Origin of the sequence: Haloarchaeobius iranensis, from assembly GCF_900103505.1 — an archaeon.
Taxonomy (GTDB): Archaea; Halobacteriota; Halobacteria; order Halobacteriales; family Natrialbaceae; genus Haloarchaeobius; species Haloarchaeobius iranensis.
In genome coordinates this window covers 109,527-163,946 of the sequence record NZ_FNIA01000003.1, presented here as the reverse complement: position 1 = coordinate 163,946, position 54,420 = coordinate 109,527, and the positions used below count along the sequence as shown (strand labels likewise).

58 protein-coding genes and 1 pseudogene (2 of these 59 running past the window's edge) are annotated in these 54,420 nt (G+C 68.3%); 34 read left to right on the top strand and 25 right to left on the bottom strand.

Annotated elements, in window-relative coordinates; translation table 11 throughout:
- A protein-coding gene (locus tag BLT27_RS03660) for a hypothetical protein (protein WP_089731678.1) crosses the window boundary here: on the bottom strand, positions 1–201 show its beginning. Its footprint begins 1,893 nt before the window's first position; the window shows 201 of its 2,094 coding nt (coding positions 1–201); its start codon is at positions 199–201; its stop codon lies beyond the left edge, outside the window.
- A 221-nt stretch (positions 202–422) separates the two neighbouring features.
- Between BLT27_RS03660 and trxA the strand changes: the two genes are divergently transcribed.
- On the top strand, positions 423–794 hold the full coding sequence (gene trxA / locus BLT27_RS03655) for a thioredoxin (protein ID WP_089731677.1): 372 nt from the start codon (positions 423–425) through the stop codon (positions 792–794).
- A 14-nt stretch (positions 795–808) separates the two neighbouring features.
- On the opposite strand, the gene BLT27_RS03650 is transcribed toward trxA, so the two are convergent.
- Complete coding sequence (locus BLT27_RS03650; RefSeq protein ID WP_089731676.1) at positions 809–1,498, bottom strand: DUF7504 family protein; 690 nt, start codon at positions 1,496–1,498, stop codon at positions 809–811.
- Between the two features lie 154 nt (positions 1,499–1,652).
- Here BLT27_RS03650 and BLT27_RS03645 point away from each other — a divergent pair, with 154 nt between their 5' ends.
- Positions 1,653–2,501, top strand: coding sequence for a DUF7547 family protein (locus BLT27_RS03645; protein WP_089731675.1), 849 nt, complete (start codon positions 1,653–1,655; stop codon positions 2,499–2,501).
- Positions 2,502–2,545: 44 nt separating this feature from the next.
- On the opposite strand, the gene BLT27_RS03640 is transcribed toward BLT27_RS03645, so the two are convergent.
- Both BLT27_RS03640 and BLT27_RS03635 read right to left on the bottom strand, forming a co-directional pair.
- Positions 2,546–2,905, bottom strand: coding sequence for an OB-fold domain-containing protein (locus BLT27_RS03640; protein ID WP_089731674.1), 360 nt, complete (start codon positions 2,903–2,905; stop codon positions 2,546–2,548).
- On the bottom strand, positions 2,902–4,056 hold the full coding sequence (locus BLT27_RS03635; protein WP_089731673.1) for a thiolase family protein: 1,155 nt from the start codon (positions 4,054–4,056) through the stop codon (positions 2,902–2,904). The genes BLT27_RS03640 and BLT27_RS03635 overlap by 4 nt, the downstream gene beginning before the upstream one ends.
- Positions 4,057–4,766: 710 nt before the next feature.
- Between BLT27_RS03635 and BLT27_RS03630 the strand changes: the two genes are divergently transcribed.
- Together BLT27_RS03630 and BLT27_RS03625 are read left to right on the top strand one after the other, a co-directional pair.
- A complete protein-coding gene (locus BLT27_RS03630) occupies positions 4,767–5,993 on the top strand; it encodes an orc1/cdc6 family replication initiation protein (RefSeq protein WP_089731672.1) in 1,227 nt (408 codons plus the stop codon).
- 72 nt (positions 5,994–6,065) lie between these two features.
- Positions 6,066–6,752 (top strand): DUF3267 domain-containing protein, encoded by a 687-nt coding sequence (locus BLT27_RS03625; RefSeq protein ID WP_089731671.1) that lies wholly within the window; start codon positions 6,066–6,068, stop codon positions 6,750–6,752.
- Between the two features lie 58 nt (positions 6,753–6,810).
- Here BLT27_RS03625 and fabG read toward each other — a convergent pair whose 3' ends face one another.
- From fabG to BLT27_RS03600, 5 genes are all read right to left on the bottom strand, one after another.
- Positions 6,811–7,554: a 3-oxoacyl-ACP reductase FabG gene (fabG, locus tag BLT27_RS03620; protein ID WP_089731670.1), complete on the bottom strand. Its 744-nt coding sequence runs from the start codon at positions 7,552–7,554 to the stop codon at positions 6,811–6,813.
- A 216-nt stretch (positions 7,555–7,770) separates the two neighbouring features.
- On the bottom strand, positions 7,771–9,150 hold the full coding sequence (phaC, locus tag BLT27_RS03615; protein WP_089731669.1) for a class III poly(R)-hydroxyalkanoic acid synthase subunit PhaC: 1,380 nt from the start codon (positions 9,148–9,150) through the stop codon (positions 7,771–7,773).
- A 1-nt stretch (position 9,151) separates the two neighbouring features.
- Entirely contained in the window at positions 9,152–9,706 is a 555-nt protein-coding gene (locus BLT27_RS03610; RefSeq protein ID WP_089731668.1) for a poly(R)-hydroxyalkanoic acid synthase subunit, read from the bottom strand.
- Between the two features lie 46 nt (positions 9,707–9,752).
- Complete coding sequence (locus BLT27_RS03605) at positions 9,753–10,241, bottom strand: hypothetical protein (protein ID WP_089731667.1); 489 nt, start codon at positions 10,239–10,241, stop codon at positions 9,753–9,755.
- Positions 10,234–10,560, bottom strand: a complete 327-nt coding sequence (locus tag BLT27_RS03600; RefSeq protein ID WP_089731666.1) for an AbrB/MazE/SpoVT family DNA-binding domain-containing protein — start codon at positions 10,558–10,560, stop codon at positions 10,234–10,236. The genes BLT27_RS03605 and BLT27_RS03600 overlap by 8 nt, the downstream gene beginning before the upstream one ends.
- Positions 10,561–10,777: 217 nt before the next feature.
- Here BLT27_RS03600 and BLT27_RS03595 point away from each other — a divergent pair, with 217 nt between their 5' ends.
- From BLT27_RS03595 to BLT27_RS20605, 7 genes and pseudogenes are all read left to right on the top strand, one after another.
- On the top strand, positions 10,778–11,440 hold the full coding sequence (locus BLT27_RS03595; RefSeq protein WP_368086022.1) for a MaoC family dehydratase: 663 nt from the start codon (positions 10,778–10,780) through the stop codon (positions 11,438–11,440).
- A gap of 155 nt (positions 11,441–11,595) precedes the next feature.
- Positions 11,596–12,486 (top strand): DUF726 domain-containing protein, encoded by an 891-nt coding sequence (locus BLT27_RS03590; RefSeq protein ID WP_089731664.1) that lies wholly within the window; start codon positions 11,596–11,598, stop codon positions 12,484–12,486.
- A 118-nt stretch (positions 12,487–12,604) separates the two neighbouring features.
- Positions 12,605–13,828 carry an alpha-1 4-glucan-protein synthase gene (locus BLT27_RS03585; RefSeq protein ID WP_089731663.1) on the top strand — a complete coding sequence of 408 codons (1,224 nt, stop codon included), beginning with the start codon at positions 12,605–12,607 and terminating at the stop codon, positions 13,826–13,828.
- Between the two features lie 45 nt (positions 13,829–13,873).
- Positions 13,874–15,019 (top strand): extracellular solute-binding protein, encoded by a 1,146-nt coding sequence (locus BLT27_RS03580; RefSeq protein WP_089731662.1) that lies wholly within the window; start codon positions 13,874–13,876, stop codon positions 15,017–15,019.
- Positions 15,020–15,022: 3 nt separating this feature from the next.
- On the top strand, positions 15,023–16,657 hold the full coding sequence (locus BLT27_RS03575; RefSeq protein ID WP_089731661.1) for an ABC transporter permease: 1,635 nt from the start codon (positions 15,023–15,025) through the stop codon (positions 16,655–16,657).
- Complete coding sequence (locus BLT27_RS03570; RefSeq protein ID WP_089731660.1) at positions 16,647–17,798, top strand: ABC transporter ATP-binding protein; 1,152 nt, start codon at positions 16,647–16,649, stop codon at positions 17,796–17,798. Before BLT27_RS03575 ends, BLT27_RS03570 begins: the two co-directional genes overlap by 11 nt.
- 4 nt (positions 17,799–17,802) lie before the next feature.
- Positions 17,803–19,770, top strand: a pseudogene (locus tag BLT27_RS20605) (ArnT family glycosyltransferase); the annotation flags it as partial.
- 203 nt (positions 19,771–19,973) lie between these two features.
- Here BLT27_RS20605 and BLT27_RS03560 read toward each other — a convergent pair.
- Positions 19,974–20,723 (bottom strand): dolichyl-phosphate hexose transferase, encoded by a 750-nt coding sequence (locus BLT27_RS03560; protein WP_089731659.1) that lies wholly within the window; start codon positions 20,721–20,723, stop codon positions 19,974–19,976.
- A 54-nt stretch (positions 20,724–20,777) separates the two neighbouring features.
- A complete protein-coding gene (locus BLT27_RS03555) occupies positions 20,778–21,128 on the bottom strand; it encodes a VOC family protein (RefSeq protein ID WP_089731658.1) in 351 nt (116 codons plus the stop codon).
- 91 nt (positions 21,129–21,219) lie between these two features.
- Here BLT27_RS03555 and BLT27_RS03550 point away from each other — a divergent pair, with 91 nt between their 5' ends.
- Both BLT27_RS03550 and BLT27_RS03545 read left to right on the top strand, forming a co-directional pair.
- The gene (locus BLT27_RS03550) at positions 21,220–21,876 is read left to right on the top strand and encodes a hypothetical protein (RefSeq protein WP_089731657.1); all 657 of its coding nucleotides are present in this window, start codon (positions 21,220–21,222) and stop codon (positions 21,874–21,876) included.
- A 72-nt stretch (positions 21,877–21,948) separates the two neighbouring features.
- Entirely contained in the window at positions 21,949–23,586 is a 1,638-nt protein-coding gene (locus BLT27_RS03545) for a potassium channel family protein (RefSeq protein WP_089731656.1), read from the top strand.
- An 18-nt stretch (positions 23,587–23,604) separates the two neighbouring features.
- Here BLT27_RS03545 and BLT27_RS03540 read toward each other — a convergent pair whose 3' ends face one another.
- Complete coding sequence (locus BLT27_RS03540; RefSeq protein ID WP_175526372.1) at positions 23,605–24,597, bottom strand: hypothetical protein; 993 nt, start codon at positions 24,595–24,597, stop codon at positions 23,605–23,607.
- A gap of 116 nt (positions 24,598–24,713) precedes the next feature.
- On the opposite strand from BLT27_RS03540, the gene BLT27_RS03535 reads away from it, so the two are divergent.
- On the top strand, positions 24,714–24,992 hold the full coding sequence (locus BLT27_RS03535) for a UPF0058 family protein (protein WP_089731655.1): 279 nt from the start codon (positions 24,714–24,716) through the stop codon (positions 24,990–24,992).
- Positions 24,993–25,083: 91 nt separating this feature from the next.
- Positions 25,084–27,507: a DUF7527 domain-containing protein gene (locus BLT27_RS03530; protein WP_089731654.1), complete on the top strand. Its 2,424-nt coding sequence runs from the start codon at positions 25,084–25,086 to the stop codon at positions 27,505–27,507.
- Between the two features lie 15 nt (positions 27,508–27,522).
- On the opposite strand, the gene BLT27_RS03525 is transcribed toward BLT27_RS03530, so the two are convergent.
- Complete coding sequence (locus BLT27_RS03525) at positions 27,523–27,828, bottom strand: hypothetical protein (RefSeq protein ID WP_089731653.1); 306 nt, start codon at positions 27,826–27,828, stop codon at positions 27,523–27,525.
- A 188-nt stretch (positions 27,829–28,016) separates the two neighbouring features.
- Between BLT27_RS03525 and BLT27_RS03520 the strand changes: the two genes are divergently transcribed.
- From BLT27_RS03520 to BLT27_RS03510, 3 genes are all read left to right on the top strand, one after another.
- Positions 28,017–29,393, top strand: a complete 1,377-nt coding sequence (locus BLT27_RS03520; protein WP_089731652.1) for an adenylosuccinate synthase — start codon at positions 28,017–28,019, stop codon at positions 29,391–29,393.
- A gap of 168 nt (positions 29,394–29,561) precedes the next feature.
- On the top strand, positions 29,562–29,756 hold the full coding sequence (locus BLT27_RS03515; RefSeq protein ID WP_089731651.1) for a methytransferase partner Trm112: 195 nt from the start codon (positions 29,562–29,564) through the stop codon (positions 29,754–29,756).
- 60 nt (positions 29,757–29,816) lie between these two features.
- Complete coding sequence (locus BLT27_RS03510; protein WP_089731650.1) at positions 29,817–30,401, top strand: DUF7524 family protein; 585 nt, start codon at positions 29,817–29,819, stop codon at positions 30,399–30,401.
- 19 nt (positions 30,402–30,420) lie between these two features.
- Here the strand turns inward: BLT27_RS03510 and BLT27_RS03505 are convergent, their stop codons facing one another.
- Together BLT27_RS03505 and BLT27_RS03500 are read right to left on the bottom strand one after the other, a co-directional pair.
- Positions 30,421–31,521 (bottom strand): DR2241 family protein, encoded by a 1,101-nt coding sequence (locus BLT27_RS03505; protein WP_175526371.1) that lies wholly within the window; start codon positions 31,519–31,521, stop codon positions 30,421–30,423.
- Between the two features lie 2 nt (positions 31,522–31,523).
- The gene (locus BLT27_RS03500; RefSeq protein ID WP_089731649.1) at positions 31,524–32,399 is read right to left on the bottom strand and encodes a CbiX/SirB N-terminal domain-containing protein; all 876 of its coding nucleotides are present in this window, start codon (positions 32,397–32,399) and stop codon (positions 31,524–31,526) included.
- 120 nt (positions 32,400–32,519) lie between these two features.
- Here BLT27_RS03500 and BLT27_RS03495 point away from each other — a divergent pair, with 120 nt between their 5' ends.
- Positions 32,520–33,725, top strand: a complete 1,206-nt coding sequence (locus BLT27_RS03495) for a LolA family protein (protein WP_089731648.1) — start codon at positions 32,520–32,522, stop codon at positions 33,723–33,725.
- A 14-nt stretch (positions 33,726–33,739) separates the two neighbouring features.
- Here the strand turns inward: BLT27_RS03495 and BLT27_RS03490 are convergent, their stop codons facing one another.
- The gene (locus BLT27_RS03490) at positions 33,740–33,940 is read right to left on the bottom strand and encodes a hypothetical protein (RefSeq protein WP_139172240.1); all 201 of its coding nucleotides are present in this window, start codon (positions 33,938–33,940) and stop codon (positions 33,740–33,742) included.
- 524 nt (positions 33,941–34,464) lie between these two features.
- On the opposite strand from BLT27_RS03490, the gene BLT27_RS03485 reads away from it, so the two are divergent.
- From BLT27_RS03485 to BLT27_RS03475, 3 genes are all read left to right on the top strand, one after another.
- Complete coding sequence (locus BLT27_RS03485; RefSeq protein WP_089731646.1) at positions 34,465–35,283, top strand: aldo/keto reductase; 819 nt, start codon at positions 34,465–34,467, stop codon at positions 35,281–35,283.
- 263 nt (positions 35,284–35,546) lie between these two features.
- Positions 35,547–36,818, top strand: coding sequence for a DNA polymerase IV (gene dinB / locus BLT27_RS03480; protein WP_089731645.1), 1,272 nt, complete (start codon positions 35,547–35,549; stop codon positions 36,816–36,818).
- A 68-nt stretch (positions 36,819–36,886) separates the two neighbouring features.
- A complete protein-coding gene (locus BLT27_RS03475) occupies positions 36,887–38,269 on the top strand; it encodes a DnaJ domain-containing protein (protein ID WP_175526370.1) in 1,383 nt (460 codons plus the stop codon).
- Positions 38,270–38,286: 17 nt separating this feature from the next.
- On the opposite strand, the gene BLT27_RS03470 is transcribed toward BLT27_RS03475, so the two are convergent.
- Positions 38,287–38,931 carry a uracil-DNA glycosylase family protein gene (locus BLT27_RS03470; RefSeq protein ID WP_089731643.1) on the bottom strand — a complete coding sequence of 215 codons (645 nt, stop codon included), beginning with the start codon at positions 38,929–38,931 and terminating at the stop codon, positions 38,287–38,289.
- An 88-nt stretch (positions 38,932–39,019) separates the two neighbouring features.
- The gene (locus BLT27_RS03465; RefSeq protein ID WP_089731642.1) at positions 39,020–39,487 is read right to left on the bottom strand and encodes a plastocyanin/azurin family copper-binding protein; all 468 of its coding nucleotides are present in this window, start codon (positions 39,485–39,487) and stop codon (positions 39,020–39,022) included.
- Between the two features lie 87 nt (positions 39,488–39,574).
- Here BLT27_RS03465 and BLT27_RS03460 point away from each other — a divergent pair, with 87 nt between their 5' ends.
- The 3 genes from BLT27_RS03460 to BLT27_RS03450 all read left to right on the top strand — a co-directional run bounded on the left by BLT27_RS03460 (position 39,575) and on the right by BLT27_RS03450 (position 41,087).
- The gene (locus BLT27_RS03460; RefSeq protein WP_089731641.1) at positions 39,575–40,147 is read left to right on the top strand and encodes a peroxidase-related enzyme; all 573 of its coding nucleotides are present in this window, start codon (positions 39,575–39,577) and stop codon (positions 40,145–40,147) included.
- A gap of 172 nt (positions 40,148–40,319) precedes the next feature.
- Complete coding sequence (locus tag BLT27_RS03455) at positions 40,320–40,799, top strand: Lrp/AsnC family transcriptional regulator (protein WP_175526369.1); 480 nt, start codon at positions 40,320–40,322, stop codon at positions 40,797–40,799.
- A gap of 87 nt (positions 40,800–40,886) precedes the next feature.
- On the top strand, positions 40,887–41,087 hold the full coding sequence (locus BLT27_RS03450; RefSeq protein WP_089731639.1) for a heavy-metal-associated domain-containing protein: 201 nt from the start codon (positions 40,887–40,889) through the stop codon (positions 41,085–41,087).
- A 340-nt stretch (positions 41,088–41,427) separates the two neighbouring features.
- Here BLT27_RS03450 and BLT27_RS03445 read toward each other — a convergent pair whose 3' ends face one another.
- Positions 41,428–42,498, bottom strand: a complete 1,071-nt coding sequence (locus BLT27_RS03445; RefSeq protein ID WP_089731638.1) for a succinylglutamate desuccinylase/aspartoacylase family protein — start codon at positions 42,496–42,498, stop codon at positions 41,428–41,430.
- 107 nt (positions 42,499–42,605) lie between these two features.
- Between BLT27_RS03445 and BLT27_RS03440 the strand changes: the two genes are divergently transcribed.
- On the top strand, positions 42,606–43,010 hold the full coding sequence (locus BLT27_RS03440; RefSeq protein WP_089731637.1) for a plastocyanin/azurin family copper-binding protein: 405 nt from the start codon (positions 42,606–42,608) through the stop codon (positions 43,008–43,010).
- Here BLT27_RS03440 and BLT27_RS20365 read toward each other — a convergent pair whose 3' ends face one another.
- Both BLT27_RS20365 and BLT27_RS03435 read right to left on the bottom strand, forming a co-directional pair.
- Positions 43,011–43,133, bottom strand: a complete 123-nt coding sequence (locus BLT27_RS20365) for a hypothetical protein (RefSeq protein WP_281241448.1) — start codon at positions 43,131–43,133, stop codon at positions 43,011–43,013.
- A gap of 50 nt (positions 43,134–43,183) precedes the next feature.
- Positions 43,184–44,296 (bottom strand): mechanosensitive ion channel family protein, encoded by a 1,113-nt coding sequence (locus BLT27_RS03435; RefSeq protein WP_089731636.1) that lies wholly within the window; start codon positions 44,294–44,296, stop codon positions 43,184–43,186.
- Between the two features lie 88 nt (positions 44,297–44,384).
- On the opposite strand from BLT27_RS03435, the gene BLT27_RS03430 reads away from it, so the two are divergent.
- The 5 genes from BLT27_RS03430 to BLT27_RS03410 all read left to right on the top strand — a co-directional run bounded on the left by BLT27_RS03430 (position 44,385) and on the right by BLT27_RS03410 (position 48,602).
- Complete coding sequence (locus BLT27_RS03430) at positions 44,385–44,873, top strand: metal-dependent hydrolase (protein WP_089731635.1); 489 nt, start codon at positions 44,385–44,387, stop codon at positions 44,871–44,873.
- 73 nt (positions 44,874–44,946) lie between these two features.
- Entirely contained in the window at positions 44,947–46,719 is a 1,773-nt protein-coding gene (locus BLT27_RS03425; RefSeq protein ID WP_175526367.1) for an acyl-CoA dehydrogenase family protein, read from the top strand.
- A gap of 169 nt (positions 46,720–46,888) precedes the next feature.
- Positions 46,889–47,083, top strand: a complete 195-nt coding sequence (locus BLT27_RS03420) for a cold-shock protein (protein ID WP_089731634.1) — start codon at positions 46,889–46,891, stop codon at positions 47,081–47,083.
- A gap of 135 nt (positions 47,084–47,218) precedes the next feature.
- Positions 47,219–47,827 (top strand): class I SAM-dependent methyltransferase, encoded by a 609-nt coding sequence (locus BLT27_RS03415; protein WP_089731633.1) that lies wholly within the window; start codon positions 47,219–47,221, stop codon positions 47,825–47,827.
- A gap of 52 nt (positions 47,828–47,879) precedes the next feature.
- A complete protein-coding gene (locus tag BLT27_RS03410) occupies positions 47,880–48,602 on the top strand; it encodes a preprotein translocase subunit SecD family protein (RefSeq protein WP_089731632.1) in 723 nt (240 codons plus the stop codon).
- On the opposite strand, the gene BLT27_RS19620 is transcribed toward BLT27_RS03410, so the two are convergent.
- Positions 48,603–48,776, bottom strand: a complete 174-nt coding sequence (locus BLT27_RS19620) for a hypothetical protein (protein ID WP_175526366.1) — start codon at positions 48,774–48,776, stop codon at positions 48,603–48,605.
- Positions 48,777–48,892: 116 nt separating this feature from the next.
- Here BLT27_RS19620 and BLT27_RS03405 point away from each other — a divergent pair, with 116 nt between their 5' ends.
- Complete coding sequence (locus BLT27_RS03405) at positions 48,893–49,564, top strand: class I SAM-dependent methyltransferase (RefSeq protein WP_175526365.1); 672 nt, start codon at positions 48,893–48,895, stop codon at positions 49,562–49,564.
- A 15-nt stretch (positions 49,565–49,579) separates the two neighbouring features.
- Here the strand turns inward: BLT27_RS03405 and rbcL are convergent, their stop codons facing one another.
- The 3 genes from rbcL to BLT27_RS03390 form a co-directional block, all read right to left on the bottom strand.
- Positions 49,580–50,848: a type III ribulose-bisphosphate carboxylase gene (gene rbcL, locus BLT27_RS03400; protein WP_089731630.1), complete on the bottom strand. Its 1,269-nt coding sequence runs from the start codon at positions 50,846–50,848 to the stop codon at positions 49,580–49,582.
- Between the two features lie 96 nt (positions 50,849–50,944).
- A complete protein-coding gene (locus tag BLT27_RS03395; protein WP_089731629.1) occupies positions 50,945–51,727 on the bottom strand; it encodes an HAD-IIA family hydrolase in 783 nt (260 codons plus the stop codon).
- Between the two features lie 23 nt (positions 51,728–51,750).
- The gene (locus BLT27_RS03390) at positions 51,751–52,737 is read right to left on the bottom strand and encodes a Gfo/Idh/MocA family protein (RefSeq protein ID WP_089731628.1); all 987 of its coding nucleotides are present in this window, start codon (positions 52,735–52,737) and stop codon (positions 51,751–51,753) included.
- A 180-nt stretch (positions 52,738–52,917) separates the two neighbouring features.
- On the opposite strand from BLT27_RS03390, the gene BLT27_RS03385 reads away from it, so the two are divergent.
- The gene (locus BLT27_RS03385) at positions 52,918–53,931 is read left to right on the top strand and encodes a prolipoprotein diacylglyceryl transferase (protein WP_175526364.1); all 1,014 of its coding nucleotides are present in this window, start codon (positions 52,918–52,920) and stop codon (positions 53,929–53,931) included.
- Positions 53,932–53,982: 51 nt separating this feature from the next.
- On the top strand, positions 53,983–54,420 hold the beginning of the coding sequence (locus BLT27_RS03380; protein ID WP_089731626.1) for a hypothetical protein. 603 nt of this gene lie beyond the right edge of the window; the window shows 438 of its 1,041 coding nt (coding positions 1–438); it begins with the start codon at positions 53,983–53,985; its stop codon lies off the right edge, out of view.

Here is a 54,420-nt window from a genome sequence, read left to right as displayed (position 1 = left end):
CATGCTGTCGTGGATTCGGGTCAGTGTCCCGTTTATCGTCTCCAGATCTGAATCCACGTCGTCCTCGAGCGAATCGACCCTCTCCGCGACGTCTCGCAGCGCGAGCGCGACGTCCCACATGACGACCACGCCGAGGAAGACGAGCATCAGGAGGATCGTCACTGCGACGCCGGCGAGTATCTCGATGCCTACTTCGACCATGGGTGACTCTCCTGTTCGCGTACGCACGGTCGAGGTATCAGGGTTCGCTCGATATCGAACGGTGAGTCGTGTCCCGATTCGTGCGACTGCACCGCCACGAAGGCTGGATTCCCGTGGTACGTTGCCCGCGTTCACATCCACCATGACTCCGCCGGACCGGTCGTGCGAGGTCCCCGACAACCCGACGAACGGTTAAACGTCGGCCCTCCGTAACGACGGGCATGAGTGATGTAGCAGAGTCGAACGACGACGTCACCGACACCAGCGCGACGAACACGGCCGAGCCGGTCCACGTCGAGAGCCAGTCGCACCTGCAGACGCTGGTCGCCGACGAGGACGTGGTGCTGGTCGACTTCTACGCCGACTGGTGTGGTCCCTGCAAGATGCTCGAACCCGTCGTCGCGGAGCTCGCCGCCGAGACGGACGCCACCGTCGCGAAGGTCGACATCGACGAGCTACAGGCGCTCGCACAGGAGAACGGCGTCCGTGGCGTCCCGACCCTGCTGCTGTACGCGGACGGCGAGCTCGTCGAGCGGATGGTCGGCGTCCAGGAGAAGTCCACGCTCGCCGGTCTCATCGAACAGCACAGCTGAGACGGAGCGCCCGCTCAGATCTCGATCCAGCCGCTCTCTGCGTCGCGGTCGCGGAGATGCCACCGCTGTTCGAGGCGCTCCTCGTCGTCCTCCTCGGTCCGTCTGACCTCCACGACCGCGTCGAACAGCGGTTCGAGCAGCCGCACGTAGTCGCTGTCGCGGTCGAGCGGCAGGTGGAAGTGCCCCATCCCGTCGGCCTGCCTGGTCCGCGACGTGACCATGTGGAGCAGGCGGAACACGTTCTGTGACTTGTGCTCCCGGAGAAGCGGGGTGACCGAGTCGAAGCAGAGCCGCAGTTCACCCGGCTCGAGCTCGTGGTCGCTCTCCATGTCGTCGATGTCGTCGATGATCGCCGTCCCGAGCGTGCTCAGCAGCTGTTGGCCGACCACCGTCTCCGTGACGTCGTCCGGGAGGCCCTTCGGGCTCGCAGCGACGCCGGCCTCGTTCTCCTGGCTGAGGACGCGGGTCTCGCCGTGCTGGTCCGTGGACGGCCCCTGCCCGCACGTCTCGGTCCCCGTCGTGAAGATGTAGAGACGCTGTCTTGGCTCCTCGCCGTCGCCCATGAGTCTGTGACAGGCCGCACGGTGTGCCGTCGCACTCGTCCGCCCGACCAGGAGAATGCTGCTGCCCTCGCGTTTGAGTGCCGAGAGCGTCTGTGCGAACGTGGTGCTCCCGGGTACCCCCCCACCGTGGTCGGTACGCATTCTTTCGTCGAATTGGAAACAGGATGCAATAAATATTGTGGCTATTGATTTACTATAATAACGTGTTACACCCGGTGAAACCGAGTCAGTCGCGGAACTGGACCGCGCGAGGGGCGGCGCATGGTTTTTGTCGGCTACGCGATAAGGGTACGCTATGAGCGATTCCAGGGACGACGACATCGCCGCCGACGCCCAGGAGCTGGCGAGGGAGCTCCGCGCTCTCAGGGAACAGCTCGACGAGCAGCGCCGTCGGCCGCCGACGGGACCGCTTGGCATCCCGCGACCGCCCACACCGCGCGAGTTCATGGAGTTCGCCGACGAGGTCGCCATCCCCGCGACCATCGCCATCCTCGAGACGAACATCCGGCTCCTCGAAGCGCTCCAGCGAGCGATCCGCCTCGCCGAGGGGGGTCGCCGGGCGGGCGAACGCGGACGGGACACCGGCGACCGTGCTCGCTCGACCGCCGAATCCGTCAGCCGCGAGACGCTCTCCCGGGCCTCGGACGCGCTCGCGGAGCTCCAGTCGGTCCTCGAGGGGACCGAGCTTCCGGAGAACGATTCGGCCCGGAGCATCCTGACCGAGGCCCAGGACCTCCGGCGGGAGATACAGGAACAGCTCACGGCGAGCCGGACCCGGGACCGCACGCTCGACGAGTTCGAGGAGACCGGGGAGGAAGCCGACGACGACGGCACCGACATCGACGTGGCCGACAGCGACGGGTCGGACGCCGAGGCGGACGACCAATCGGTGACTATCGACGTCGACGCCGAGCTGGAGACGCTGAAGCAGCAGTACGAGGACGGGTCGGGAGGCGGCGATGCCGGTTCGGCCCGCCGTGGCGAGAGCACGAGTGACGACGGCGACGAGGCGAGTGCCGGCCCGGAGGATGCGGGTGCTGGCGCGGAGGATGCGGGTGCCGGCACCGGCGAGGAGGACGGGAGCGGCGGGACGGACACCGCAGGCGAGGACGACGGCCGCGGACCCGTCGGTGCCGACGAGTAGCCGCGGGGTTCTGACGGGGAGTGTTCCGCGACCGTCCAGACGACCTAGACGGGTTCGAACCGGTAGCCGTCCCAGTCCTGGCTCTCCGGTTCCTTGATGCCGGCCTCGGGGTCGCGAAGCTCCTCGGCGTAGACGGGGCGAACCGTATCGCCGGTCTCGACGTCGTCGGTCGTCAGCTGCCCGATGGCGCGGACTGACTCGCCGTCGACGTCGAACTCGACGATTGCGAGCGCGTTGGGCTGGCGGACCCCCGGCGGGGTCGCCGTCGAGTTCGTCCAGGTGACGACCTCGCCCTCGTACTCGCTGAGGTCGACCGTCCCGACCGGTTCGCTGCCGTTCGGGCCGATGGTGTGGCCCGGGTAGGTGATGCTGCCGTCGTCGTACCGGTAGGCTTCCATCGTCATGCTGCTGCCTCCATGATGGTGGTGATGACGCAGTTCCCGAACCCGCCGACGTTGCATGCGAGCCCGACGTCCGCGTCGACCTGGCGGTCGCCCGCCTCACCGACGAGCTGGGCGTAGATCTCGTAGCCCTGTGCGACCCCGCTCGCGCCGAGCGGGTGGCCCTTCGACTTCAGCCCGCCGGATGTGTTGATGGGGAGTTCGCCGTCCATCTCCGTCTCGCCGGCCTCGACGCGCTCCCACGCCGTGCCCGGCTCCGCGAACCCGAGGCCCTCCATCTGGAGGAACTCGAGGATGGTGAACATGTCGTGGAGCTCGGCCACGTCCACGTCCTCGGGTCCGAGGTCGGCCATCTCGTAGGCCTGCTTGCCGGACTCGACGACGCCGCCCATCACGGTGGGGTCCTCGCGCTCGTGGACCACGTGGGTGTCCGTCGCGCCCGCGACACCGGTCACGACGGCGTAGTCGTCGGTGTACTGCTCGGCCACGGACTCGGGGCAGAACATGAGCGCCGCGCTGCCGTCCGTGATGGGACAGAAGTCGTACAGCCGGAGGGGGTCGGCGACGATGGGCGACTCCATCACCGTCTTCAGGTCGACCTCCTTCTGGAACTGCGCGTGCGGGTTGTCCAGGCCGTTCTTGTGGTTCTTCACGGCGACCTTCGCGAGCGACTCCCGCGGCGCGTCGTACCGCTCCAGGTAGTGCCGCGCGGTGAGGCCGGCGAAGCTCGGCAGCGTGACGCCGTGCTTGTACTCGACCGGGTGCGTGATGGAGGCGATGACGTCCGTGGCCTCGCCGGTCGTCCGGTGGGTCATCTTCTCGCCGCCGACGAGCAGCGTCATGTCGGACGCGCCGGAGGCGACGGACTGCCACGCCGCGTAGATGCCCGCCCCGCCGGAGGAGGATGTCTGGTCGACCCGCTGGCTGTAGGCCGGCAGCACGTCGAGGTCGTGCGCCAGGGCGTTCATCACTCCCGTCTGTCCCTCGAACTCCCCGCTTGCCATGTTCGAGACGTACAGGTGCTCGACCTCGTCGGGTGCGACCCCGGCGTCGTCGAGGCAGGCCGTCCCCGCCTCGGCGAGCAGGTCCATCACCCACGAGTCCCGTTGTCCGAACTTGGTCATCGAGGCGCCGATGACTGCTACACGGTCCATAGCCGGTTCCACTCGTGGCATCGGTTTAGTTATTCCCGTCACTCCCACGTCTTGCGCAGCCACGTGCTCGACGACGCCGGTAGCGAGAGCCATGCCGCATCGGTGGGTCACCTCGCCACCGCGGCGCAGTCCCCCGGTCTCTCCCCCCACCCTTGCAAGTGAAGCGGGCCAGTCGACCTTCGCACCCCCACCACCGTTGCGAGTGAACACCCATACGGCTCACGCGACGGTCGCCGGTGGCTGCAGGGGGAGAGAGACACCACCGTTGCAAGTGAAGCGGGACGAGGGTGGGGGTGGGCCCTGACACAGAGACACCACCGTTGCGAGTGAAACCGGTGTCAGGTGGGGGAGGGGGTGGACTCCCGAGTTCCTCGAAGATATCCCGAAACCGGCATCATACCTCCTTTCAGGCCCTCAAAACACAATCTTCACTTGTAAACGTGGTGGGTGTGTCCCTCGGCGACAGTCGGCCGTCCCAGCCGGGGGGAACAGCTGTCAACGCTTCACCAGAAGTCGTGGTGTGTTCTCCTACTAGGTACCCCTTCCTTCCTAGCTTCACTTGCAACAGTGGTGTCTGTGAGGGGTGTGAGTCGTGTGACCAACCAGCGCGCGGGTCGATTGTGGACGTGAACGACCGTGACGGTTCACACGAAACACTTGAATCACTTGCAAAGGAGGTTCTTTTATACCCGGAGTCACACCGGAAGGGTATGCGCCGGTTCGAGCGCAAGCGCGCCATCTTCGCAAACAAGGACGCTCTTCGGGAGAGCTACCAGCCCGACAGCATCGAAGAGCGGGACGAGGAGATAGAGGCGTACATGGACGCGCTCCAACCGGTCGTCGACGGCTGGGAACCCAACAACGTCTTCCTCTACGGCAACACCGGCGTCGGGAAGACCGCCGTCACCGAGTACCTGCTGTCGTTGCTACAGGACGACGTCGAGGAGTACGACGACGTGGACCTCTCCGTCGTCTCACTCAACTGCAAGCCACTCTCGTCGTCGTACCAGGTCGCGGTCGAACTGGTCAACGAGCTGCGGCCCGACGGCGGAGAGATATCCACCACGGGCTACCCACAGCAGACCGTCTTCAACAAGCTCTACGAGGAGCTCGACGAGGTCGGCGGCACCATCCTGCTCGTCCTCGACGAGATCGACGCCATCGGCGACCGCGACGAGCTACTGTACGAGCTCCCCCGGGCCCGGTCGAAGGGTGACCTCGAGGACGCGAAGGTCGGCATCATCGGCATCTCGAACGACTTCAAGTTCCGCGACCAGCTCGACCCCCGCGTCCAGGACACGCTCTGTGAGCGCGAACTCCAGTTCCCACCGTACAACGCCCAGGAGCTGACGAACATCCTCTCCTCGCGCGCCGAGATCGCGCTGCGTGAGGACACCTACGACGAGGCCGTCGTCCGACTCTGTGCGGCACTCGCCGCGAAGGACCGTGGTTCCGCACGACAGGCGCTCGACCTCCTCCTGCTCGCGGCCGAGCAGGCCGAGAACGGCGACGACGACCGCGTCTCGGAGCGCCACGTCGAGGCGGCGCGGCACGAACTCGAACGCGAGCGTGTCGAGGAGGGTATCCGCCAGCTCACCCAGCACGGCCACCTCGCGCTGCTGGCGGTCGTCTCCATCGCCGCGGAGGGCGACACCCCCGGCCGAAGCCGGGCCATCTACGACCGCTACCTGGACATCTGCGACGGCTACGGCGTCGACAGCCTCGCCCAGCGCTCGGTCCACAACCACCTCTCGGACCTGCGGATGCTGGGCATCCTCACCGCCCGGGAGAACCGCTCCGGTTCGCGCGGGAACTTCTACTCCTACGAGCTCGACGTGCCACTCGAATCCGCGCTCACCGCGCTGGAGGACGAGCTAGACATGCAGCAGCGGTTCTCCGACCTGCGGACCGTGGCGACGATGAACGAGGTCCGCTGAACCGCGGGGGGCTGTCTCCCCGACCACGGCCGCCCCCGAACAGATTTGTTCCCGGAGACAGACCACCGTTTCATGTCGTCGTCACCGGACGGCTCGGCTATCGATGCCGCCGCAACTGCCACCGATGAGCCACCGGTACCACCCGGCAGTGACGGGTACGAACCTCCCGTGCGGGCCGGCTACCGCGCCGGGACGCCGTTCCGCTACTCCGCGCTGACGCTCACCCTGCTCTCGGTCGTCGTCGCACCGGTCGGGCTCGCCGTCTTCGCCTGGCTGGCCACCACGACGAGCGGCGCCGAGACGGCGTTCCCGTTCCTCGTCTTCGAGGAGACCGCCGAGGGGTTCACGCTCAGCGTCGACGGGACCGAGTTCGGGACGGTGTTCGTCGTCTCGCTCGTCGGGACCGTCGTCCTCCACGAGCTCGTCCACGGGCTCGCGTTCCGGGCGCTCGGGTTCCGTGTCTCCTTCGGTGTCGCCCCGCGGCTCGGCGCGTTCTACACGGCCATCTTCGAGCAGTTCCAGACGCGGCGGCAGCTCGCCGTCGCCGTGGCCGCGCCGCTCGCAGTGCTCACACCCCTCGGGGTCGCCCTGCTCCTGGTTCCGGGGCCGCACGTGCCGTTCGTCTGGTTCGGGCTCGTCCTGAACACCGGCGGTGCGGTCGGCGACCTGTTCGTCCTCTGGCGGCTGCGAGGGCTCCCGCCGGGGACCCTGTTCTACGACGTCGACGCCTACACCTCGTACATCTACGAACCGGAGTGAGAGCACCGGCTCCGGAACGTGCGGTCGCCCGAGAGGGATGGACGACGCAGGCGACCGACTACAGGTCCATCCCGCCGTTGGCGTCGATGACCTCACCGGTGATGTACGAGGACTCCTCGCTCGCCAGGAACCGGACGATGGCGGCGATGTCCTCTATCTCCGCGAACCGTCCGAGCGGGATCTGCGAGACGATGCGCTCTTTGACATCCTCGGGGACGCTCTCGAGCATGTCGGTCCGGGTGAAGCCGGGGGCGACACAGTTCGCGGTCGAACCGCCGCTCGCGAGTTCGATGGCGATGGTCCGGGTGAAGCCGAACATCCCGGCCTTGGCGGCGGCGTAGTTCGCCTGACCGAAGTTCCCCTGCTTCCCGACGATGGAGGAGATGTTGATAAGCCGCCCCTCCTCGGCACCCCAGATATCGTCGTAGAACGTCTTGGTGCAGTTGAACATCCCCCCGAGGTTCACGTCCATCACCGTGTCCCAGTCCTCGCGCGACATCTTCACGAACCGGGTGTCCTTCGTGATGCCCGCGTTGTTGACGAGGACGTCGACGGAGCCGAACGCGTCGTGGGCCTCCTCGCGCATCGCCTCGACCTCGACGATGTCGGTCACGTCAGCCTGCGAGGCGATGGCGTCGCCACCCTCGCGCCGTATCGTCTCGCAGGCCGACTCCGCCGATTCCGACGACGACCGGTAGTTGACCACGACGTTCGCCCCCTCTCGGCCGAGGTGTTCGGCGATGCCGCGTCCGATGCCGCGTCCTGCGCCTGTGATGACGCATGTGCGTCCGTCCATGTGCATGATGAGTTCCAGGGCGCGGACGACTCGCGTGGCGGGAAGTGCCCGGCACCGGTCGCCCGTCCATGTACGTAGTTCACGAAAAACAGACTTAAATATTCCTCAGGACTCACGGGCGGTGAAACGATAGAATCCCAGTCGGCAGCGGCCACCGTTCCGTCCGAGACGGTCGGTCGACGGTGGCGTGTGCCGGACGCGTCAGCGGTGTGGTCGACCCGCTTAGGCGGTGTGGTCGGTCGCCGTTTCGATCCAGTCCTCGACGCGGGAGACCGGCAGCTCGCTCGTCTCCGCGAGCTCGACCGCGTCGGCCGCCGCGAGCGCGGCGACGGAGTCGACGCCGGCGTCGCGCAGGCGCTGTGCGTACGCCGGGCCGATACCGTCGATATCCTCGAGGTCCGGTGCTTCGGTGCCCTCGACCTCGATCTCGACGCTCGAATCCTCGTCCTCCTCGGTCGCGGCCGCGTCGGCGCCGGATTCGACGTCGACGGGGGTCGTCGACACGTCGCCGGTGTCGTCGACCATGCGCTCGCCGAACCAGTCGCAGACGTCGGGCCAGAGTTCGGCGTGGCTCCGCGAGGAGACGGACATCCCGATGTGCCCCGTCGGGAACTCCATGATGGTCTTGTCGTCCGTCGTGAGCACGTCGTTGAACGGCTTGGACGCCTCCGGCGGGATGAGGTGGTCGTACTCGGCGACGATCTGGAGCACGGGCATCTGGATGTTGTCGATGTCGACGTGCTCGCCGCCCAGGGACAGCTCGTTGTTCATGAGCTTGTTCTCCTGGTAGATGTCGCGGATGAACTCGTTGTAGGTCTCGCCCGCGACGTCGATGCCGTCGCCGAGCCACTCCTCCATCCGTGCGAAGTTCTCCACGAAGTCCTCGTCCTCCATGTTCTCGTAGAACCGGACGTACTTCGTGACGTAGTTCTGGACGGGGTCCATCAGTGCGAAGCCGACGTCGAGGAACTCCGCGGGAACGTTCCCGAAGGTGTCGGTCACCTTCTCGGGGTCGTAGAAGTCCTCCGCACCCCAGAGCTCCAGCACCCCGGAGTCGCCGGCGAAGCAGAGGCCGGCAGCCATCAGGGCGAGCGTGTGGACCTTCTCGGGGTGGAGCGCGGCGTACATCGTCGACATCGTGCCGCCCATGCAGTAGCCGAGCACGTTGACGGCGTCCTGGCCGGAGCGGTGGCGGACCTCGTCGACGCAGTTGTCGATGTAGCGGTTGACGTAGTCGTCGAGCGTGAGCGAGCGGTCGAGGTTCGACGGCTCGCCCCAGTCGATCATGTACACGTCGTAGCCGTTGTCGAGCAGCGTCCGGATGACCGACCGGTCGGGCTGCAGGTCGAGGATGTACGGCCGGTTGATGAGCGCGTAGACGATGAGGATCGGCACCGGCTCCTGCTCGTCCGTGCGGGACTCGTAGTGGAGCAGCCGGAGCTTGTTCTCCTCGTAGACGACCTCGCTCGGCGTCTCGCCGACGTCGACGTCCTGGATGGTGTCGGCGCGGTCGGGTGCGACGCCGGCCTTCTCGAACGCCTCGGCGGCGTTCTCCCAGGCCTGGCGCTGCATGTCGAGTGTTGCTGCGAACGGGTTCTGCATCTTACTCCTCCAGGTGCTCGAGGACGCGGTCGAGCTTCTGTTCGACAGCGTGCTGGCGGCGTTCGAGTTCGACGAGGCGGTCGCCGATCTCGACGACGTCGCCCTCCGTGGCGAAGCCGAGTGTGTGGAGCGTGTCCTGGGCGGTCTCGTCGGCCTGCTGTTGCATCTCGAGCATCTGGCCGACGCTGGAGCCGGTCCAGGCGGCGAACGCGCTCGTGGACATGACCTCCTTGAACGCCTGGTTCGCGGTGTTGAGCCAGATGTCGCGGAACTCCTCCGCCTCGACCTCCTCGCCCTGCATGCCGTCCTCGGTCCGCTCTACCATCTGCTCGGCGGCGTCCATCCAGGCCTCGTAGGCGCGCTTGTAGCCCTCGACGCTCTCGTCGAGGTCGCCCATCTCCGCGCCGGTCCCTTCGACCGTCTCGGACCACTGTTCCACGAACTCCGCCTGCGCTTCCATGTTCTTCTCCATCGCCTCGAAGAACTGCTCGTTCATTCGCGAGACGAAGTCGTTCCACTCGGTCGGCACCGTCGATTGGGGGTATGAGTCTGTCATTGTCTAAAGATGGGTGTTGCTGGTTATAAAAGGTCTCGTCGGGCGCTCAGGCCGAGAGCTCCTCGGTCGCGTCCTCGAGCTGCTCGCTCGCGTCCTCGAAGCTCGCTTCCATGCGCTCGTGCGCCTCGAGGAAGGAGTCGAAGGAGCTGTCGACGACCTCGGTGTAGCTGTCCGCGTACTGGTCGAAGGCGTCGGCGTTCTCCTCCATCGTCTCGAGGGCCGCCTCCATCATCTGGGCCTGGTTCTCGGTGAGCGCGTCGTACTGCTCGTCGAGCATCTGCTCGAACTCCTCGAAGTCCACGGAGCCCTCGGGCATCATGGACTCGACGGCGTCGAAGTACGCGTGGACCGCCTTCTTCGACAGCTCGGCGTTCTGCTCGCTGAGCGTCTGGTACTGCTCGACGGACTCGGTCATCTGGGTGACCGCCTCCTTCTGCGCCTCGACGACGTCGTGAGTCGCCTGCTGGCTGCTCTCGAGCATCGTGCGCTGCATCTGGAAGACGGGCTTCATCGGGTTCTGGGTAGTTTCACTCATTGGAATCACTGTTGTTGCGTTTGACTGGGATGACTATCGTCTGGACGATGTCGCCTTCACCGATGTCGAGCGCCTCGCGCTCGGCGTCGGGTATGCTGATGCGACCGCTGCTCTGGACGCGGGTCTTGAACATCGCCGCGCCGCGGCTCATCGCGGTCAGGTCGGACATCGTGTCCGACCCGCCGGCCCCACTCTTGAGGAACTGTTCCCACAGCTCCGATTGGGACCCCATCATCTGCTCGCTCGCCTCCTGCATCTGCTCCTGCATCTGCTGGAGCATGAACGGGGACCACGGCATCTGCGGCGAATCGTCCGTCATCAACCAGTACTACACCGCCCGGGAGCATAAAGATTCCGCTGAGAACCAACGAGAGCCATTGAATGGTATTGAGTGGAACTGGACTGTCCGGTGACGGACCGAGACCTCCGGTGGGCAACGTACCACACAGGCCTATCAACCGAGAACGGACCCAGAGACCCTGCAGGCCTTGGCAGAGCCAAAGGAGTGATACGCACGCCTGTCTTAGGAGGCGGGTATGAGTGAAGAGGAGACTCGCGTCGCGTCGCCATTTGCGGCGATGGCGACGGCGTGGACCAGTTTCGCGGAGAACGCCGTCAAGGGGGCGACGGCGGCGAACCGAGCGGCCTTCGCGGCGTTCGCACCAGGTGTGGAATCGTCGAAGCTGGACACGGAGGAGACCACAGCGACGGACGAGGACGAGATAGTGGAGCCGTCAGTTTCGTCCGTGACGTACGAACACGCCGACTGGACCTTCGAACGGACCGTCGAGCGTGCTGCGGACATCACCGTCGGCGACACCGTCGTGTTCTCGAAGCACCTCAGCGAGGACGACGTCCGCGCGTTCGCGGCCGCCAGCGGTGACACGAACAGACTCCACCTCGACGACGAGTTCGCCGCCACCACGCGCTTCGGCGGCCGGATCGCCCACGGGACGCTCGTCTCGGGGCTCGTGAGTGCGGCGCTGGCCCGACTCCCCGGCCTCACGATCTACCTCTCGCAGGAGCTGACCTTCGAGGCACCCGTCGGCATCGGCGACCGGGTGACCGCGACGGTCGAGGTCCTGGAGGACCTCGGCAACGGCCAGTACCGGCTCTCGACGGTCATCGAGGACGACGACGACGAGCGGGTCGTCGTCGACGGTGAGGCGGTCGTCCTCATCGACGACCTCCCCGAATAACGGTACAGGTCGGGCCGGTCACTCCCGGTCTGTGGACGCGTCGGCGTTCCCCAGTCACGCCAGTACTGCGTGGTGTTTTGCTCGAGAACCGACTCAACTTTTATTCCCCGACCGTCCACCAGGTTTTAAATCCTCACCGGCAGTTGCGGTTGGTGATGTCACACGGGCATGACAGCAGGCAACATGGGGCACAGAACGTCGGCCGACGACGGTTCCTCGGTACCGCAGCCACCGCAGCAGCCGGGACCGGGCTCGCGGTCGGCGCAACGGGCACGGCGGCGGCCACGGACACGTATCCGCGGGTGACCACGCGAGGGCACTACGACATCACCTGGTACGGGTCGGTGTATCTGACCGACGGACACACCGAGTGGGACTACGACACCGCCGGCGACATCCCGGGTCTCGACTCGGCAGCACCGGACGAGTTCCTCGTCCACGTCCACGGCTGGATGAACGAGCCGGACAGCGCCATCGAGGGGTTCCAGACGGCCGAGGCGTCCTACCGGGACAGCGGCTACGACCGCGCCGTCATCGGGTTCAGCTGGGACTCGGACTCCAGCGTGTTCGGCTGGTGGGACTCCACCGAGATCGCCGAGGAGAACGGCAAGAAGCTCGCGAACTTCGTCGAGGACTACCGGCAGGCCAACCCCGACACGACCATCCGGCTGGTCTGTCACTCGCTCGGCGCGCGGGTGACGCTCCGCTGCGTCGAGGTGTTGAACGCGAACGGCGTCACCGAGGCCGTCCAGTCGGTCTCGCTGCTCGGCGGTGCGGCCGACAACGACGCCGTCTCGGCCGGCGGCCGCTACGGCCCGGACCTCGCGGACGCGGTCGGGCAGGTCGACAACTACTGGAAGGACGGGGACGACGTGCTCAACTGGGCGTACACGACCGCCGAGTTCGACTCCGCCGTGGGCGAGGAGGGCTGTGAGGGGGCCCAGCCCGGCAACTACCAGGACCACAACGTCGACTACGTCACCGACCACTTCTCCTACTACGAGCCCGGCGAGGGCTGCATCGGCGACGTCGTGGCGGAGTGGTAGCACCCGGACCCGGATATTCTGGGCCCGGGCGGCCTTCCCGAAGGAGGCGGGAGCCCCCATTTAGGCGAACCTAAATAGACACGCTTTTAGGCCGCCCTAAACAGAGTTCGGGTAAGCGATGACCAGTCAGGACATCTGTGTCGTCGTCCCGACCATCCGCGAGTACGAGTGCGTCCGCTCGTACGTCGCGAACGCGCGGGACCACGACTTCGAGACGGACAGACTCCACTTCGTCCTCGTCACAGAGGACTTCTGTAACGCCGAGGCCATGCGCGAGATGCTCGACGATCTCGACGTCTCCGGCCGCGTGTTCGACGAATCCGACCGCGAGGCGTGGTACGACGAACAGGGCATCAGCGAGTACAGCCATCTCGTCCCGGCGGCGAGCCACGCCCAGACCTCCTTCGGCCTGCTCTACCTCTGGAACAACGAGTTCGAGTACGGGTTCTTCATCGACGACGACACGCTGCCCCACGAGGACCACGACTTCTTCGGCCAGCACATGGCCAACCTCGCCTACGAGGGCGAGGTAGAGCGCGTCGCCTCCGACGAGCAGTGGGTGAACGTCCTCTACGAGAACGCAGACGAGCACGGGCTCTACCCGCGTGGCTACCCCTACGCCGCGATGGACGAGACCGTCGAGACGGACACGACGACCGTCGACCACGTCGTCGCCTCGCAGGGCCTCTGGACGAACGTCCCCGACCTCGACGCCGTCCGCATCCTGATGGACGGCGACCTGGAGGGCCAGGCACAGACCCGGACCAGCGCGGACGACTTCGGCGAGCAGTTCGTCGCCGCCGAGGATAACTACCTCACGGTCTGCTCGATGAACCTCGCGTTCCGCCGCGAGGTCGTTCCGGCGTTCTACCAGTGCCCGATGGACGACAACCCGTGGAACGTGGGCCGCTTCGACGACATCTGGTCGGGCGTGTTCCTCAAGCGCGCGGCCGACCTGCTCGGCGGGCAGATACTCAACGGGGACCCGCTCTGCGAGCACAACAAGGCCCCGCGCTCGACGTTCGACGACCTCGCGAACGAGGTCGCCGGGCTGGAGTGTAACGAGCACTTCTGGGAGGTCGTCGACAGCGTGGACCCGTCGGGTCCACGGACCGCCCGGACGGCAGAGCCGTCAGAGGACGGCGAGGCCCCGGAGGCGGACACCTACGCCGGCGTCATGGCCGCCATGGCCGACGCACTCGTGGAGGGCGAGTTCGACGACTACCAGAACGGCGAGTTCCTCAACTACGTCGGCGAGTACTGCCTCGACTGGCTCGACTGCCTCGACGAACTCGCACCCGTGGCGGGCCACGAACCGGTCCCGGCGACGGCCGACGACTGAACAGTATCGGCAGTTATAAATCCTTTAGGTAGACCTAAACCAACTATGAACCAGAACGACCACGACACGACCGACGCTCCCGTCGGGCGTCGCCGCTTCCTCGCGGCGGCATCGGCGGCGGGTGTCGCGGCGACTGCGGGCTGCATCGGTTCCCTGACCGGCGACAACGACGACAGCAGCGGCGACCTCGGCCTCATCGGCTCCGGGATGGACGGTCGACCGGCCCCAGGCGGGACGCCGATGGCCGACATGCCCGACCTGTCCGGCACGCTCACGCTCTACTCCGGCCGTGGCGAACCGCTCGTCAACCCGCTGCTCTCGTACATCGAGGACCAGTACGACGACTTCACCGTCGACACGCGCTACGAGGCGTCCACCACCCTCGCAAACCAGATCGAGACCGCCGGGACCGCCAGCGAAGCCGACGTGTTCTTCTCCGTCAACGCCGGCGCACTCGGCCTGCTCGCCGACGCCGACCGAACGGTCACCCTCCCCGACGACGTGCAGGAGCTCGTCCCGACGCAGTACCGCGCCGGCGGCGGCGCGTGGGTCGGCACCTCCGGCCGCGCGCGGACCATCCCGTACAACACGGGCGAGCTGTCCGCCGCCGACGTACCCGAGGACATCTTCGCCATCCCCGACACCGACTTCGCCAGCGACATGGGCTGGGCACCGAGCTACGGCTCGTTCCAGGGCTTCCTCACCGCGATGCGCGTGATGGCCGGCCGCGAGAAGACGAAGGCGTGGCTCGAGGGGATGCTCGAGGCCGGCGTCAGCCGCTACAGCGACGAGTTCATCGTCTCCCGGGCGGTCGCGAACGGCGAGCTCACCGCCGGCTTCGCGAACCACTACTACATCCAGCGCGTCCTCGCGAACGACGAGGACGCCCCCATCGGGACGGCGTTCACGCAGAACGACGCCGGTGCCATCTTCAACGTCGCCGGCGCGGCCGTCGTCGACAGCACGGGCGACGAGTCGATGTCGACGAACTTCGTCCGGCACCTCCTCTCGGCCGAGGCCCAGGAGTACTTCGCAACACGTACATTCGAGTACCCACTCATCCCCGAAGTAGAACCAGTCGGCGACCTCCCACCCGTCGACGAACTGGCGACGCCCGACTTCGACCTCGCACAGCTCTCCGACATCGGGCCGACTATCGATCTGATGCGTGAGGTGGGGATACAGGTCTAGGTGATGGCAGTCGAGCAGCACGACTCAGAGACGGCGACAGACGACGAGGGCACCGAAAGCGGTGCCTATCCCCTCGGCCTCTCGCTGGCCAGTGCGGCCGTCGCCGCCGCCGTCGCCAGTCCGTTCATCTGGGTGCTGCTCGCTGCCTCGAACGTCCCGTTTTCCCGGGCGCTGGAGATCGTCACCCGCGACACGACGGTGGACATGTTCGTCAACAGCACCATCATGGTCGCCGGTGTCACCGTCTTCTCCATCCTGCTCGGCGTCCCGCTCGCGTACCTGACGGTCCGGACGAACCTCCCCGGGCGACGCGTCTGGACCGTCCTCGTCACGCTGCCACTCGTCATCCCGAGCTACATCGGCGCGTTCGTGTTCACGAGCGCGTTCGGCGAGGGCGGCGACGTGAACGAGTTCCTCGCGCCCTTCGGTGTCCCCCAGATTCCGGACGTCACCGGTCTCGAGGGTGCGGTCCTCGTCATCACGCTCTACACGTACCCGTACGTCTACATCACCGCCCGCGCCGGGCTGAAGACCGTCGACACGACGCTCGTCGACGCGGCACGCACGCTCCGTCACAGCCGGCTGCAGGCGGTCCGTCGGGTGGTCCTCCCGCAGCTCCAGCCCGCCATCGCGGCCGGCGCGCTGCTGACGGCGCTGTACGCCCTCTCGGACTTCGGGACCCCCGCTATCATGGGATACAACGTGTTCACGACGGTCATCGAGTCCGCGACGCAACGCGGCTCGTCGACGGGCGGTAGCGGTCTCGACCGGGCCGCGCTCCTCTCGCTCCAGCTCCTGACGGTGACTGCCGTCATCCTGGCGGTCGAGAACCGCACCCGTAGCAACGAGCAGTTCGCGAGCGGCAGACAGGGCGGCCAGGCGTCGCTTGCCCGCCTCGGCCCCTGGAAGTGGCCCGCGCTCGCGCTCTGCTCGCTCGTCGTACTCGTCTCCATCGTCCTCCCGGTGCTCATCCTGGTCGGCTGGCTGCTCGCCGGGCCGGAGCCCGGCTGGCGCGTCCCGTTCGAGCTATCGAACCTGACCGACTCGCTCACGCTCTCCGTCGCGGCGGCGGTCGTCGCGACGATCGCGGGCCTGCCAATCGCGTACCTCTCGGCCAACCACGACACGCGCGTCGGCAAGCTCACCGAGCGCGTCAGCTACTTCGGCTACGCCGCCCCGGGTGTCGTCGTCGCGTTCGCCCTCATCTACCTGTCGACGCGGACGTTCCCGAGCCTGAACCAGGCGCTCCCGCTGCTCATCTTCGCCTACGTGGTCCGGTTCCTGCCGCAGTCGGTCGGCTCGACCCGGGCCTCGTTCCTGCAGGTCAACCCGGCGCTCCCCGAGGCCGCACGGACCCTGGGCCGCAGCTCGGTCGGGGCGTTCCGGTCGGTGACGCTCCCGCTGGCCGCACCGGGACTGCTCGGCGGCGCGGCCCTGGTGTTCCTGACGACGATGAAGGAGCTGCCGGTGACGCTGCTGCTCCGCCCGACGAGGTACGAGACGCTGGTGATTGCGGTCTGGCAGGCTCACCGCGCCCAGGCGTTCTACGACGCCGCGGTGCCGGCGCTCATCCTGCTCGGGGTCTCCGCCGTCTCCATCTTCGTCATCCTCTCACAGGAGGGATACGATGTCAAGTGACGCAACTATCACCGCAGACGTAGAGACAGTGTACGAACGCCCGTCCGTCGAGGAGAGCGAGACCGTCCTCGAACTCGACGGTGTGTCGAAGTCGTACGGGAGCGAGTCGGTCATCGACGGCCTCTCGCTCTCGGTCCGCGAGGGCGAGATACTGACATTGCTCGGCCCGTCGGGCTGTGGTAAGACGACGACGCTCCGACTCATCGCGGGGCTCGAACGCCCCGACGGCGGCGATATCCGGGTCAACGGCGAGCGCGTCTCGGGCAGCGGGAGCTTCGTCGTGCCCGAGCAGCGCGGCGTGGGCGTCGTCTTCCAGGAGTTCGCACTGTTCCCACACATGAACGCCGCGGAGAACGTGGCGTTCGGCCTGACGGATATGGACGAGGAGGCGACGCAGGCGCGCGTCGACGAGATGCTCGACCTCGTCGGCCTGCAGTCCCACCGCGACGCACACCCCGACGAGCTTTCCGGCGGCCAGCAACAGCGCATCGCCCTCGCGCGGTCGCTCGCGCCGGAGCCGAAGATCCTCCTGCTCGACGAGCCGTTCTCGAACCTCGACGTGGACCTCCGCGTCGAGATGCGCGAGGAGGTCCGCCGCATCCTGAAGGAGGCCGGCGTCACCGCGGTCTCGGTCACGCACGACCAGGAGGAGGCGATGAGTATCTCCGACCGGGTCGCCGTGATGTCCGAGGGCCACCTCGAGCAGGTCGGCCGCCCCGAGCAGGTGTTCCAGCACCCCGAGTCCCGCTTCGTCGCGGGCTTCCTGGGCCACGCCTCGTTCCTCTCGGGCTACGTCCACGGCGACGAGGTCGAGACGGGCGTCGGCCCCGTCGACCGCAGCATGATCCACGGCCTCGCCGGCGAGTACGAGGGGAGCCGCATCGACGTGCTTGTGCGCCCGGACGACATCCAGGCCCGTCCGCTCGCCCCGGACGAGGTGCCCAACGGCCGCGTCGTCTACCGCCGCTACCTCGGCCCGACCATCCTCTACCGGGTCGAACTGGACAACGGGGACATCGTCGAGTGCATGCACAACCACACCGACCAGGTCGACCTCGACGAGTCCGTCCGGGTCGACCTGACCGCGGACCACGACCTCGCCTGGTTCCCCGCCACCGACGAGGACGGCTCCTTCAGCTGAACCGATGGCCGGCTCCGTCCCCGACGTTCTCACGCGAACCCGCGTGCCATCCCTCCTGCTCGCCGCCCTCGCGGCGGCGGTCGTGTTCGTCGTCGCCACCGAGCTGTTCCCGTACCACTCGGCGAACCACGACGAGGGGGTCTACCTCCACCAGGCGTCGCTGCTGCTCGACGGCCAGCTCTACGCCTACCCGCCGGACGGGCTGACCGAGGCGTTCCGCCCGTGGTTCTTCGTCACTGACGGGGAGTCGATGTATCCGAAGTACGCGCCCGTGCCGTCGGCGATATTCGCGCTCGGGCTCGCGCTCGGCGAGCCCCGCCTGTCCCTCGCCGCGGTCGCGGCGGGCATCGTCGCGCTCACCGCCGCCCTCGGGACGGAAGCGTTCGACCGACGCGTGGGCCTCCTCGCCGGCGTGCTCGTGCTGCTGACGCCGACGTTCCTGCTTACGACCTCGGTGTTCCTGCCGTACGCGCCGGCGACGCTGCTGAACCTCGCGTTCGCACTCGCCTACGTCCGGGCTCACCGCCGTCACTCGCGCCGGTACGCCGTGCTGGCCGGCGTCGCCGTCGCGCTGGCGTTCTTCGCCCGGCCGTACACCGCCGTGCTGTTCGCGCTCCCGTTCGTCGGCCACGCCTGCTGGACGCTGGCGACGGCGTACCGGCGTCGGGACGGCTCGACGGACGAGTACCTCCAGCACGGCGTCGTCGCCCGGAACCTCGTCGTCGCGGCACTCGGCCTCGTGGGCGTGCTCACCACGCTCGGCTACAACTGGCTGCTGACCGGCGACCCGCTGGTGTTCCCGTACGCGGCCTTCGCACCGCTCGACGGCCTGGGCTTCGGCCAGCGGCGCATCCTGGAGCACGACCTCGTGTACACGCCCGCGCTCGCCGTCCGGACCAACCTCGTCCTCCTCTGGGAGTCCGCGACACGGTGGACCGTCGGCGGCTGGCTCGGGACGGCCGCGTTCCTCGGCGGGGCGGGCGCGTGGCTGGTGCGGCGGCTGGTCGCCCCCGACAGCTCGCCGACGCTCGACCGGCCGCACTGCTCGGACGACTGTCTCGCCCTGCTCCTGCTCGCTGTCGTGCCCGCGGTCTGCGTCGGTAACCTGGCGTTCTGGGGGACATACAACGTCAGCTCGGGCCCGTCCGAGCTGGGTGACGGGCTGCTCTCGCTGTTCGGGCCGCTCTATCACTTCGACCTCGTCGTCCCGCTGGCGACGTTCGGCGCGTTCGGCGTCGTCACCGCCGCGGACCGGCTCCGAGCGGCCGTCACCGCACGCCGCTCGAAGACCGCCGCACGGGTCGTGCTCGCCGCGTTGCTCGTCGTCTCGCTCCCGGCCGTCGGCGTCGCGGAGCGCGATGCGCTCGACGCCCCCGTCACCGAGCACGCCGAGACCACCGAGAAGTACGGGACCATCTACGAGCCGGTGCTCGCACAGGAGTTCGACGACGCCGTCGTGTTCGTCCCGACGCCGTACGGCGACTGGCTCGCGCATCCGTTCCAGACGCTCCGCAACGACGCTGGCTACGACGGCGACGTGGTGTACGCGCTCGACCGTGGCCCCACGAGCGACTTCGCGGTGCTCCGGGCGACGGGTGACCGGACGCCGTACCGGTTCACGTACCACGGCGAGTGGGTGCCGGACGCGACCGACCGCCCCATCGGGAAGCTCGAACGGCTCGAACTGCGCTCCGGCGAGCAGCTCTCGGGGACGACACGCGTCGGCGTCCCGCGCGGTGCGAGCAGCGCCATCGTCCGGCTGGAGGGCGACGGCGAGGTCCGCGAGTTCGCCGTCGAGGGAGCGGTCGACGGCAGCCTCGCCGCGAACTGGACCGTCGGTCCGGACGGACTCAGGCTGACCGACGACGACGTCCAGGCGCTCGGCGGGGACCGCTCGGTGCCGCTGAACGGCACCACGGAGTTCGCCGTCGCGGTGGTCCTGACGTACGAGGGCGGCGCGACCCTGACCTACCGGCAGGAGTTCGACGCCCGCCGGACCGACGACGGCGTCCAGGTCGTCTGGCCGCCCGCGTCGTCGGTCTGCCGGCTCGTGGTCGACTGCGGACTGGAGGGGACCTACCTCCCCGACCACCCGGACGAGCACTTCGACGGCGTCTGGCTGAACGGGACGCTGACGACCGGTGCCAGCTCGGAGAACTCGATTACAGCCCCGGTTCAGAACCGGAAGCGCTCGGACAGCGAGACCGTCAGGATGGACTTCCCGATGGCAGCGCCGCCCCCGATGGGGTCGAGCTTCGTCTCGCCGCGGCGCTCGTCGTACTCGATGGGGGTCTCGACCACGTCGTAGCCCCGCATCGCCGGGCGGATCAGCAGCTCTGCGGAGAGCCCGGTGTTCTCGGTCCAGGTGATGTCCTGGACGACCTCCCGCCGGTAGGCACGCATCCCCGTGGTGGTGTCGTGGACGCGCTCGCCCATGAGCACGGACGTCAGGGCCGCGAAGGCGTGGTTGCCGAGGCGGTTGAACGCGGGCATCGCCTCGGCCCCGTGGTGCAGTCGGTCGCCCGAGACCACGTCGTAGCCCTCGTTGACGAGGTCGAGGAACCGCGGGAGCGCCTCCATCGGGTAGGTGTCGTCGCAGTCCGTCGTGACGACGATGGGCCGGTCGGGCGCGAGGACGGCCTCCCGGACGGCGACGCCGTAGCCCTGTGGCTCCTGCTCGATGACGGTCGCGCCGTGCTCGCGGGCGACCTCGGCGGTGGCGTCGTCGGAGCCGTCCACGCAGACGACCTCGGCCCGGCCATCTGTGACCTCGTCGATGTCGGTCAGCACGTGTTCGATAGCCGCTTCCTCGTTGTACGTTCCCATCACGACCGCCACGTCGTCGAAGGTGAACGGCGGGTCGTCTGCCCTGGTTGATTCGCCGTCGTCCACGTCGGACGATTCCGCCGGAGAGTGCTCGCTCATCGCCTCTGGCTTACCGATGGGCGTACTTTAGGTTTGCCAAAAAACCTGGCCGGGTCAGAGCGGCTCCGTCTCGTGGCGGAACGTCTGGAACTCCATCGTCCGGCCGTCCGGGTCCGTCGCGAAGAAGTTGTAGATGTCGAACGCGTCGTTCACAGACGGCTCGTCGCGGGCCCGGTCGGCGAACCGGTCGTAGAACGCGTCGACGCCGTCGCGGTCCTCGGTGACGAACGTGAGCACCCCCTCGGTCTCGGTCTCGTCGGCGTCGCAGAACCCGAACAGCAGGTTGTCGTACTGCAGGATGGTGCACGCCGACTGTTCGAGCCAGACCTCCGCCCCCACCTCATCGACGTAGAAGGCGGCCGTCTCCTCGTACGATTCGCTCCCGAAGAACACGAGTCCGGACATGTGACAGCGTGGGAGCGCCCCCGGTAAAACGGTTCGTGCATCCCTCCGGAGTTCACGCAGCTATTTGATGCTGGGACCGGAGGGTGGTTGCATGACTGACACGCGTCGAACGGTGACGTACCTCGGACTCGTCGCCCCGACCGTCGCGCTCGCTACCCTGCTGCTGGCGACGCTCGTCGACCCGCTGTTCAGCTGGCAGAGCCGCTCGCTGTCGAGCGTCGGCGAGGCGAACGGGAAGGCCCTGCTCGCCGTCGGCACCGCGGACCAGCTCGCCTTCCTCCTGTTCAACGGCGGCCTGCTCTTCGGCGGCATCGTCGGCCTCCCGTTCACGGCCCGACTCTGGTCGGCGACGGTCAACGGGATCGAGAAGGCCGGTGTCGTCGTCCTCGTGGTCGCACTGCTGGCCATGACCGGCATCGGTTTCGCGTACATCGACGGTCCGGCGAACGCCCTCCACTTCCCGTTCGCAGCGGGGTTCTACCTGTTTGCGACCGTCGCGCTCCTCGTCTTCGGCACCGGCTCCGCGCTCGACCGGTCGCCGACGTTCGGGCTCGTCACGATGTGGCTCGGCATCCTCCAGCTGCTCCAGTGGGTCGTCTGGGTGCTGCTCGAGGCGATGGTCTGGACCGGCGACGGCGACACCTTGACCTACTTCGCCGTGCCCGAGGCCGTCGGTGCGGCGCTGTTCGGCGGCTGGGTCATCTGGACCGCCCGGACGCTGCTCCGCGACGGCTCGCTCCCCGCGTAACTCACCCGTCTCCAGCCGGTCTCGACTGCCGCGACGTACAACAGTTATCCCCGTAGAGCGTAACGCCCGGACATGGACAAGTGGCAGCGCCGGACCGCCTACTATCTCCTGATGCTGACCGGGGTGATGCTGGTCTACGCGGTCATCTACGACTACGGGATGAGCGTCTACGAGTCCGAACCGGAGACGTTCCTGCACTCCCTGCAGGTCGTCGTCGAGACGTTCACGACGACCGGCTTCGGGTCCGACGCACCCTGGCAGACCCCGGAGATGAACCTGCTCGTCATCATCATGGACACGACGGGCGTGTTCCTCATCTTCATGGCGCTGCCCGTGCTCTTCTTCCCGCTCATGGAGGACATCCTCTCGACGACGGTCCCGGCGAGCGTCGACGACGACCTCAGCGACCACGTGGTCGTCTGCACCTACACCGCGCGGGCCGACGCGGTCATCGACGAACTCGACGCGTGGGGGGTCGACTCCGTCATCCTCGAGCCGGACCGCGAGACCGCCGTCGAGCTCCACGAGGACGGCTACGACGTCATCAACGCGGACCCCGAGAGCACCGAGGACCTGGAGGACGCCGGCATCGAGCGTGCCCGCGCCCTCGTGGCCGACGTCTCCGACCAGGTGGACGCGAGCATCGTGCTGGCGGCGGGCGAGGTCGGTGGCGAGGACCTCCAGATCGTCAGCGTCGTCGAGGACCCCGACAGTGTCTCCTACCACCGCCTCGCGGGTGCGGACGAGGTGCTCTCCCCCCGGCCCCTGCTGGGTCGCGGGCTCGCCTCGAAGGTCACGACGGGTCTCTCGACCGAGCTCGGCGACGCCATCGAGATCGGCGACGACTTCGAGATCGCCGAACTGCCTATCCACCGACAGAGCGAGCTCGTCGGCAAGACACTCGCCGACAGCAGCATCCGCGAGCGGGCCGGCGTCAACGTCATCGGGGCGTGGTTCGAGGGCGAGTTCCGGAGTCCGCCGGAGCCGGACGCCGTGCTCGACAGCGGTACCGTCCTGCTCGTCACCGGGCGCGAGGACCAGCTCCAGCGGCTGAAAGAGCTCACGCTCTCCAGCGTGCGCGAGTTCCGCCGCGGCGAGACCATCGTCGTTGGCTACGGACAGGTCGGGAGCAGCGTGGCGGAGCAGCTCGACGAGGCCGGCAGCTCCTACAGCGTCATCGACCGGGAACGGACGTCCGGCGTCGACGTCGTCGGCGACGCGCTCGACCCGGAGGTGCTCCACGCCGCCGGCCTCGCGGACGCTCGAACGGTCGTGCTCACGCTCCCCGACGACACGACCACCGAGTTCGCCACGCTCGTCATCCGGGACGAGAGCCCCGAGACGGAGGTCGTGGCGCGTGTCACGGAGTCCGGGAGCATCCAGAAGATGTACCGCGCGGGGGCCGACTACGTGCTCTCGCTCGCGTCCGTCAGCGGCCGGATGATCGCCTCGACGATCCTTGAGGACGAGGAGGTGCTCTCCCTCGACCAGCAGGTCGACGTCATCCGGACGGAGGCCACGGTGCTGGTCGGACAGACCCTCGAAGAGGCACAGGTTCGCAAGCGGACCGGCTGTACGGTCGTCGGCGTGGAACGCGACGGGACGCTCGTCACCGACGTCGGTCCCTCGTTCCGCATCGAACAGGGCGACGAACTCATCGTCGCCGGCACCGACCAGGGGACGAACCGCTTCAGGGAGCTGTGCTGTTGACCCCTCGCGGCACCGGCCCTACTTGGAGTCGACGACGCGCTTCGGCCCGCGCCCCCGGAGGGTCCCGGCCTCGTTCGATATCTCCGTCCGCCGGAACCGCCAGACCCGCGCACCGTCGCCGCCCTCCACCACGTCGACCTGTTTCAGGCCGGTCTTGATGCAGTCCCACCAGCCGGACTCGGAGCCGTACCCCGCCGGGTACTCCTCGTACAGCGCCTCGACGAAGTCCGACCGCCGGGCGCGGTCCTCGTCCTTCAGGTACGCGAGCGCCGCGCCCACGGCTCGTCGGCGGGGCTCGACCTTCTCCGGCGAGCGACCTGGTACGTCGAGCGCCTCGAGGTCCGTGATGTCCTCGCCGGGCGAGACGTCGTCGCTGCTGACCGCGATGCTCGTGTTCGACTGGTAGCTCAGCCCGGTCGCCGGGTCACGGCCGAGGCGTTTGCGCGTCTGTGCGACCGCCCGGCGGGCGAACTCGTCGAGCCGCTCGCCCTCGACCCCGGCGAGGACGTCGGCCTCCTCGTTCAGTCGTTCGTCGGTGAACCGCTTGACGCGCTCGGGAGTGAAGTTCCCGCCGAGGTCGTCGGGCTCCGCGTCCGGTCCCGACTTCGGGACCATCCGCTCGCCGGTCCCGCCCGTCTCGACAGTCTGGCTCGCCGTCCCGCCGCCGTCGGCCGTCGCCGGCTGCTGACCGCTCGAATCCGTCCCGTCCGTCACTCCCGGGCTCTCGGGGGTCGCCGACCCGTCCGTGGCCTCGGCCGTCGCGTCCCCGTCGGCCGGGGTCGGCGCTGGCTCGTCGCCGGTCGTGCTCTGGGCCACCTGCTCCTCTAACTCGGCCACACGGGCGGCGTACTCCGACAGCAACTGGTCCCGTTCGGTCCCCTGCTCGATGGCTGCACGGTTCCCGATGATCCAGTCAAGATACGCCGGGATGTCCTCGAACCCGAGCAGGTCCGTCTCCATGTCGAGTTTCTCGACGGTCTCCTCGGGGACGTCGAGGCGGATTGTCGGCATTTGTTCCCCGGTACGACGGTCGATTATAAAAATTGTGGCCTACGCCCCTCGCCGACGCCCTCGACCCGCTGAGCGGCACAACAATCCTTAAATCGGCCAAAACCGTACACGGATTCATGCATAAGGACGAGCTCCTCGAACTCCACGAGCAGATGGTGGATATCATGACACACTTCGAGGCACAGGGCGACGGCAAGGACGAGCTGTTCCAGCAGTACCACGACCTCGACGTCGACCCGTCGGACGTACACAAATCGAAGAGCGAGCACAAACACGCCGTGTTCGTGCTGGGTAACGCGCTCGCCAGCGTCATGAGCGAGGACGAGTTCTCCAGCGCCGGCCGCATCCAGAAGCGCATGGAGGAGCTCGCGGACGACGCCGAATCGAAGATCTGAGGCCGCGTTTCGGCCGTTCACCGTGTCGGGTGCCAGCCTGCAACGGTGAATCCCCGGAAACTATTTGTCCCGCATGCGGTTGTAACCCTATATGGATTCGCGCAGAGTAGAGCGCGTCGAAGACTGGGACTCCCGTCCCTTCCCGGGCGGCTTCGCGGAGCTCCGTTCGCTCGCGGACACGGAGTTCACCGGAGCCGTGACGACCGGGACGACGTGGCTGTTCATGCTGAACGGCCGCATCATCGGGGTCTTCGACGGGACTATCGACGACTTCGACGGCTCGTCGGGCACGACGTACGAGGCACCCCATCCGTCGGTGCCGCTCCTCTTCGCGATGCAGGAGACGGGCGGCGATGAACGGGCGAACTACTACACCAACGACACACCGATCTCGGAGGCCGACTCGACGCTCACGTCGGGCAAGTTCACGGGCTACATCGAACTCTCCGAGAACGTCCTCAGCGGCGATTACTACGTCGTCTACTACGGCGGCCGTTCGATGAGCTGTGCGTTCATCGGCAACCGCGAACGCCTGCACACGGGCGACGAGGCGTTCGAGCGCGCGGACGACGAGGTCGGCATCTACACCGTGATGGACGTCGACATCGAGGTGACCGAGATTCCCGGTGGCGAGCCGGAGCCCGAGCCGGCGACCGACCCCGACGACGCGGCGACCGGCGCTGCGGCGGGCGGTGCAGCCGCCGGCACCGCGGACGCCCGGACCGACCCCACCGGGACCGACCCTACCGGGACGGGCGACGCGGCCGGCGACGAGCCGGTCGTCGCCGACGCCGCCCCGTCTGACACTGCCGACGCCAGGCGGGAGGCGGCCACGCCCCGCGACCAGCGGGACCCCGCCGACGAGTCGCCTGTCAGCGAGGCCTCCGCGCCAGCGGAGCCCGTGGTCAGCGAGGCCTCGAGCGAGCAGCCAGCGCCCACCCAGACCGAGCAACCTCGGGCGCAGGACCAGCCGCGGACGGGCGGGACCGACCCGGCGGACAGCCCGTCCGAGGACACCCAGGCCGACGGGAGCCGGCCGGCCCCGCGACGGGAGCCGTCGGCGGACCCGGAGGGCCAGCCCGGCGCGACGGACACGCGGGCCGACGCGGACCCGGCACCGGACAGCACGGCCACGAAGACGGCGACGGACGACCACGACCCCGTCCAGATTCCCGACGAGGTGCTGGAGGAGGTCGAGCGCGAGGCCGCGGACGAGGACGAGGACCCGGTGCTGGAGGAGGAAGCGGAGTGGCGGGAGACGCGCTCGATTCCCTCCATCAACCCCGACCGGTCAGAACCGACGGGCGGTGACCCAACGGCTCAGAGCTCGACGGCGCAGTCCGCGACGAGCCAGAGCACGACGCCGACCCGACGGAGCCGACGGCAGCGCCAGGACGCCGCGGACGGCCAGCAGTCGAACCCCAAGAGCGCGACCGGTCCGCAGCAGGCAAACGGCGGCTCGACCCAGCAGTCGAACCCCGGTCGGCAGGCCGGACGCACGGAGCAACAGTCCACGAACACCGCCGACAGCCGGAGCCCCGACGAGCCGCTCGAGCGGGAGATGCTCCAGCGCGAGGACAAGATCGACCGGCTCCAGCAGCAGCTCTCGAACGTCGAGGAGGAGCGCACGGAACTCCGCGAGGAGCGGGACCAGCTGGCCGACGAGAACGCCGAGCTGCGCGACGAACGCGAGGCCCTCGAGGCCGAGATAGCCGAGCTCGAGGCCGAGCTGACCGACCTCGAAGCCGAACTCGCCGCACAGCGCGGCCCGGCCGCCGACGCCACCACGCAGTTGACGCCACAGCAGGCGCTCGAGGGGACGAACCTCTTCGTCCGCTACGGCTCGAAGGGCGAGGCGACACTCGACACCGCTCACGAGGGCGAGGCCGACGCCGAGGCGGTCAACGCGAACCTCCGCATCGAGCACCACACGCAGTTCGAGGCGGACGACGCGGCGGTCGACGGCCGGCCCTACGCCGACTTCCTCCACGACAGCATCGAGTTCCGCTTCGTGGAGTGGTTCGTCCGCGACCTGCTCTACGAGATCCGCGACACCGGGAACGCGAGCGCGATGCGGGACCTCTACGACGCCATCCCGGAGGCGGACCGCGCCGAGCTCAACGGTTCGGTGTCGCTACGCTACGACGACGACGGCAACGAGCAGCGCGAGCAGACCACGTTCGACGTGGTCGTCCGCGACCGGATGGGCAACCCGCTCGTCGTCGCGAACCTGAACGACTCCCGCGACCCGACGACCGAGGAGATGATGGTCGACATCCAGGAGCGCGCCTCACGGGTCAAGCGGACCAGCGAGACCCTCGCCGGGGCGGTCGTCGTCACTGCCTCGTTCTTCGACCCGGGAGCGCTGGAGACTGCCTCCGAGGCGACGAGCGGCAGCTTCCTGAGTCGGGACTCGAAGAAGAGCTTCGTGAAACTGTCCCGGAAATCGGGCTACCACCTCTGTCTGGTGGAGTCCCGCGGCGGGGAGTTCCACATCAACGTGCCGGAGCTGTAGGAAGACGGAAACCGTTCAGTTCTCGATTTCGGCCGCGTCGTCTATCTTCATCCCGTTCATCTTCTCGACGATCTCGTCGATCTTGCCGTCGAGTTCCTCGACGAACTCGAGCGTGCGCTCGGTCGTGATTGCGCCCTGGCTCGACGGCTCGATGAGGTTCTCCTCTTCGAGGACGCGGAGGGAGTAGCGGACTTTGTGGTGGGGGTAGCCGGTCTCGTTGGACATCTTCACGATACCGATGGGTTCGTTCTCGATGACCATCTTCAGCACCTGCAGATGCCGTTCCAGCATATCGACTTCCTTCTCAAGTCGGTCTATCATGGCATTTGTTAACTTGTCGTACGGGGTTTTAAACCTTATCGTGCGAACGCGGCGAGAAACGTGGTAAATCGATGGTAGCAGTGGTTCGTGTATATGTCTTCTGGTCGGTGGGACCACGACTCAACCGCCGAGCGCGACCCGCCGTATCGAAATCGGTTTACCGGCCGCTAGAGAATCGGCGCGTGTAAATGACCGTAACCATTGTCGGGTCGCAGCTCGGCGACGAGGGCAAGGGCGGTGTCGTCGACATCTACGGCGACGGGGCCGACGTCGTCGTCCGCTACCAGGGCGGCGACAACGCGGGCCACACCGTCGTCTACGGTGGCACCGAGTACAAGCTCTCGCTCGTTCCCAGCGGGGTCGTCCGCGGTAAGGTGGGCGTCCTCGGTAACGGCTGCGTCGTGAACCCGGCGACGCTGTTCGACGAGATCGCAGACCTGCGCGAGCGGGGTCTCGACCCCGACGTGCGTGTCGCCGAGCGAGCACACGTCATCCTGCCGTACCACCGTGTGCTCGACGGCATCGAGGAGGAGGTAAAGAGCGAATCTGACCAGGAGGTCGGCACCACCGGGCGCGGCATCGGACCGACCTACGAGGACAAGGCGGGCCGCCGCGGCGTCCGTGTCGGCGACCTGCTCGACCCCGAGGTGCTGCGCGAGCGGCTCGAGTACGTCGTGCCCCAGAAGCGGGCGCTCGTCGAAGACGTGTACGGGCTCTCCATCGACGACCTCGACGACCCGGACGCGTTCGACGTCGACGCGCTGTTCGAGGAGTACCGCGAGTACGGCGAGCGACTGGCCGAGCAGGGGATGCCCGTCTCTTGCGGCGACTTCCTCGCCGACGCCATCGACGACGGCGAGCAGGTCATGTTCGAGGGTGCACAGGGCACGCTCATCGACATCGACCACGGCAGCTACCCGTACGTCACGTCGTCGAACCCGACCGCCGGCGGCGCGACCACCGGCACCGGCCTCGGGCCGGGTCTCATCGGCGACGGCGAGATCATCGGCATCGTCAAGGGCTACCTCTCCCGCGTCGGGAGCGGTCCGATGCCGACCGAGCTGGCCGGGGTCGAGGGACAGACCGCGGGATACGACGGCGACGCCGGCGAGGAGGAGGAGGAGCTCGCCACCTACATCCGCGACGAGGGTGGCGAGTACGGCACCGTCACCGGCCGCCCCCGCCGGGTCGGCTGGCTCGACGTGCCGATGCTCCGCCACGCGACCCGCGTCAGCGGGTTCACCGGCCTCGCCGTCAACCACGTCGACGTGCTCGCCGGCATGGACGAGGTGAAGGTCGGCCACAGCTACACGCTCGACGGCGAGGAGCTGCTGACGATGCCGTCGACGACCGAGCGGTGGGCGCGCTGTGAGGCGAACCTCCGCACGTTCGACGGCTGGCCCGACGTGGACTGGGACGACGTCGACGACTGGGCGGACATCCCCGAGAACGCGCGCACCTACCTGCGCTACCTCTCGGACGAGCTCGACACCGACATCTACGCCGTCGGTACCGGGCCCGACCGCGAGGACACCGTCATCCTGCAGGACCCGTACGACTCGTAGCGGGCGACCCGCAGTGCGGTGACTCCCGCTTCCGCAGTCAGCACTCGTAGCGACGCTGAGACGACCGGGACGGTCACCGGTGGCGCGGTCTCGCGCCGCCGCTCGAATCCAGGCAATCACGCACGCCGTTCCCGAAGCCTTTTGCTCTCGGTGTCCGAGGGTGCGGGTATGAAAGAATCCATGATGGACATCCTCTGCTGTCCGATGGACAAGGCCGACCTCGAACTCGAGGTGGACCACGAGGACGAGGACGAGATCGTCTCCGGCACACTCACCTGTACCGAGTGTGGCGAGGCCTACCCCATCGAGGAGGGCGTGCCGAACATGCTGCCGCCGGACATGCGCGACGACGTGCCGGCGTAATCCGGTAGCGTCGCGGAACCGAACTCGTAGACGACCGACGACCCGTCGTACTCACCGCCCATGGCACCCGAGACCCTCGTCGTCGACATCAGCCGCGAGGAGCTTCACAGCGTGGAGCCAGCCGTCGACGCGTTCGAGGCTCGCGGACCGTTCGACGTGGAGGTCCGGAACCACGGGCGAGCCGTCCACGTCCACTGCAACGTCGACGACGCGCTCTCGCGTGTCGCCACCCTGACCGAGACGAACCACTTCGTCGAGACGGAGTCGAGTACGACGTTCCGTGTCGAGGTCGCCGACGGCCCACGCCCGGTCTCCGGGGCGCTCCGGTTCGTGGCGGCCTACGGTGCGGAGGAGGCCGGGGTCCCGGTGACGATTCGGGACCCGGCGGCGACACCGGCCGTCGACCAGGCCGGTGTCCCGGGCACCGAAGAGGGCGGAACCGAGACGGCGGCGGGACGGGCGGGCGGGATGGACCCCTCGGCGCTCGCTCCCGGGCGCGACGACGCGCCGTTGCTCGCGCTGGCTGGCGTGGCGCTGCTGGTGGCGATGCTCGCGGTGGTGCTCGCGAACAGCGCCGTCGTGCTGCTCGGGGTCGGCGCGGTCCTGGTCGGGATTCTCGTCGCCGTCGTCGTCCTGTTGCGCTGAGCCCCCGCCAGCAACTCCGTCACTCCTCTGTCGGTACGCCACAGAGGTTGCCGTCATCGTCGAACCGCTTGGCCCGCAGATAGCGCGCCCGGTAGCGGTTCGCGCCCTCGTACACGTCGGCCTCGCGGATCCCCTCGGTCCGGCCGTCGGCGACGGCGTCGACGATGGCCTCGAGCTGCTCCTTCTCGCTCGGCGTGAGGTCGAACTCGTAGGTGTGCTCGTCCTCCTCCTCGAGCTTCGTCCACTTCCGGGCGGCCGCGACGACGAGCGAGCAGGGCTCCCTGCAGGGGAACGGGCCATCGCCGCCGGGCGTCTCGAGGTGGTCGTCCTCGTCGTACTGCCACTCGCGTCGTTTGAGGCACTGCGAGTCGACGCAGGCGGCCTCGGTGACCCACTCGACGGCCTCGCGGGGCAGCTCCTCGACGACACCGTAGATGCCGGTCTGGCGCTCCGCGGTCTCGCGCCAGTGGGTCACGTCGAGGGTGCCTTCCTGCTCCCGGTGCCAGTTCTCCACCGTCGCTGGGTAGACGAAGCCGAGGGCCTCCTTCAGCTCGCCGCTCGTGAGGTCGGAGAGCACCCAGCCGTCGACGAGCGACGGCGCGGTCTTCAGCGGCCGGTAGCGCCCGCTGTCGTCGTACTTCGACAGGTCGCGCAGGTTGCGCGGCTCGGTGTGGGCGGTGAGCGTCCCGCGACCGGCGTCGGCGTCGTCGACGTGACGGAGCTCGTACCGTCGGTAGCCGACCTCGCCGAGTTCGACCGTGACGAGCAGCTCACCCCACTCGTGGTGGATGCCGCCGTCGGCCATCGCGTCGTACCGTCCCCGGACGGAGTGCTCGTCGGCGGCCTCCAGCCAGCGCAGGAATGCGCGCCGGGCGGTCCCCTCGCCGCCGACGACGACGTTCCAGAAGTGCCAGTTGGAGACCCACTCGGCGTTGGCGGCGGCGACCCGTTCCAGCTCCTCGACGGAGAGGTGCTCGCGGTGGAGGTCCGGCACCTCGAACACGTAGCCGTCGTCCTCGTACTGCACCACGAGGCCGTCGAACTCGACCGGACCGCCGGTCACGGCGTCGACGAGGTCCTCGAACTGGTCGGGTGCGAGGTCAGCGTCGGTGGCCGGCATCGTCAGTCACCCGAGGCCGGGACGCCGCCGGTCGCTTCGCGGACCTTCTCGAGCGCGTCCCGGATGTCGGCACCGGCCTCGGCGGCGCGCTCGAGGATGACGTCGGCCATGAAGTCCTCGGTGCCGACCGCGCCCGCGTACCAGATGCGGTGGCCGTCGACCGCGGCGGGGGTGTCCCAGCCCGTCCGGTAGTCGTCGGTGAGGCCCATGTCCTCGGGGATGTCCTCCTGGGTGTGGTAGCCGTCGGCGACGAACAGCGGGACGACGACGACGTCCTCGCTCTCGAAGTAGTCGGTCACGTCGTCGACCTCCGGCTCCTCGTCCATGTAGAGGGCCTTCACCTCGTCGAAGCGGCCCATGTCACGGATGCGGTCCGCGTGGTACTCGATGGCCTTCGCGGAGTTCTCGTTGCGCTCGGTGCCGTGGCCGACGACCGAGAGGCCGAACCCCTCGCCGACGTCGGGGTCCTCGGTGACCGACTCGGCGCGTTTGACGATGACATCGGACATCGCGTCGTGGGTCCCGACCGGGCCACAGTAGTGGATGGTCTTGTCCACGTCCTCCGCGTACAGCGTCGCCTGCGAGGCGCTCGTCCCGTCGGACTCCCACAGGTCGGGGTCCCACTCGTCGAGCCGGAGCTCGCGGGGGATGACCTCCTCGGTGAAGTAGCCCTCGCTGATGAACAGGGGGACGACGAACACCTCCTCGGACTCCACGGTCCGGAGCGCGTCGCGGAAACTCGGTTCCTCCTTCCAGAACGCCTCGCGCACCTCGTCGAACGCGCCCGACTCGCGGATGGTGTCCGCGTGGGCGTAGGTCGGTGTGCTCGACGCCGGGTTGAGGTGCGACCCGTGTGCCACGATGACCAGCGCTTGCATACGCACCGCTCAGGCTGGCACATCCTTAGGGACTTCGTCTGCGGTACCCCGCGTCAGCCGGTTCGCACGGCTCGCGCGGACGGAAACGCCTAATTATCATCGGGCGTAACACTCGCGAAAATGTCGGCCCTCCCTCGCTCTCTCGTCGCCGTCGCGCTCCTGCTCGTCGTCGGTGCTGGCTGTCTGGGTCTCGTCGACGACGGCGAACAGGCGACCCCGACGGTCGACGGCGAGGCGGCCGTCGAGGCCTACGAGTCCATCGACGGCGTCCACGCGGTCGTCGAGACGACCATCACCCACGGGAACAGCACCGAACACCGTGAGTCGGCGGTGTGGCTCCGGCCCGCCAGTGGCGCGGTCCGCGAGGAGGTCCGTGAACCGGACGCCCGCCGGGGCAACGTCGTCGTCGCCAACGGCTCGCAGCTCTGGGTGTACAACGAGAGCCGGGGCGTCGTCCGGACGCAGTCCTACGAACGCGGCCAGGGGGACGCGATCAGGATGGACACGTTCCTCCGACAGGTGTTCGACGCGGTCGCGGCCAGCGACAACGAGACGGTCCAGTCCCCGCCGACCGTCGGCATGGGCCCCGCGCCGTCGGTGCCCGTCGAGGACGAACCCGACGCGGCGGTCAGGAACGCGACGACGCGGGTCGAGAACTACACCGCGTCCTACGAGGGTACGGAGACCGTCGCGGGCCGCGAGACCCACGTCGTCGAACTGGCCCCCCGCGGCGACGTCGCGAGGGTGGCGTCGGACGCACGCATCCGGTACTACCTCGACAGCGAGCGCTACTTCCCGACGAAGGTGACCCAGTCGATGACGGTCAACGGGAAGGAGTTCCGCGTCGTCTCGGAGTACACGAACGTCGATTTCGACCCGGACATCCCCGACTCGCGGTTCCGCTTCGCCCCGCCCGAGGACGCGAGCGTGGTCGACCTCGACGAGAGCCAGGAGACGTTCGAGACGCGCGCCGCGGCGGCGGCGAACGTCTCGACGACGCTTCCGGAGCCGGACGTGCCCGACGGGTACGAGCCGTCCCAGGTTGGCGTGCTCCGGGGCGAGGTCACGACCGTGACGGTGTTCTACCGGAACGACGCCGGCGACGTCCTCTACGTGAGCAAGCACTCGGAGCCCCGCTCGACCGGTTCGGCGGAGGGTGACACCGTCGAAATCGGCGACACCGAGGGCCGCTACGTCGCGACGGACTCGCTGGGGTCGGTCGTCTGGTCCTGCGGCGACGGCCCGCAGTACGCCGGCGTCTCGGTCGAGGGGTCGCTCTCGCGGTCCGAACTCGTCGCCGTCGCTCGGTCGGTCGGCTGCGAGTAACCGTTGCCGCCCGCCTAGTGGGCCGGCTCGAACGCCGGCGCGAAGTCGACCTCCGTCGCCGGCACGAGCAGTAGTATCTCCTCCCGCGGCGTCTCGACGAGCTGGCGGTCGGTGTCTGTCTCCCAGAGGTGCGCCGTCCAGCGTCCGGACTCGACGTTCTCGACGACCTCGCTCGCGGTGTAGTACTCGCCGTTCGAGGCGACGTACGTCGACATCAGCACACCCCCGCGTGGCCGGTTCCGCGGTCGGTTACGTCGGGCGCTTCGGGTCGCTCCTCGCCGGCGTCGTGGAGTATCGAAGCCACACGAGAGGAATCGGCAGGGAGCCGCTAAAGCGTTCCTACGATTGTGAAACGGTGACACAATGAGACTACCGAGCGCTCCGCTCGGCGGTCTCGATGGCCGGGTGTGAGGCGACGGTCGGTCCGGGTGCGTCGGTCGCACCGCTCCCGGCTCGAATGTCGGGAGAAGAACTCAGTCGTCTCGCGGCTCGTCCGGCGACTCGTCCCCTCGCTCCCAGACGTTGGTGACGGACTCCCCGTTCGGTGGCGTGTGGCTGACCTCTTTCATCGTGCGGTTGTCGTTCGTCATCGTGGTACCTCGTAGCACGAGACTTGTATAAAAGGGTTTCTGGCAACTCGTTATAAGAATTAGTAGCATATTAATACCTAATATCCATGGTGGCGACGGTGCAGTCCGAAGTGTCAAGGCCTATGCCGACCCGAGCCCAACGCCGTGGCATGGAGTACGAAACGGTCCAGGGGACCGCCGTCCCGAAGATCGGCCTCGGCACCTGGCAGACCGACGGCCAGGAGACCTACGGCGCAGTCCGTACCGCGCTGGCCGCGGGGTACCGACACATCGACACCGCCCAGGCGTACGACAACGAGCGCTACGTCGGCAACGCCATCCACGACGCCGACGTGGACCGCGAGGACGTCTTCCTCACCACGAAAGTCCGTCCGGACCGATTCCGCCCAGGTCGCCTCAAGCGCTCGGTCGCCAACAGCATCCGCCGCCTCGACACCTCCTACGTCGACCTCCTGCTGCTGCACTGGCCGAACCCGCTCGCCGACCTCCGCGAGACGATGGAGGCCATGGCCGACCTCGTCGAACGTGGCGACGTCCGCCACGTCGGCGTCTCGAACTTCTCGAAGAAGCGCCTCATGAAGGCACAGCGCGTCTCACCCGAGCCCATCTTCACCAACCAGGTGAAGCTCCACCCGTTCAAACCCCAGCGGGACCTCCTGCGCTACTGCCAGGACTCGAACGTCCTGCTCACCGCCTACTCACCGCTCGGCACCGGCGGGGTCCTCGACGACGACCTCCTCCGGTCCATCGGCACGCGCTACGACAAGACCCCCGCGCAGGTCGCGCTCCGCTGGGCGACCCAGCACCGGAACGTCGTCGCCATCCCCAAATCCACCAGCGAGGACCACATCGAACAGAACATCGACATCTTCGATTTCAAGCTCGACCGCGACGAACTGGACCGCATCGCCCGTCCCGACCCCGTCAGGAACGGGCTGGCGTTCGCGAAGGGTTCGATCGGTATCTGAGCCGCCCACGAACCGCCGTTCCGGCGGCGGTAGCTCCCAGCCAGCACCCACGTTCTCGACATCAACCCCGTACTCGGACGCGGAGCGGGGCACAGCACCACGGCCCACCTTCGCCACACTCCTCCCGGACCGGCCGGTGCTGACCGCGAGGACACTGTTCGGGCGTGCGTCGTACCGGGCTGGAACCAGCCACGGGCGACGGCACTGACGGACCGGACGGAACACTCATCCACCTCGCTCCCCAACCGACAGCCGAACACGCGATGGCCGACCCGGAGGACCCGACCCGACCCGGTGAACGTCTCCCAGGCGTCTCGCCGGCGCAGGACGCCCAGGACCGCATCGTCCTGCACGTCGACATCGACTGCTTCTACGCGGCCTGTGAACGGCTTCGCGAGCCCGAGCTCCGGGGCGAGCCGGTCGTGGTGGGGATGGGGTACGAGCCGGGCGACGACACGGGCGCGGTGGCGACGGCGAGCTACGAGGCCCGGGAGTACGGCGTCGAGAGCGCGCAGGCCATCACGACCGCGCTGGAGCGACTCCCGCGGCGGGCCGACGCGGACGACCTCGAGGGGACGGGGCTGTACCGGCCCGTCGACCTGGACTACTACGACGCCGTGGCGGGCGACGTGAAGGCCATCCTCCACGACTGCGCGGACACGGTCCGCGAGGTGAGCATCGACGAGGCGTATCTGGACGTGACCGAGCGGACGGACTGGAGCGTCGCCGAGGGGTTCGCGAGACACGTCAAACAGCGCATCGAGCGCGAGGTCGGCGTCGTCGCCAGCGTCGGCGTGGCACCGAACATGAGCGCCGCGAAGGTCGCGAGCGACCACGACAAGCCCGACGGACTGGTCGTGGTACCGCCGGCGGAGCTGCGAGGCTTCCTCGAACCGCTGCCGGTCGAGGAGATCCACGGCGTCGGCCCGGTGACGGCCCGCGAGTTGCGGGACGAGTTCGACGTCGAGACCGCCGGCGACCTCGCTGGCTCGGACCGCCGGGCGCTGGCGGAGCGCTTCGGCGACCGCGGCCCGGAGCTCCGCGACCGGGCGCGGGGGAACGACGACCGTGCGGTGACACCGCGAGGGCTGCCGAAGAGCTTCTCGCGGGAGTCGGCCTTCGGGGAGCCCGTCACGGAGCCCGAGCCGAAGCGCGAGCAGGTGCGGACGCTCGCCGAGGCCGTCGCAGACCGCGCCGACCGCGAGGGCGCGCTCTACCGGACCATCGGCATCAAGGCCGTCGAGCCGCCGTTCGACGTGAACACCCGCGAACGGTCGCTGCCGGGGCCGGTCGCCGACGGACAGCTGGTCGTCGAGACTGCACTGGAGCTCCTCGCGGAGTTCGACGACGCGCCGGTGCGGAAGGTCGGTGTCCGGGTCTCGAACCTCGCCTTCACCGAGCGGAACCAGGCGAGCCTCGACTCCTGGGACTCCGGGGGCGGCCGTGAGACCGCAGCGGGGCCGTCGCAGGACCGCTCGCGACGGCGCGGGGCGGACGGGACCGACGGCCAGTCCACGCTGGCCGATTTCCAGTAGCCACCGCCGCGGCCAATGGAACTTATATGGCCCGGCACCCGAGATGGAATAGACGTACTCTCATCAGCATGGCTGACGACGATATGGACTTCTACGAACTTCTGGAGATAGACGAGGACGCCTCCCAGGCCGAGGTGAAGGAGGCGTTCCGGTCCAAGGTCCGCGAGTATCATCCGGACCTCAACGACGACCCCGACGCCCCCGCCCAGTTCAACGCCCTCAAGAAAGCCTACGAGACCCTCAACGACTCCTCGGAGCGGAACGCCTACGACCGACTCGGGCACAAGGACTACGTCGCAAAGCGCATCGGCGGCTTCCCCTCCGGCGACATCTGGGGGAGCGGCTCCAGCGACAGCGGTGAGTCCGACAGCTCGACGAGCCGGGCGAGCGGCTCTGCGACCAGCTCGCGGACCACGAGTCGCTCCACGGGCTCGACGCGCAGCGGGCGAACCCGTTCCAGCGGTAGTTCGGGCAGCAGCCGGTCCAGCGGTAGTTCGGGCAGCAGCCGGTCCAGCGGTAGTTCGGGCAGCAGCCGGTCCAGCGGCAGTTCGGGCAGCACTGGCACCTCGCGGAGCTCCGCCAGCCAGTCCGCGACCTCGAAGGCGTCACAGCGGACGAGTCGGGGTAGCAGCAGTTCGACCGGGAGCACCTCCTCGTCCCGAAGCGCCGGCGGGTCGACACGGAGCACGTCGACCAACAGCGGGCACTCGGCCGACGGCACGCGGACCTCGCCCGCAACGGGGACCAGCACGGGCGGCTGGACCGACAACGCGCTGTTCAACTGGTGGAACGGCCTGAGCCTCGGCTGGCCGCTCATGCTCTCGGCGGTGCTCCTCTACATCGCCGGACTGGTCCAGTACGGGCTGGCTCACGAGAGCGGGCTGTCCACGCTCGCGGACCGCCTGCGCGCCGCCGGTACCGACACCGCGGCCCTGCAGGCCGCTCTCGTCGAGTCGCGACACGGACTCACCCAGCCAGCCACGTTCATCGCCGAGGAGGGCGCGCTGGTGACCGAGCCACCCCTCCCGACACGGCAGTGGTACGGCGCGCTCGCCGGCCTCGTCGGCGTCACCGTCCTCGTGTTCGCGCTCAACCGGGCGGTCCGCGCCCGGCGGCCGTACAAGTGGGTGACCGTCAACGAGACCGTCGGGGTCTCGCTCGCCGTCGCCATCGCGGCAGGGGCGTACGGCGGCCTGCTGCTGGCCGGCGCGCTCGTCCTGCCGCTGGTCTACCTGGTCATCATCCGACACACGCGGATGGCACAGCAGTTCAAGCCGACGTACCTCTACGTCGTCGGTGTCTCTGCACCGCTGGTCGGACTCGTGCTCGACGCCGCGGAGGCCGCGCCGATGCTCGCCGTGGACCTGCTGGTGATGCTCCTGCCGCTGCTCTCGGTCGTGGTCCTGCTGTTGAGCGCGTTCGTCCGGCCGAAGATCGCGGCCCGTCTCTGACCGCCGCCGTCCGTCGGTCACCCGACCCGCGTCGCGACGCCCTTCGTCTGCCGGTAATCCGAGTCGAGGATGGCCCGCAGTCGCTCGCGGAGCGCGTCCGCCTCCCTATCGTCCCACGTCTCCGGGTCCGCGACCGGCACCACGAGGAACCCCCGCCCCCTGACCTCCGTCGCGTGTATCGCCCGGTCGTCGATGGGGTCCGGGAACCGACGCCTGAGCGTCGTGTACTCCCGGACAACTCGGTCGATGGCCGTCGCGCCCACCGGGAGGATAATGTGGGCGTTGATGGCGCGGAACTCCGCGTCGAAGAACCGTTCCATGAACTCGTAGTCCTCGGCGGTCGGTTCGCGCCCATCGGGCAACCGGGGCATGAACAGGTAGCTCATGAAGAGGTTCGTCGGCTCCGGCGCGTCGCTGTACGGGTCGGCGAGGAACCCCACGTCGTACAGCACGCCCTGCAGTCGGCGCGCACCCTCGGTCTCCGTGAACGGGACACCGGTCGTCTCCCCGCCGTGCTGGGCGGACGACGCACCGACGACGTGGAAGTCGGCGTTCGCGTCGCCGTAGCCGGGGACGGCGGCCGGCCCGTCGTCGACAGGCGGATACTCCGGGGGCGGGCGCATGTCGAACGGGTTCGACACCCGGTCCGTTACGTTCTCCACGCCAACCGGTAGTCAAGGGGCTGGTATCAAGTTCTCGGCTCGGACGGGGTCCGCCGTCCAGCCGCGTCGCCCCGACCGCCGTGGCTGCTCACTCCACGATGACCTGTCCCGTCATCCCCGCGCCACGGTGCGGGTCGCAGTAGTACCGGTAGGTGCCGGCCACCCCGAAGGTGAACTCGTGGACGAAGCCAGCGGACTCCGTCGACGGCACGCCGACCCACTCCGCGCCGTCGGGTTGGCTCTCGGGCGTGACGGTGTGGCCGCCGGAGTCCCACTCGAACGTGACCGCCGTCCCCGCCGGAACCGCGATGGTCGCCGGTGAGAACGAGAGCGACCCGCCGGGACCGACGACGACCGTCGAGTCGACGCCCTCGCTGGTCGTCGTGGCTGTCGTCGTCGGCTCGACGGTCGGCGTCCCGGTCTCCATCGCGGTCGTCTCCGGTGGTTCGGTCGTCGCATCCCCGCCGTCGTCACCGCCACCGCCGCCGAGACAGCCAGCGAGGCCGGCCGCAAGGGGGACCGTCCCCAGCAGTGCGCGTCGTGAGTATCGACCCATACGTTACGTGACGCGCCCCGTGACAAAGAGTGCCGTGGTGTCCCGAACGACGATGGTTTGATTGTCCCGGTCGCCGTCGTCGCGCGTATGAGCGACGGCACCCCCGCGATGACGCGATTCCCGGTCCCCGACGTCGACGAACTTCCCGACGACCTGCGCGAGCGCATCGACGAGGAGGAAGAACGCGCCGGCTTCGTCCCCAACGTCTTCCTCGCGTACGGCTACAAGCCCTCGCACTTCCGGGCCTTCTTCGACTACTACGACGCGCTCGTCGAGGACACCGCGCTCGAGCGCGAGGAGGTCGAGATGATCGTCGTCGCGGTCAGCGGTGCGAACGACTGCTACTACTGCAACGTCGCTCACGGGGCGCTCGTCCGCATCTACGCGGACGACCCGCACCTCGCCGACCAGCTCGTCTCCAACCACCGCATCGCGGACCTCAACGACGCCCACCGCGCCATGCTCGACCTCGCCGTGAAGCTGACCGAACGGCCGGCCGAGGTCGACGAGGCCGACTTCGAGCGCCTCCGCGAGCACGGCTTCTCCCGGGAGGCCATCTGGGACGTCGGGAGCGTCGCCGCGTTCTTCAACCTCTCGAACAGGATGGCTCATCTCGCCGACATGCGACCGAACGCGGAGTTCCACACGCTGGGGCGGTAGTCCACCCGCACTCCCGCCCCGCCGTACTGGACGGACAACCGAACCCGAGAGACGTCTCGGACAGGGTTTCCGGACCGAGCGCTGACCTGCCCCAGGTTCGGTTAAATTTACTAAGGTGAAAATCTCAAACTATGTCGAAAAGTGTATGGTGGATAATAGACCACAGTCTGACATGCGCCAGCTGGACGACACCGACCTACAGATCCTCCGCCTGCTCCTCGAGGACGCGAGCAGGACGTACAGCGACATCGCGGAGATCGTCGACGTGTCCCCGCCGACGGTCTCCGACAGAATCGACCGCCTGCGCGAGATGGGCGTCATCCGCCGCTTCACCATCGACGTGGACAGCTCGAAGCTCAACGACGGCGTCTCCGTGCTCGTCGAGGCCGAGCTCTCGCCGACAGTCGACACGGACGTCGTCGACCGCTTCGCCGCGCTCGAGGACGTGGAACACGCGTTCCTCACCGCCGACTCGCGAGTGTTCATCGACGCGAACGTGCCCAAGGGAGACGTTCGCGAACTCCTCGCGGGCGGGGTCGACCTCGACCTGGTCGAGCGCTTCGACGTGAGCCTGCTCGTCCAGTCGGAGTGGCGACCGAAGGTCAAAGACAGCGACACCGACGCCGAGCTCGAACAGACCGTCCGGCAGTGACCGGCCGGTCCGCAGCGCCGACGTACCGCCGTCGACGGGAGGGGGTCCGACCAAAACTGTTCTATGCCCGGGTGACGACACACCGCTATGGCGACGCGAATCCGCGTTCGTGGAATGACGTACGAGACCCACGCTGAGGTCGTCGAAAAGGCGATTCGGATGGCCGACGGTGTGGACGGCGTCGAGACGGACGTCGACGAGTCCACGGCGACCGTCGAGGGCGATACCGCCGTCGACGAACTCGTCGAGAAGATAGAGATGGCCGGGTACGACGCGGAACCGCTCTGAGGCGTGACCTCGTTCTGGGCTCGCCGCTCGTGTCGAGCGACTGCTCGGGACGGGCGTACCCCGTCGCCGGGTCGAACGCGTGCTGTTCTGATTGATGTCCCCCGAAAGTGGAAGCTGTTCGGGCTCCCGAGACGCTCGGTGACCTCGCTCGCTGGCGCTCACTCGGCCTCGCCGTCAACATTCACTCGCCGCCTTGCTCCGCGGGTCGCTGCGCTCCCCGCTCCGCCTCGAGGCCTCGCTCGCTGGCGCTCACTCGGCCTCGCCGTCAACATTCACTCGCCGCCTTGCTCCGCGGGTCGCTGCGCTCCCCGCTCCGCCTCGAGGCCTCGCTCGCTGGCGCTCACTCGGCCTCGCCGTCCCCCGACCACCGCAACCCATCCGCCCGATAGCCGCCGGCGTCGCCCCGTTCGATCTCGTTCTCGACGGCCCGTGTCGTCTCCCCGTCGAGACGCACCAGATGACAGAGGGGGTGGCCGGGCTGGGCCAGCGGGTTCTCGAGGATGCCGACGATGAGACCGGTGAAGGGAGCCGTGACGACGCGCTCCTCGGTCCGGAAGTGGTCCGAGACGGTACAGATGGTGTCGCCCTCGTGGACCAGCGGGTACGGTCCCCACTCCATGTCGACGAGACCGCCGGAATCCGCCCGCAACCACGTCTTCTCCGCGGCGGAGTCGATGACCTTCCGCCAGCCCGGCCAGGTGACCGGCTGGTCCGGGCGGACGCCGTACTCCGCGAGGACGCTCTCGACGCCCTCCAGCGCGCGGTCGATGAGCGGCCGCTGGAAGCGGTGGGCCTTCCCCATCTCGACGGTGATGGTGGGGGTGCCCGCGGCGGTCGCGACGCTGCGGAGCATGCCAGACTCCGACTCGCCCGAGAGGACGACGTTCGCGCCGAAGGCGCGGGCGAGCCGCGACACGGTCTCGTTTCCCATGTCGGCGCGCACGTGGTACATCGTCGTCCGGTTGCGTGTCGAGGTGTGGAAGTCGACGCCGAGGTCGCACTGCGAGACGAAGGTCCGATAGATGGCACTGGCCATCCGTTCCGCCGTGTTCGAGTGGCTCTTGCCCGGGAACGACCGGTTCAGGTCCTGGTCGTAGATGGGGATGTAGCGCTGCTGGGCGAGGAACCCGGGGACGTTGAGCACGTGGAGACAGACGAGCGTGCCGTGGATATCCGCGGGGTCGTACCGGTCGGCGACCTCCTGGACGACCTTCACGCCGTTGAGCTCGTCCCCGTGGATGGCCGCCGAGAAGAACACGCGCGGCCCGTCGCGGGTGCCGTTGACGACGGTGACGGGTATCTCGACGGGGTCACCGAGATACGTCTCGCCCACCTCGTGTTTGAAGTGCCGTTTCTCCCCGGGCGAGACCTCGGCGTCGAACCGGAACGGTCGCGGACCACGGTCCGGCATACCTATCAGTTCACTGGCCACTGGCAAGAAAATACAGGGTCGGAATGGCCGTGCACTGAGCCGGATTACCAGCCTTTTTGCTCCTGAGGTGGTAACTTCAAACCGCTATGGAACATAGTCGAGTCTCTCGACGGAGACTACTCGGTGTCGGTGCATCAACCCTCGCTGTCTCCCTCGCGGGCTGTATGGGCGGTGACGGCGACGGTGGCGACGATATCCCCGAGAACACGGTGCTGGTCGGTCCGGACAACCAGCTCGTCTTCGAGCCGGACAGTCTCACTGTCTCCCCCGGCACGGAGGTCACCTGGGAGTGGGAGAGCGACACGCACAACATCGTCGTCGAGAACCAGCCAGAGGATGCGAGCTGGGAGGGCACCGAGGGCGACAGCAACAACCTGTTCGACACGGGCTACGTCTACAGCTACACGTTCGAGACCCCGGGCACGTACGAGTACTACTGCGCGCCGCACCGCCAGCAGGGCATGGCCGGCGAGATCATCGTCGAGGAGTAGTCAGATCTCGATTCGGTTCAGCCAGACCAGTACGCCGTAGAACAGGATGCCGACGGCGAACACGGTCGCCGGGATGAGGAACGCGCCGAACGTGTCGTAGAGGACGCCGACGAAACTCGACATATCCATCCCGACGCCCCGGATCCACTTCTACGCTGTCCCTCCCAGGTTGGTCAGTCGTCGTCGGATTCGGCGGTCGCGAGACCGTCGGCGTCCGCGATGACACGTCGGTCCGACTCGTCGAGCGAGAGCGTCACGTCGCGCTTCGGGAACGGCATCTCTATCTCCGCCTCGAGCAGTTGCTTGTAGATGGCCCGGTTGAGCCTGTGACGTGTCTTCTGCTCGCGGCTCGGGCTCGACACCCAGCAGAGCAGCTCGTACTCCAGCCCGGAGTCGCCGAAGTCGCGGAAGCGCATCCGGGGCTTCGGGGAGTCCTTCACGAGCGACTCCGCCTCGGACACCGCGACGACCAGCTCCTCGAACTCGTCGAGGTCGGTGCCGTAACCGACACTGAGCGGGACGCGGATGCGCTTCCGTCGCTGCGGCGCGGACTCGTTGATGATGCGCGCCGAGTTCAGGACGGAGTTAGGCACCGTCACCATGACCTCGTCGCGGGTGAGCAGCGTGGTCGACCGGATACCGACGCGGACGACGGTGCCGGCGTCGCCGGTGTCCAGCACCACGTAGTCGCCGATCTTGTACGTGTCGTCGAAGTAGAGCGCGAGGCCGCCGAAGAAGTTCGCGACGGTGTCCTTCGCGGCGAAGCCGATGGCGATGCCGGCGACCCCGGCCGCGCCGAGCAGGGGGGTGATCTCGATGTTCCAGATGGTGAGCAGCAGGAACGCCGACCCGACGAGGACGACCAGGGTCCAGACGTTCGAGAAGACGGGCGCGAAGTCGTAGTGGCCGCCCTCGCCCTTCACCTCCTCGACGGCGCGGTTGACGATGTTGTTCAGCGCCCGTGCCCAGACGAGGACGATGACGGAGGCGGACGGCTGGCCGAAGAAGTCCGTGAGCTGCTGGGGCTCGAAGACGCCGGTGTCGACCGCACCTGGCCCCGTCAGCAACCAGACCCCGCCCAGAACCGCCGAGACGACGATGGGGATGCGAAGCTCCCCGACGACGATGTTGTCCACCGTGCTCTCGGTCCCGCTGACGAACCGCATGGCTGCCTTGAGCACCACGAACTCCAGGACGACGGCACAGACCAACGAGAGGCCGAGGACGAGCGCGGTCCGCTGGAGCGGCGGGTACCCCGCGAGGAGGTCCGTAATCTGGTCGAGCATACACCACGTACAACAGTAAGCCGCTTCTACGTTCCGCTCGCCCTGGCAGCGAAACGTTGGAGGGGCCACACTCCGAAGTCGGGCGTAGATGTACCGGACCGGACACTACGGCGTCTCGCTGCTGCTGTATGCACCCGTCGGGTTCGCGCTGTTGGTCGCGGGCTACCCCGCCGTCTGCCTGCTGGGTGGCGCGGCGATGCTCGCGCTCGCGCCACTGCCGGACTACGACCTGCGCGTCCCGTTCGTCGAACACCGGGGCCCGACGCACACGCTGGCGTTCGCACTCCTCGTCGGTGGAGTCCTCGGTGGCGCGAGCTACGCCTCGGCTCCGACACTCGGCCTCGACCCGCGGGTCGCCGGGCTGGCAGGTGTGGTCGTCGGCACCTACGGCATCGTCGCCCACCTCGTCGGTGACGTGCTGACGCCCGCCGGCATCGCGCCGTTCTGGCCGGTCTCCTCGCGGAACTACTCGCTCTCGGTGACTCGCGCCGACAGCACGGTCGCGAACACCGCCTTGCTCGCGCTGGGCGTCGTCCTCACTGTCGTCGCGGCTATCGTGGGCGGTCGGGTCGGTTGAGTCCGAACTCCCGCACTGTTTCCGGCCGTTTATTCTACCCGGTTTTTTGCCCTCTGCCGTGGGAACTGTGATCATGGATCCCATCGACTACGGCCGGTTCGAGGCCGGCCGTCACGTGAACTACTTCGACCTCGACCGGACGTTCCGCCGGGAGGTCGCTCGCGTGCTCGACGAGGCGGAGCACGAGTGGGCCGAACCGCGGCTCCGCGAGTTCGGTGAGGCGGTGGGCCACACCGTCGCGGACAACGCCGACACGGTCGACGACCACGGCCCCGAACTCCACACCTACGACGCACACGGGAACGTCCAGAACGAGGTCGAGTACCACCCGGCGCAGTACGAGAACGAGCGCATCGCCTACGGCGCGGGCATCGTCGCGGACGCCTTCGAGGCACCGCCGGGCCGCGACGGGGCGATGCCGCTGACACACCACCTCGCGATGGAGTACCTGCTCTCGTACGCCGACCCGGGGTTCACCTGCCCGGTGTCGATGACCGGCGGAGTCGCCCTCGTGCTCGACAAGTACGGCGAGGGCGACGTTCTCGACTCGTACTACGAGCGCCTCGTCGCGCGCGACGGCGACGAGAACGTCGAGGGAGCGATGTTCCTCACCGAGGAACAGGGCGGCAGCGACGTCGGCGCGAACGAGACGGTCGCGGAGCACGTCGCGGGCCGGGAGTACGAGCTCACCGGCGAGAAATGGTTCTGCTCGAACATCGACGCCGAGGGGACGCTCGCGCTCGCACGGACGCCCGACGCGCCCGACGGCACGAAGGGACTCTCGCTGTTCCTCGTCCCACACACGAAGGGCGACGCCGACGAGACCGACGAGCTGAACGACCAGCGCTACCGCCGGCTGAAGGACAAGCTCGGCACCATCTCCGTACCGACGGGCGAGGTCGAACTGCAGGGGGCGACGGGCTACCTCGTCGGCGAGGAGGAGCGCGGGTTCAAATACATGACCGACATGCTGAACCTCGAACGCCTCTCGAACGCCACCGCCTCGGTCGCCATCATGGGCCGCTGTCTGCTGGAGGCGAAGGTCCACGCGGCCAACCGGGAGGCGTTCGGCTCTCCCATCCAGGAGTACCCGCTGATGAAGCGGGACCTCGTCGACATGGCGGTCGACCACGAAGCCGCGACGGCGTACACGTTCGACGCCGGCCGGGTGCTCGCCGAGCGCGAGGCCGGTGACGACGAGGCCTACCGGCTGATGCGCGCGCTGGTTCCCGTCGCCAAGTACCGCACGGCCCGGCTGGCCGTCGACACGGCCTCCTACGCGATGGAGGTACTCGGCGGGAACGGCTACGTGAACGACTTCGTCACCCACCGGATGCTCCGGGACGCGCAGGTGCTCCCCATCTGGGAGGGCACGTCGAACATCCTCTCGCTCGACCTCCTCCGCGGGCTGGAGTCCGAGGACGCCCACGAGCCGCTGCTCGCCGAGATTCGGGCGAACCTCGACGCCGTCGAACATCCCGCGCTCGCGGAGACGAAGACCGCCGTCGAGGCGGCCAACGCCGACCTCGGTACTGCGATGGCGACGCTCGCGACCGAGGACGGCGACTACGCCCAGCTCCAGGCGAAGGAGCTCGCCGACCTCGTCTTCGACGTCTACACCGCCGCCCTGCTCTGCCGGGAGGGCCAGACCGAGATCGACGAGGCGGACGACGCCCGCACCGCGCTCGTCGCCGAGCGGTTCGTCGACCGCCACCTCCGCGAGCCGGGCGGCGACCGCGGCATCGGGGACGGTGACCGCTTCGCGCTGGAGCGGTTCGACGCCGTGGTGCGGTACGGCTCCGTGGACCCCGAGAGCCTGGTCGACGCCGCACCGGCCGACGACTGAGGCGTCCGTAGCTGCCGGGAGCGCACCTCCCAGCACCTCTCGCGTCGTCGAGAAATGATCGAACCTCCCCGAGAACCACGAATTCGAGCGCCTCGACCACGCTAACCCGTTGTCACGGGTGAGACAACACGGAACCCTTATACGTCTCCCCCGGCTCTCTACATTCGCAATGGCAAACGGCAAGGTTGACTTCTTCAACGACACTGGCGGCTACGGTTTCATCGAGACTGAGGACGCGGACGAGGACGTTTTCTTCCACATGGAGGACGTTGGCGGACCGGACCTCGAAGAGGGACAGGAGATCGAATTCGACATCGAAGACGCGCCGAAGGGCCCCCGGGCCAAGAACGTCGTCCGCTCGTAATTTCGTAAACTCTCGCAGTTGATTCTGCGACACTTCTTTCGACGCTACACCGACCAGTCGTGACTCCGCGCGTCCGGACGGCCGACGACGAGCCGTCGGCACGGCGGTTTAGTCGCTGCGGCGCCTACGGGAGGTATGCATCCGGACGCGGTCAGAGAGGCCTACGACGCCGTCGGCGAGGCCTACGGCGAGTTCCGGCGGACCGACGGCCCCGAGACCGCCCTCTTCGACGACCTGCTCGACGGGCTCGCGGTGCGGGGGCCGATACTCGACGCTGGCTGTGGCGACGGTCGACGGACGGCCGCACACATCGTCGACAGCCGCCCCGTCGTCGGGCTCGACATCTCGGCGGCGCAGCTTCGGCTCGCGGGCGACCACGTGCCCGCCGTCGACCGGGTGCAGGGGGACATGACGACACTCCCGCTCGCCGACGACAGCGTGGCGGGCGTGGTCGCCTACTACGCGGTGTTCCACGTCGACCGACAGCGCCACGGCGAGGTGTACCGGGAGTTCGCGAGGGCGACGAAGCCCGGCGGCCGGCTCCTGGCGAACGTCTCGCAGCGGCCGATGGACGGGACGCGCTCGGACTGGCTCCGTGACGGCGTCGATATGTACTGGAGCGCTCCGGGCCGCGCGAAGACGCTCTCGCTGCTCGACGACGCCGGGTTCGAGGTCGTGTGGGAGCGGACGGTGCGGGACGGTCTCGGCGAGCAGGTGACGTTCGTGCTGTGCGAGCGTCGGTGAGCCGAGCGACGACCCGTCGGTCTTATGATGTGAGGGTGGCAAACTCCGGAACATGACGCGCAGTCGCTCTCGACACATGATCGCCATAGTGGCCGCTGCACTGGTGTTCGCCGCCAGTCTGGGCGTGGTCGCCGGCGTCTCGACCACGGGGCAGGCCGGTGAGACGAACGTCACGATTCTCGCACACTACCCGACCGAGGACGGTTCCACGAACGAGACGCTGCTGACGGCCGAGGACCTCGCGTCCGTCGGGGAGCCGGAAGCCGGCACCGGCGGCGGGTACCGGATTCCGGTGACCCTGACCCAGGCGGGTGCCGAGTCGTTCACAACGACGCTCGTCGAGAACGGCTTCACTACCACCGGAGCCGGGAACTGCGAGTGGGGGCGGTCGTCGGACGACCCGGGGTACTGCCTGCTCACCGTGGTCGACGGGGAGGTGACCGCCTGGCACGCGCTCGGCCCGGCGCTGGCGGACTCCATCGAGAGCGGCGCGTTCGAGCAGGACCCACGGTTCGTGGTCACCGCGGCGAACGAGACGGCGGCCCAACGAATCGCGGCGGCGCTCCGTGAAGATGCCGGGGCGGGTACGCCAGTGACCGACGGCGATGGGGGCGGCGTGGCGACCGACACAGCGGCAGCCGCTGCGGGCACCGACGACGGGACGGCGGACACGGCCGGCGAGCAGACAGACGGCAGTTCGACCCCTGGTTTCACCGTGGTCACCGTACTCGCCGCCGTCGTCGTGGCAACGGTCCTCGGCCGCGTCCGCGCCTGATCACCGCACGCCGAGGACCGAACCGCAGCCGCGACAGACGTACACGTCGGTTCCCTCACCCTCGACGGCGTAGCTCTCGGGGTCGAGCTTCGGCACCTCGGGTACCGTCTCCACGTCGCCGTGGTCGAGGTCGCCGCAGTTCTCGCAGGTCAGTGGGTCGCTCTCGATTCGCATACCGGCACGTCGATGGCTGTGGGCAAGTAGCCACCTCGGACGTGCGGTGGCGTCGCACACGGGAACAACTCACGTGCGGGGAAACTCACTTTGCGCGTGCCACCGGTCGAACGAACGTGACATCCGACGACGACGGGCTCGCCCAGCGAGAGCTGGTGCGCCGCGGCTACGACGAACTCGCCGAGACCTACGCCGCCGAGCGCGAGGGGAACGAGAACGACGCACTGCTCGACCGACTTCGGAGCGACGCGCCGCCGGGGCGGGTCCTCGACGCCGGCTGTGGCGACGGCACGAGCGCCCTGTCGCCCCTGGCTGGCGAACGTCCCGTTGCGGGCCTGGACTTCTCACGGGAACAGGCGACCCGGGCCAACGAGGTCGCGCCCGGGCGGGTCGTCCAGGGCGACATGACCGCACTGCCGTTCGCCGACGGCACGTTCGCGGCCGTCGGCGCGTTCTACTCCATCATCCACGTCCCCGCAGGAGAGACACCCACCGTGTACGAGGAGTTCGCCAGGGTGCTGTCTCCAGGCGGTGTCGCGCTCGTCACCACCGGGACGGAGGGCTGGGCCGGCCGGAACGACGACTGGCTGGCGGGCGGCGCGCCGATGGAGTGGGACATCCTCGGTCTCGACCGCAGCACCGGCCTCCTCGAGGCCGCCGGCTTCACGGTGTACGAGACCGTCGGCGTCGTCGACGGCCTGGGCCAGGACGGGAAGACGAGCCGCCTCGTCGCCGCGGATTCCGACGAGGCGGAGAAGCTGTTCATCTTCGCCCGACTGGAGTCCTGAAACGACCTCCAGAGCTCACCGCGGCGTCTCCGCACCCCACTTGTCGAGCGCGGCCGCCAGCTCCGGGTTGCCGGCGTCCGCGTGGTCCCGCAGCGGGACTCCCTGCATCGACGCCTCGACGGACTGTCGGAGCGCACGGGCTCCGGCCTCGGTACCGTCGGGGTGGCCGTGGATGCCGCCGCCGGCCTGGATGGCGATGTCCGTCCCGAGAGCGTCGATGAGGGCGTCGATGACACCCGGGTGGAGCCCGCCGGAGGCGACCGGTAGCACGTCGGTCGTGCCGTAGAGGTCGGACTTCAGCCAGGCGTTGATGCCGGGGGTGTCCTCGTTCTCCAGTTTGCCGAGACCGGCGGTGCCGGTGTGGATGTGGTCGACGCCGCAGAGCCGGGCGACCTGTGCGAGCGTGCGCATCGAGACGCCGTGGTGGTCCATCCGGTCGAAGGCGGCGTGCATCGCGCGGTGGGCGTGGATGGCGAGGTCGTGTTTCTCTGCCACATCCCGTACCGTCTGGACGGCAGACCAGCCCGCGGTGACGACGTCGACCATGATGAAGCCGCCGCCCTGGTCGGCGACGAACTCGGCGCGGCGGACCATCTCGTCGGTCTCGGCGGTGATGTTCACGAGGTAGTCCTTCTTCTCGCCGGTCTCCTCGGTGAGCTCCCGGGCGACCGAGAGCGAGCGCTCGACTCGGTCCTCGAACGGGTTGAAGTACTGGTCGGTGAGGTTCTCGTCGTCCTTCAGCAGGTCGACGCCGCCGCGCCAGGCCTGCTCGGCGATGTCGACGTGGGCGTCCGTCGAGAGCCCGACCTTCGGTTTCGGGACGGTCGCGAGGACGGGTCGGTCGCCGGCGTCCAGCTTCTCGTGGGCCACGGCAGTCCCGAACTGCGGCCCGGGGAAGCCCTCGACGAGGGTCTCCGGCCACTTGCAGTCCTCCAGCCGGATGCTGTCGACCGCTTTCATCCCCATGATGTTGCCCGCGATGCAGGAGAGGATCTGGGCCATCGAGCCGTCCTCGAACAGGTCGGTCGGGTAGGCGACGGTGACGTTGCCGCCGGGACCGGCGTTCTCGCGGATGTCGCAGGCCACCGCCGAGAGGTCGGTGAGTTCGGCCTCGTCGACGTGGAGTGCGGCCCACGTCCCGTTCGCGGACTCGGAGGCGACCCGCGAGGCGGCAGCCTCCATCGACATGTCGCTGGCGGGTGCGATGGAGAACTCGCAGACGAGGTCCGTCCCGGTCGGTTCGTAGTCGAGGTCGAGGAAGTCGTCGTACTCGATTCCAGTCATCGGATTCCGAACTGTTTCCCGGCCAGCTATATGGTAGTTGCTATGTGTGGGTAGTTGGCACACTGACGCGGGGTGGTCCTCCACTCGCCCGTGCCGTCAGAGCAGTTCCGGGACGGCCGCCAGCGACTCGACGACGTGGTCCGGCTCCACGTCGCTCCGTGCGAGCGCCGCGCGGTCCGTGACCCCGGAGAGCACGAGGACGGTCGTCATCCCGGCGTCGGCCCCGAACGCGATGTCGGTGTCGAGACGGTCGCCGACGACCAGGCACCGCTCGGCAGGCACGCCGAGGCGGTCGAGCGCCGTCGCCCGGGTGGCGGGGTGTGGTTTCCCCAGCACGGCCTCCGGGTCGCACGCCGCGACGTCCGCGACGGCGTTGACGATGGCACCCGACCCCGGCACGTCGCGCTCGGCGGCGGGCACGACCCGGTCCGGGTCGGTGCCGACGAGTGGCACGTCACCGCCGGAGAGCGCCCAGAGCGCGTCCCGCAGGTCGTCGTAGTGGAACTCGCGGTCGACCGAGGCGACGACCACGTCGGCCGCGTCCGGGTCCGCGGTCAAGCGGAGGTCCCGCTCCCGAAACTGCTCCCGGAGGCCGTCCTCGCCGACGACGAACAGCGACGCATCGGGGTGGCGGTCGAGGAGATAGCCTGCCGTCACCTCGCCGGCGGTCAGCACCTGTGCGGCGGTCGCGTCCACGCCCGCCCCGACGAGCCGCTCGGCGTACGCGCCGGCGGTCCGCGTCGGGTTGTTCGTGACGAACAGCGGGTCGAGACCGGCGTTCCGGAGCGACCGGACCGCCCACGGGGCGTCCGGGAGCGCTCGGTCGCCGCGGAGCACCGTACCGTCGACGTCGAGTACGACGCCGTCGAAGCGGGTCATCGGTCGGACCTGGGGGCCGGAGGCTATTGAGTGGTCGCCAGGTCGACGGCCTCGCCGGTGTCTGCGCTCTCGTACAGTGCGTCGATGGCAGCCATGTTGGCGACAGCCTCGTCGGCGTCGGTCCGGGGTCGGCGGCCGGATTCGACGCAGTCGACGAAGTGGCGAACCTGCTCGGCGTACTGGTCCACCGGGTCGAACGTCTCGGTGACCTGCCGGCCGTCGACCTGGTAGGTGATGGACTGTGGCTCGCCGGCGTCGCCGGGGTTGAACGCGCCGTCGACCTCGAGCCAGCCGTTCTCGGCCTCGACGCGGTAGCGCTGCTCGGCGTGGGTGTCGAAGCTGCAGGAGAGCTGTGCGGTCGCACCCTCGTACTCGAACGTGCCGGCGAGGTGCGTGTCGACACCGCAGTCCCGGGTGTCGAGCGTTCGAGCCCGGACCCTGTCGGGTTCGCCGAGCAGCGTCCGGAGCACGCTGACGGCGTAGCAGCCGACGTCCATCAGCGCGCCGCCGGCGAGGTCGGGGTCGAGCCGGATGTCGTCCGGGCGACCGCGCAGCGGGAACTGGAAGGTCGCGAACGCGCCGCGGACGTCCTCGAGCTCGTCGGCGACGATGGCCGCGGCGCGCTCCGTCTTCGGGTGGTAGCGGTACATGAACGCCTCCATCAGCGTGATGCCGGCGTCGTCGCAGTAGTCACCGAGTGCCCGGGCCTCGTCGGCGTCGACCGCCAGTGGCTTCTCGCAGAGCACGTCGAGTCCCGCGTCGGCCGCCGCCCGCGTCCACGCGTCGTGATGGGCGTTCGGGAGCGGGACGTAGACGGCGTCGAGCGCCTCGTCGCCGAGCAGTTCCCGGTAGGAGCCGTACGAGCGGTCGATGTCCAGGTCGGCCGCGACTCCGGCCGCCCGGTCCGCAGCGCGGGAGGCGATGGCTGTCACCTCGTGACCAGCGGTCCTGATTCCCGGAATCACTGCCTTCCGTCCGATGTTCGCCGTCGAAAGTACGCCGAAACGCATAGGTCGTGCTTCAGTTCCCGTCGGTTTAACAGCTGCTGACACGGGGCGGTTTGGAGAATCAAGCCTCCAATTTAACTTTTCAAATTGGCCTGGAGGTATAGCAAAAATTTAATTGTGTGGAGTCCGAGGTTTCTACATCTCCCGATGACCGACAGTACGATGGGCTCGGGGTCGTCTCGCATGGGTGGTGACGAGGCCGACCTCGACATCGACGATCTCTTCGCGTCCTCAGGCGACGGGGGCCGCGAAGACGACCCGTCCGACGAGAGAGCGACGCCCGAGGGCACGGGCGATCGCGACGAGATCGAGGACACGACCGCAGGCGAGCTGTTCGAGCAGCTCAGCGCGGAGGTGTCGGCGGATGAAGACGACACGGCGGACGAAGCGGACCCGTTCGAAGAGCTCAGCGACGAATCTCCGGAGGAGATAATCGCCAGCGCCGACGAGGAGGTCGAGCACGTCGACGAGGTGGACGACGCCATCGCCGCCGACGACGAGCTGTTCGACACGCTCCTGCTACCCGAGCGGGAGGAGGAGGACGGCTTCCTCTGGGTCCAGACCGAGGCGGACGAGGGGTCGTCCGCGGACGACACCGGAGCCACCGACGATGCGCCGCGGTCGGACTCCGACGCGGCGGCCGAGCGCCCCGAGGCCACGGCGGCCGATGCACCCGATTCGACCGACTCGGAGCTGGACGAGGACGGCTTCTCCTTCGAACCGGACGACGAAGCGTCGTCGTCGGAGTCTCCCCCCTGGGACGACACGGGTCAGGCGACGGCGGACGAGGCCGACAAATCGAGCACCACCGACCCCGCGACGGAGGCGGCTCCGGCGGACACGGAGACGTCCGAGGCCGACGCCCCCGAAATCGACAGCGGCGCGACGCTCTCGGCGACGTTCGACGACGCGACCGTGTCCTCCGAGGACGACGAGACGACGGAACCTGAACCGTCCCCGCCTGCGGAGTCCGACGCCGAGACTGATGGCGACGAGGCCGGGACTGAAGACGACGAGGCCGACGGCGAGACTGACGGCGACGAGGCCGGGACTGAAGACGACGAGGCCGACGGCGAGACTGACGGCGACGAGGCCGACGGCGAGACTGACGGCGACGAGGCCGGGACTGAAGACGACGAGGCCGACGGTGACGGCGGCGGTATCGCGAGCAAGATCCGGTCGATTCTGTCCAGCTGAGGCGGCCGGGACTACCTTTTTCCCCCCGAGGATCGTGTGTGACAGTATCCCATGAGCCGTGACGCATCCAGGTACGTGGCGATCTGTCGAGGGCTGGGGTTGAGCGAGCGAGAGATCCGCCTGGGCGAGGACACCGAGGGACCGGTCGAGACGCTGTTCGAGCTGTCGTCGCACGAGGCCCGACACGCGCGACTGCTGGCGACACTCGCCGGCTCCGACCGCGGCGTGGACTGCCCCGGTGACGCCGACGGTGCGGTCGTGGCGGCAGCGCTCCGTGCCGTGCTTCGGGACCTCGGACGCAGCGACGCCGCAGCCGCAATCGAGGACGCGGAGGGGAGCCTGTTCGAGCGCCTCGCCGCGGTCGAACGCGCCGTACTCGACGGCAGCTACCGGGTCGTCAGGCTCGCGGACGACGACCGGTGGCGGTTCGTCGTCGTCGAGGCTCGTCGACTGGCCGGCGTCACAGAGCAGTTCGGCCAGTACGTCGAG

Coding starts and splice junctions, on each gene's coding strand:
- BLT27_RS03560 (WP_089731659.1), bottom strand. CDS start 20,723: ATGAGCGAGCACTCTCCGGCGGAATCGTCCGACGTGGACGACGGCGAA.
- BLT27_RS03460 (WP_089731641.1), top strand. CDS start 39,575: ATGAGCGACGGCACCCCCGCGATGACGCGATTCCCGGTCCCCGACGTC.
- BLT27_RS03540 (WP_175526372.1), bottom strand. CDS start 24,597: ATGCCGACAATCCGCCTCGACGTCCCCGAGGAGACCGTCGAGAAACTC.
- BLT27_RS03505 (WP_175526371.1), bottom strand. CDS start 31,521: ATGCCGGCCACCGACGCTGACCTCGCACCCGACCAGTTCGAGGACCTC.
- BLT27_RS03610 (WP_089731668.1), bottom strand. CDS start 9,706: ATGACAGACTCATACCCCCAATCGACGGTGCCGACCGAGTGGAACGAC.
- phaC (WP_089731669.1), bottom strand. CDS start 9,150: ATGCAGAACCCGTTCGCAGCAACACTCGACATGCAGCGCCAGGCCTGG.
- dinB (WP_089731645.1), top strand. CDS start 35,547: ATGGCCGACCCGGAGGACCCGACCCGACCCGGTGAACGTCTCCCAGGC.
- BLT27_RS03570 (WP_089731660.1), top strand. CDS start 16,647: ATGTCAAGTGACGCAACTATCACCGCAGACGTAGAGACAGTGTACGAA.
- BLT27_RS03530 (WP_089731654.1), top strand. CDS start 25,084: ATGGATTCGCGCAGAGTAGAGCGCGTCGAAGACTGGGACTCCCGTCCC.
- BLT27_RS03420 (WP_089731634.1), top strand. CDS start 46,889: ATGGCAAACGGCAAGGTTGACTTCTTCAACGACACTGGCGGCTACGGT.
- BLT27_RS03555 (WP_089731658.1), bottom strand. CDS start 21,128: ATGTCCGGACTCGTGTTCTTCGGGAGCGAATCGTACGAGGAGACGGCC.
- BLT27_RS03605 (WP_089731667.1), bottom strand. CDS start 10,241: ATGAGTGAAACTACCCAGAACCCGATGAAGCCCGTCTTCCAGATGCAG.
- BLT27_RS03645 (WP_089731675.1), top strand. CDS start 1,653: ATGAGCGATTCCAGGGACGACGACATCGCCGCCGACGCCCAGGAGCTG.
- BLT27_RS03385 (WP_175526364.1), top strand. CDS start 52,918: ATGGGTGGTGACGAGGCCGACCTCGACATCGACGATCTCTTCGCGTCC.
- BLT27_RS03415 (WP_089731633.1), top strand. CDS start 47,219: ATGCATCCGGACGCGGTCAGAGAGGCCTACGACGCCGTCGGCGAGGCC.
- BLT27_RS03390 (WP_089731628.1), bottom strand. CDS start 52,737: ATGCGTTTCGGCGTACTTTCGACGGCGAACATCGGACGGAAGGCAGTG.
- BLT27_RS19620 (WP_175526366.1), bottom strand. CDS start 48,776: ATGCGAATCGAGAGCGACCCACTGACCTGCGAGAACTGCGGCGACCTC.
- BLT27_RS03595 (WP_368086022.1), top strand. CDS start 10,778: ATGAGTGAAGAGGAGACTCGCGTCGCGTCGCCATTTGCGGCGATGGCG.
- BLT27_RS20365 (WP_281241448.1), bottom strand. CDS start 43,133: ATGTCGAGTTTCGTCGGCGTCCTCTACGACACGTTCGGCGCGTTCCTC.
- BLT27_RS03635 (WP_089731673.1), bottom strand. CDS start 4,056: ATGGACCGTGTAGCAGTCATCGGCGCCTCGATGACCAAGTTCGGACAA.
- BLT27_RS03490 (WP_139172240.1), bottom strand. CDS start 33,940: ATGTCGACGTACGTCGCCTCGAACGGCGAGTACTACACCGCGAGCGAG.
- BLT27_RS03455 (WP_175526369.1), top strand. CDS start 40,320: ATGCGCCAGCTGGACGACACCGACCTACAGATCCTCCGCCTGCTCCTC.
- rbcL (WP_089731630.1), bottom strand. CDS start 50,848: ATGACTGGAATCGAGTACGACGACTTCCTCGACCTCGACTACGAACCG.
- BLT27_RS03495 (WP_089731648.1), top strand. CDS start 32,520: ATGTCGGCCCTCCCTCGCTCTCTCGTCGCCGTCGCGCTCCTGCTCGTC.
- BLT27_RS03520 (WP_089731652.1), top strand. CDS start 28,017: ATGACCGTAACCATTGTCGGGTCGCAGCTCGGCGACGAGGGCAAGGGC.
- BLT27_RS03640 (WP_089731674.1), bottom strand. CDS start 2,905: ATGACGATGGAAGCCTACCGGTACGACGACGGCAGCATCACCTACCCG.
- BLT27_RS03585 (WP_089731663.1), top strand. CDS start 12,605: ATGACCAGTCAGGACATCTGTGTCGTCGTCCCGACCATCCGCGAGTAC.
- trxA (WP_089731677.1), top strand. CDS start 423: ATGAGTGATGTAGCAGAGTCGAACGACGACGTCACCGACACCAGCGCG.
- BLT27_RS03500 (WP_089731649.1), bottom strand. CDS start 32,399: ATGCAAGCGCTGGTCATCGTGGCACACGGGTCGCACCTCAACCCGGCG.
- BLT27_RS03515 (WP_089731651.1), top strand. CDS start 29,562: ATGAAAGAATCCATGATGGACATCCTCTGCTGTCCGATGGACAAGGCC.
- BLT27_RS03445 (WP_089731638.1), bottom strand. CDS start 42,498: ATGCCGGACCGTGGTCCGCGACCGTTCCGGTTCGACGCCGAGGTCTCG.
- BLT27_RS03580 (WP_089731662.1), top strand. CDS start 13,874: ATGAACCAGAACGACCACGACACGACCGACGCTCCCGTCGGGCGTCGC.
- BLT27_RS03590 (WP_089731664.1), top strand. CDS start 11,596: ATGTCACACGGGCATGACAGCAGGCAACATGGGGCACAGAACGTCGGC.
- BLT27_RS03525 (WP_089731653.1), bottom strand. CDS start 27,828: ATGATAGACCGACTTGAGAAGGAAGTCGATATGCTGGAACGGCATCTG.
- BLT27_RS03545 (WP_089731656.1), top strand. CDS start 21,949: ATGGACAAGTGGCAGCGCCGGACCGCCTACTATCTCCTGATGCTGACC.
- fabG (WP_089731670.1), bottom strand. CDS start 7,554: ATGCACATGGACGGACGCACATGCGTCATCACAGGCGCAGGACGCGGC.
- BLT27_RS03410 (WP_089731632.1), top strand. CDS start 47,880: ATGACGCGCAGTCGCTCTCGACACATGATCGCCATAGTGGCCGCTGCA.
- BLT27_RS03435 (WP_089731636.1), bottom strand. CDS start 44,296: ATGCTCGACCAGATTACGGACCTCCTCGCGGGGTACCCGCCGCTCCAG.
- BLT27_RS03485 (WP_089731646.1), top strand. CDS start 34,465: ATGGAGTACGAAACGGTCCAGGGGACCGCCGTCCCGAAGATCGGCCTC.
- BLT27_RS03510 (WP_089731650.1), top strand. CDS start 29,817: ATGGCACCCGAGACCCTCGTCGTCGACATCAGCCGCGAGGAGCTTCAC.
- BLT27_RS03575 (WP_089731661.1), top strand. CDS start 15,023: ATGGCAGTCGAGCAGCACGACTCAGAGACGGCGACAGACGACGAGGGC.
- BLT27_RS03440 (WP_089731637.1), top strand. CDS start 42,606: ATGGAACATAGTCGAGTCTCTCGACGGAGACTACTCGGTGTCGGTGCA.
- BLT27_RS03465 (WP_089731642.1), bottom strand. CDS start 39,487: ATGGGTCGATACTCACGACGCGCACTGCTGGGGACGGTCCCCCTTGCG.
- BLT27_RS03430 (WP_089731635.1), top strand. CDS start 44,385: ATGTACCGGACCGGACACTACGGCGTCTCGCTGCTGCTGTATGCACCC.
- BLT27_RS03630 (WP_089731672.1), top strand. CDS start 4,767: ATGCGCCGGTTCGAGCGCAAGCGCGCCATCTTCGCAAACAAGGACGCT.
- BLT27_RS03475 (WP_175526370.1), top strand. CDS start 36,887: ATGGCTGACGACGATATGGACTTCTACGAACTTCTGGAGATAGACGAG.
- BLT27_RS03600 (WP_089731666.1), bottom strand. CDS start 10,560: ATGACGGACGATTCGCCGCAGATGCCGTGGTCCCCGTTCATGCTCCAG.
- BLT27_RS03625 (WP_089731671.1), top strand. CDS start 6,066: ATGTCGTCGTCACCGGACGGCTCGGCTATCGATGCCGCCGCAACTGCC.
- BLT27_RS03550 (WP_089731657.1), top strand. CDS start 21,220: ATGACTGACACGCGTCGAACGGTGACGTACCTCGGACTCGTCGCCCCG.
- BLT27_RS03450 (WP_089731639.1), top strand. CDS start 40,887: ATGGCGACGCGAATCCGCGTTCGTGGAATGACGTACGAGACCCACGCT.
- BLT27_RS03425 (WP_175526367.1), top strand. CDS start 44,947: ATGGATCCCATCGACTACGGCCGGTTCGAGGCCGGCCGTCACGTGAAC.
- BLT27_RS03535 (WP_089731655.1), top strand. CDS start 24,714: ATGCATAAGGACGAGCTCCTCGAACTCCACGAGCAGATGGTGGATATC.
- BLT27_RS03395 (WP_089731629.1), bottom strand. CDS start 51,727: ATGACCCGCTTCGACGGCGTCGTACTCGACGTCGACGGTACGGTGCTC.
- BLT27_RS03650 (WP_089731676.1), bottom strand. CDS start 1,498: ATGCGTACCGACCACGGTGGGGGGGTACCCGGGAGCACCACGTTCGCA.